Annotated in this window: 51 protein-coding genes (2 of these 51 cut by a window edge); 30 read left to right on the forward strand and 21 right to left on the reverse strand. The window is 74.9% G+C overall.

Annotated elements, in window-relative coordinates; translation table 11 throughout:
* The 3 genes in view from pbpC to A2CP1_RS09685 are tightly spaced (at most 26 nt apart) and all read left to right on the forward strand, a layout consistent with a single transcriptional unit that may run on beyond the window.
* Positions 1-1,867, forward strand: the 3' portion of a protein-coding gene (gene pbpC / locus A2CP1_RS09675; protein WP_012633183.1) for a penicillin-binding protein 1C. 482 nt of this gene lie to the left of the window's left edge; only the last 1,867 of its 2,349 coding nucleotides appear in the window; its start codon lies off the left edge, out of view; the stop codon is at positions 1,865-1,867.
* 26 nt (positions 1,868-1,893) lie between these two features.
* Entirely contained in the window at positions 1,894-3,111 is a 1,218-nt protein-coding gene (locus A2CP1_RS09680) for a SpoIID/LytB domain-containing protein (RefSeq protein WP_012633184.1), read from the forward strand.
* Positions 3,112-3,123: 12 nt separating this feature from the next.
* Positions 3,124-3,810 carry a class I SAM-dependent methyltransferase gene (locus tag A2CP1_RS09685; protein WP_012633185.1) on the forward strand — a complete coding sequence of 229 codons (687 nt, stop codon included), beginning with the start codon at positions 3,124-3,126 and terminating at the stop codon, positions 3,808-3,810.
* Between the two features lie 4 nt (positions 3,811-3,814).
* On the opposite strand, the gene A2CP1_RS09690 is transcribed toward A2CP1_RS09685, so the two are convergent.
* The 4 genes from A2CP1_RS09690 to A2CP1_RS09705 form a co-directional block, all read right to left on the reverse strand.
* Positions 3,815-5,281: a serine/threonine-protein kinase gene (locus A2CP1_RS09690; protein ID WP_012633186.1), complete on the reverse strand. Its 1,467-nt coding sequence runs from the start codon at positions 5,279-5,281 to the stop codon at positions 3,815-3,817.
* A complete protein-coding gene (locus tag A2CP1_RS09695; RefSeq protein WP_012633187.1) occupies positions 5,278-7,365 on the reverse strand; it encodes a tetratricopeptide repeat protein in 2,088 nt (695 codons plus the stop codon). The genes A2CP1_RS09690 and A2CP1_RS09695 overlap by 4 nt, the downstream gene beginning before the upstream one ends.
* A 30-nt stretch (positions 7,366-7,395) precedes the next feature.
* Positions 7,396-10,818 carry a glycosyl hydrolase family 8 gene (locus tag A2CP1_RS09700; RefSeq protein ID WP_012633188.1) on the reverse strand — a complete coding sequence of 1,141 codons (3,423 nt, stop codon included), beginning with the start codon at positions 10,816-10,818 and terminating at the stop codon, positions 7,396-7,398.
* 104 nt (positions 10,819-10,922) lie between these two features.
* The gene (locus tag A2CP1_RS09705; protein WP_245530028.1) at positions 10,923-11,729 is read right to left on the reverse strand and encodes a phosphodiester glycosidase family protein; all 807 of its coding nucleotides are present in this window, start codon (positions 11,727-11,729) and stop codon (positions 10,923-10,925) included.
* A 63-nt stretch (positions 11,730-11,792) separates the two neighbouring features.
* On the opposite strand from A2CP1_RS09705, the gene pgm reads away from it, so the two are divergent.
* The gene (gene pgm, locus A2CP1_RS09710) at positions 11,793-13,433 is read left to right on the forward strand and encodes a phosphoglucomutase (alpha-D-glucose-1,6-bisphosphate-dependent) (RefSeq protein WP_012633190.1); all 1,641 of its coding nucleotides are present in this window, start codon (positions 11,793-11,795) and stop codon (positions 13,431-13,433) included.
* Positions 13,434-13,459: 26 nt separating this feature from the next.
* Here pgm and A2CP1_RS09715 read toward each other — a convergent pair whose 3' ends face one another.
* Entirely contained in the window at positions 13,460-14,293 is an 834-nt protein-coding gene (locus tag A2CP1_RS09715; RefSeq protein ID WP_012633191.1) for an aldo/keto reductase, read from the reverse strand.
* Positions 14,294-14,430: 137 nt separating this feature from the next.
* Between A2CP1_RS09715 and A2CP1_RS09720 the strand changes: the two genes are divergently transcribed.
* On the forward strand, positions 14,431-15,282 hold the full coding sequence (locus A2CP1_RS09720; protein ID WP_012633192.1) for an NAD-dependent epimerase/dehydratase family protein: 852 nt from the start codon (positions 14,431-14,433) through the stop codon (positions 15,280-15,282).
* A gap of 10 nt (positions 15,283-15,292) precedes the next feature.
* On the opposite strand, the gene A2CP1_RS09725 is transcribed toward A2CP1_RS09720, so the two are convergent.
* Complete coding sequence (locus tag A2CP1_RS09725) at positions 15,293-15,727, reverse strand: HIT family protein (RefSeq protein ID WP_012525896.1); 435 nt, start codon at positions 15,725-15,727, stop codon at positions 15,293-15,295.
* A 256-nt stretch (positions 15,728-15,983) separates the two neighbouring features.
* Here A2CP1_RS09725 and A2CP1_RS09730 point away from each other — a divergent pair, with 256 nt between their 5' ends.
* Both A2CP1_RS09730 and A2CP1_RS09735 read left to right on the forward strand, forming a co-directional pair.
* On the forward strand, positions 15,984-16,220 hold the full coding sequence (locus A2CP1_RS09730; RefSeq protein ID WP_012525897.1) for a hypothetical protein: 237 nt from the start codon (positions 15,984-15,986) through the stop codon (positions 16,218-16,220).
* Between the two features lie 118 nt (positions 16,221-16,338).
* A complete protein-coding gene (locus tag A2CP1_RS09735) occupies positions 16,339-18,183 on the forward strand; it encodes a M2 family metallopeptidase (RefSeq protein WP_012633193.1) in 1,845 nt (614 codons plus the stop codon).
* 111 nt (positions 18,184-18,294) lie between these two features.
* Here the strand turns inward: A2CP1_RS09735 and A2CP1_RS09740 are convergent, their stop codons facing one another.
* From A2CP1_RS09740 to nhaR, 7 genes are all read right to left on the reverse strand, one after another.
* The gene (locus A2CP1_RS09740) at positions 18,295-18,501 is read right to left on the reverse strand and encodes a CsbD family protein (RefSeq protein ID WP_012525899.1); all 207 of its coding nucleotides are present in this window, start codon (positions 18,499-18,501) and stop codon (positions 18,295-18,297) included.
* A 58-nt stretch (positions 18,502-18,559) separates the two neighbouring features.
* Complete coding sequence (locus A2CP1_RS09745; RefSeq protein ID WP_012633194.1) at positions 18,560-21,685, reverse strand: efflux RND transporter permease subunit; 3,126 nt, start codon at positions 21,683-21,685, stop codon at positions 18,560-18,562.
* Positions 21,682-22,800: an efflux RND transporter periplasmic adaptor subunit gene (locus A2CP1_RS09750; protein ID WP_012633195.1), complete on the reverse strand. Its 1,119-nt coding sequence runs from the start codon at positions 22,798-22,800 to the stop codon at positions 21,682-21,684. The genes A2CP1_RS09745 and A2CP1_RS09750 overlap by 4 nt, the downstream gene beginning before the upstream one ends.
* The gene (locus A2CP1_RS09755; protein ID WP_012633196.1) at positions 22,797-24,269 is read right to left on the reverse strand and encodes a TolC family protein; all 1,473 of its coding nucleotides are present in this window, start codon (positions 24,267-24,269) and stop codon (positions 22,797-22,799) included. The genes A2CP1_RS09750 and A2CP1_RS09755 overlap by 4 nt, the downstream gene beginning before the upstream one ends.
* A 124-nt stretch (positions 24,270-24,393) precedes the next feature.
* Complete coding sequence (grxC, locus tag A2CP1_RS09760) at positions 24,394-24,657, reverse strand: glutaredoxin 3 (protein ID WP_012633197.1); 264 nt, start codon at positions 24,655-24,657, stop codon at positions 24,394-24,396.
* Positions 24,658-24,772: 115 nt separating this feature from the next.
* Positions 24,773-25,672, reverse strand: coding sequence for a M48 family metalloprotease (locus tag A2CP1_RS09765; protein ID WP_012633198.1), 900 nt, complete (start codon positions 25,670-25,672; stop codon positions 24,773-24,775).
* A 339-nt stretch (positions 25,673-26,011) separates the two neighbouring features.
* Positions 26,012-26,920, reverse strand: a complete 909-nt coding sequence (gene nhaR / locus A2CP1_RS09770; RefSeq protein ID WP_012633199.1) for a transcriptional activator NhaR — start codon at positions 26,918-26,920, stop codon at positions 26,012-26,014.
* A gap of 69 nt (positions 26,921-26,989) precedes the next feature.
* Here nhaR and A2CP1_RS09775 point away from each other — a divergent pair, with 69 nt between their 5' ends.
* Positions 26,990-27,952, forward strand: a complete 963-nt coding sequence (locus A2CP1_RS09775; protein ID WP_012633200.1) for a TerC family protein — start codon at positions 26,990-26,992, stop codon at positions 27,950-27,952.
* Positions 27,953-27,976: 24 nt separating this feature from the next.
* Here A2CP1_RS09775 and A2CP1_RS09780 read toward each other — a convergent pair whose 3' ends face one another.
* The 4 genes from A2CP1_RS09780 to purU all read right to left on the reverse strand — a co-directional run bounded on the left by A2CP1_RS09780 (position 27,977) and on the right by purU (position 30,827).
* Complete coding sequence (locus A2CP1_RS09780; protein WP_041450667.1) at positions 27,977-28,555, reverse strand: alpha-ketoglutarate-dependent dioxygenase AlkB; 579 nt, start codon at positions 28,553-28,555, stop codon at positions 27,977-27,979.
* A 32-nt stretch (positions 28,556-28,587) separates the two neighbouring features.
* On the reverse strand, positions 28,588-29,496 hold the full coding sequence (gene hemF, locus A2CP1_RS09785) for an oxygen-dependent coproporphyrinogen oxidase (RefSeq protein WP_012633202.1): 909 nt from the start codon (positions 29,494-29,496) through the stop codon (positions 28,588-28,590).
* Between the two features lie 56 nt (positions 29,497-29,552).
* Positions 29,553-29,879: an SPW repeat domain-containing protein gene (locus A2CP1_RS09790; RefSeq protein WP_012633203.1), complete on the reverse strand. Its 327-nt coding sequence runs from the start codon at positions 29,877-29,879 to the stop codon at positions 29,553-29,555.
* A gap of 87 nt (positions 29,880-29,966) precedes the next feature.
* Positions 29,967-30,827: a formyltetrahydrofolate deformylase gene (gene purU / locus A2CP1_RS09795; protein WP_012525910.1), complete on the reverse strand. Its 861-nt coding sequence runs from the start codon at positions 30,825-30,827 to the stop codon at positions 29,967-29,969.
* 337 nt (positions 30,828-31,164) lie between these two features.
* Between purU and A2CP1_RS09800 the strand changes: the two genes are divergently transcribed.
* The 15 genes from A2CP1_RS09800 (at position 31,165) to A2CP1_RS09870 (ending at position 46,117) form a co-directional block, all read left to right on the forward strand.
* Entirely contained in the window at positions 31,165-32,847 is a 1,683-nt protein-coding gene (locus A2CP1_RS09800; RefSeq protein ID WP_012633204.1) for a sensor histidine kinase, read from the forward strand.
* Positions 32,848-32,918: 71 nt separating this feature from the next.
* Positions 32,919-33,461: an archaemetzincin family Zn-dependent metalloprotease gene (locus tag A2CP1_RS09805; protein ID WP_012525912.1), complete on the forward strand. Its 543-nt coding sequence runs from the start codon at positions 32,919-32,921 to the stop codon at positions 33,459-33,461.
* Entirely contained in the window at positions 33,461-34,855 is a 1,395-nt protein-coding gene (locus tag A2CP1_RS09810) for a sigma-54-dependent transcriptional regulator (RefSeq protein ID WP_012633205.1), read from the forward strand. Before A2CP1_RS09805 ends, A2CP1_RS09810 begins: the two co-directional genes overlap by 1 nt.
* A 447-nt stretch (positions 34,856-35,302) precedes the next feature.
* On the forward strand, positions 35,303-35,521 hold the full coding sequence (locus A2CP1_RS09815; RefSeq protein WP_011421060.1) for a hypothetical protein: 219 nt from the start codon (positions 35,303-35,305) through the stop codon (positions 35,519-35,521).
* Between the two features lie 96 nt (positions 35,522-35,617).
* The gene (locus A2CP1_RS09820) at positions 35,618-36,520 is read left to right on the forward strand and encodes a 4Fe-4S dicluster domain-containing protein (protein WP_012633206.1); all 903 of its coding nucleotides are present in this window, start codon (positions 35,618-35,620) and stop codon (positions 36,518-36,520) included.
* Entirely contained in the window at positions 36,513-37,724 is a 1,212-nt protein-coding gene (gene nrfD / locus A2CP1_RS09825; RefSeq protein ID WP_012633207.1) for an NrfD/PsrC family molybdoenzyme membrane anchor subunit, read from the forward strand. Before A2CP1_RS09820 ends, nrfD begins: the two co-directional genes overlap by 8 nt.
* 12 nt (positions 37,725-37,736) lie before the next feature.
* Entirely contained in the window at positions 37,737-38,459 is a 723-nt protein-coding gene (locus A2CP1_RS09830) for a glycine cleavage system protein H (protein WP_012633208.1), read from the forward strand.
* Between the two features lie 17 nt (positions 38,460-38,476).
* The gene (locus A2CP1_RS09835; RefSeq protein ID WP_012633209.1) at positions 38,477-38,815 is read left to right on the forward strand and encodes a c(7)-type cytochrome triheme domain-containing protein; all 339 of its coding nucleotides are present in this window, start codon (positions 38,477-38,479) and stop codon (positions 38,813-38,815) included.
* A 109-nt stretch (positions 38,816-38,924) separates the two neighbouring features.
* Positions 38,925-39,629 (forward strand): glycine cleavage system protein H, encoded by a 705-nt coding sequence (locus tag A2CP1_RS09840; protein ID WP_012633210.1) that lies wholly within the window; start codon positions 38,925-38,927, stop codon positions 39,627-39,629.
* A 563-nt stretch (positions 39,630-40,192) separates the two neighbouring features.
* On the forward strand, positions 40,193-41,218 hold the full coding sequence (locus tag A2CP1_RS09845; protein ID WP_245530029.1) for a cytochrome c3 family protein: 1,026 nt from the start codon (positions 40,193-40,195) through the stop codon (positions 41,216-41,218).
* Positions 41,215-41,940, forward strand: a complete 726-nt coding sequence (locus tag A2CP1_RS09850; protein WP_011421053.1) for a formate dehydrogenase subunit gamma — start codon at positions 41,215-41,217, stop codon at positions 41,938-41,940. Before A2CP1_RS09845 ends, A2CP1_RS09850 begins: the two co-directional genes overlap by 4 nt.
* Complete coding sequence (locus A2CP1_RS09855; RefSeq protein ID WP_012633212.1) at positions 41,918-42,910, forward strand: M56 family metallopeptidase; 993 nt, start codon at positions 41,918-41,920, stop codon at positions 42,908-42,910. Before A2CP1_RS09850 ends, A2CP1_RS09855 begins: the two co-directional genes overlap by 23 nt.
* An 8-nt stretch (positions 42,911-42,918) precedes the next feature.
* Positions 42,919-43,479 (forward strand): hypothetical protein, encoded by a 561-nt coding sequence (locus A2CP1_RS09860; RefSeq protein WP_232288419.1) that lies wholly within the window; start codon positions 42,919-42,921, stop codon positions 43,477-43,479.
* Positions 43,476-45,464 carry a sensor histidine kinase gene (locus tag A2CP1_RS09865; RefSeq protein ID WP_012633213.1) on the forward strand — a complete coding sequence of 663 codons (1,989 nt, stop codon included), beginning with the start codon at positions 43,476-43,478 and terminating at the stop codon, positions 45,462-45,464. Before A2CP1_RS09860 ends, A2CP1_RS09865 begins: the two co-directional genes overlap by 4 nt.
* A complete protein-coding gene (locus tag A2CP1_RS09870; RefSeq protein WP_012525923.1) occupies positions 45,461-46,117 on the forward strand; it encodes a response regulator in 657 nt (218 codons plus the stop codon). The genes A2CP1_RS09865 and A2CP1_RS09870 overlap by 4 nt, the downstream gene beginning before the upstream one ends.
* 327 nt (positions 46,118-46,444) lie before the next feature.
* Here the strand turns inward: A2CP1_RS09870 and A2CP1_RS09875 are convergent, their stop codons facing one another.
* Positions 46,445-46,864 carry a hypothetical protein gene (locus A2CP1_RS09875; protein WP_012525924.1) on the reverse strand — a complete coding sequence of 140 codons (420 nt, stop codon included), beginning with the start codon at positions 46,862-46,864 and terminating at the stop codon, positions 46,445-46,447.
* Between the two features lie 56 nt (positions 46,865-46,920).
* Positions 46,921-47,349, reverse strand: coding sequence for a hypothetical protein (locus tag A2CP1_RS09880; protein ID WP_012633214.1), 429 nt, complete (start codon positions 47,347-47,349; stop codon positions 46,921-46,923).
* Between the two features lie 557 nt (positions 47,350-47,906).
* Here A2CP1_RS09880 and hemA point away from each other — a divergent pair.
* From hemA to A2CP1_RS09895, 4 genes are all read left to right on the forward strand, one after another.
* Positions 47,907-49,175 carry a glutamyl-tRNA reductase gene (hemA, locus tag A2CP1_RS09885; RefSeq protein WP_012525926.1) on the forward strand — a complete coding sequence of 423 codons (1,269 nt, stop codon included), beginning with the start codon at positions 47,907-47,909 and terminating at the stop codon, positions 49,173-49,175.
* A 72-nt stretch (positions 49,176-49,247) separates the two neighbouring features.
* Positions 49,248-50,756: a sensor histidine kinase gene (locus tag A2CP1_RS09890; RefSeq protein WP_012525927.1), complete on the forward strand. Its 1,509-nt coding sequence runs from the start codon at positions 49,248-49,250 to the stop codon at positions 50,754-50,756.
* Positions 50,753-50,995, forward strand: coding sequence for a response regulator (locus A2CP1_RS23740; RefSeq protein ID WP_245530030.1), 243 nt, complete (start codon positions 50,753-50,755; stop codon positions 50,993-50,995). The genes A2CP1_RS09890 and A2CP1_RS23740 overlap by 4 nt, the downstream gene beginning before the upstream one ends.
* On the forward strand, positions 50,995-52,137 hold the full coding sequence (locus A2CP1_RS09895; protein ID WP_245530031.1) for a sigma-54 dependent transcriptional regulator: 1,143 nt from the start codon (positions 50,995-50,997) through the stop codon (positions 52,135-52,137). Before A2CP1_RS23740 ends, A2CP1_RS09895 begins: the two co-directional genes overlap by 1 nt.
* A gap of 39 nt (positions 52,138-52,176) precedes the next feature.
* Here A2CP1_RS09895 and rpoH read toward each other — a convergent pair whose 3' ends face one another.
* Positions 52,177-53,100 (reverse strand): RNA polymerase sigma factor RpoH, encoded by a 924-nt coding sequence (gene rpoH / locus A2CP1_RS09900; protein ID WP_012633215.1) that lies wholly within the window; start codon positions 53,098-53,100, stop codon positions 52,177-52,179.
* A 308-nt stretch (positions 53,101-53,408) separates the two neighbouring features.
* On the opposite strand from rpoH, the gene A2CP1_RS09905 reads away from it, so the two are divergent.
* The 3 genes from A2CP1_RS09905 to rplC all read left to right on the forward strand — a co-directional run bounded on the left by A2CP1_RS09905 (position 53,409) and on the right by rplC (position 55,353).
* Positions 53,409-54,128 (forward strand): sensor histidine kinase, encoded by a 720-nt coding sequence (locus tag A2CP1_RS09905; protein ID WP_012633216.1) that lies wholly within the window; start codon positions 53,409-53,411, stop codon positions 54,126-54,128.
* Positions 54,125-54,505 (forward strand): response regulator transcription factor, encoded by a 381-nt coding sequence (locus A2CP1_RS09910; RefSeq protein WP_012525931.1) that lies wholly within the window; start codon positions 54,125-54,127, stop codon positions 54,503-54,505. Before A2CP1_RS09905 ends, A2CP1_RS09910 begins: the two co-directional genes overlap by 4 nt.
* Before the next feature lie 137 nt (positions 54,506-54,642).
* Positions 54,643-55,353 carry a 50S ribosomal protein L3 gene (gene rplC, locus A2CP1_RS09915; RefSeq protein ID WP_012525932.1) on the forward strand — a complete coding sequence of 237 codons (711 nt, stop codon included), beginning with the start codon at positions 54,643-54,645 and terminating at the stop codon, positions 55,351-55,353.
* A 220-nt stretch (positions 55,354-55,573) separates the two neighbouring features.
* On the opposite strand, the gene typA is transcribed toward rplC, so the two are convergent.
* Positions 55,574-55,621: the final stretch of a translational GTPase TypA gene (gene typA / locus A2CP1_RS09920; protein ID WP_012633217.1), read on the reverse strand. It continues 1,800 nt past the right edge of the window; the window shows 48 of its 1,848 coding nt (coding positions 1,801-1,848); its start codon lies beyond the right edge, outside the window; its stop codon occupies positions 55,574-55,576.

Below are 55,621 nucleotides of genomic sequence, written 5' to 3' on the forward strand. Positions count from 1 at the left end.
GGCGCACCTCGGCAAGGACGAGCTCCTCCGCGCGTACCTCGACCGCGTCCCGCTCGGCGGCGACCTGCACGGCGTGGAGGCGGCGGCCGGGCTGTACTTCGGCCGTCCGGCGCGGACGCTCTCCGCGGCGCAGGCGGCGCTGCTCGCCGGGCTGGCGCGCGCACCCACCGCGCTCGATCCGCTCCGGCGGCCCGAGGCCTCGCGCGACCGCGCCCTGGCGGTGCTCGGTCGGATGGAGGCGCTCGGCCTCGTCCGCGCCGAGGAGGCGCGGCTGGCCCGGGAGGCGCCGCTCGACCTCGCCGCGGCCGAGCGGAGCTTCGAGGCGCCGCACCTGGTGGACGCGCTCTCGGCCCGGCTGGGCGCGCTGGGGCTCGACGCCGCCGCCGAGGTGGAGACCACGCTGGACCGCGGCCTGCAGCGCGACGTGGAGGACCTCGTCCGCGCCGAGCTGGCCGGCGATCCGCGCCTCGGCAACGCCGCCGTCGTCGTGGTGGACAACGCGAGCGGCGAGGTGCTCGCGTACGTCGGCTCGGCGGACTTCCTCGACGCGGCCGGGCTCGGCCAGAACGACGGCGTGCGGGCACGCCGCCAGCCGGGCTCGGCGCTGAAGCCGTTCGCCTACGGCCTGGCGCTCGCCCGCGGCTGGACCGCGGCGTCGGTCCTGTCCGACGTGGAGGTCCGGCTCGCCACCCCGACCGGCGACTGGGTCCCGCGCAACTACGACCGGCGGGCGCACGGCCCGGTGCCGCTCCGGGCCGCGCTGCAGAACAGCTACAACGTGCCCGCGGTGCGGCTGGCCGAGGCGCTCGGGCCGGAGCGGGTGCTGCGCACGCTCGGGGCGGCCGGGTTCGAGTCGCTGTCCGGCGGCGCCGACCGCTACGGCGCCGGGGTGGTGCTGGGGAACGGCGACGCGACCCTGCGCGAGCTGGCGCGCGCGTACCGCGGGCTCGCCCGCGGCGGCGTGCTGGAGCCGCTCCGCGAGGTGCGGGCTGGGCGCGACGCGGCCGGGCGGCCGCTGGCGGTGGCGCGCGAGCTCGCGCCGCGGCGCTTCCTGCCGGCGGGCGCGGTGGCGCTGCTCACCGACGTCCTCTCCGACGAGGCGGCACGTGCACCCGCCTTCGGCGTGCACAACGCGCTCCGGCTCCCGTTCCCGGTGGCGGCGAAGACCGGGACCTCGCGCGCGTACGTGGACAACTGGACGGCGGGCTACACCGCCGAGCGGACCGTGGCGGTGTGGGTGGGGAGCTTCGACGGGCGCCCGATGCAGGGCGTCTCCGGGATCACCGGGGCCGGGCCCATCTTCGCCCGGGTGATGGTGCGCGCCATGCGCGGCATCGAGCCCGCGCCGCTGGTGGACCGCGGCCGCTTCATCCACGCCCGCGTGTGCCCGCTCACCGGCCTGCGCGCAGGCCCTGGCTGCCCGGGCGCGCTCGACGAGGTCTTCCTGCCCGGCACGGCGCCCTCGGCGACCTGCGGTGCGCACGCGCGCGGCCCGGGCGGGCCGGTGGCGCTCGCGCCGGAGCTGCTGGGCTGGGCGCGGGCCGAAGGGATCGCGGCCGTGGCCGACGGGCGCGCTCCGGGAGCCACTGGCGCCGGCGGGGCGCGGGTGCTCCTCCCCGCCGAGGGCGACGAGTACCTGGTCGAGGCGGGCTATCCGGCGGGCGCGCAGGGCATCCCGCTGCGGCTGGCGCTGCCGCCGGGCACGGTGCGGGCGGAGGTGCGGGTCGGGGACGAGCGGCTCGCGCTCGGGCCGCCGTTCGCGGGGCGGCTCGAGGCCCGGCCCGGGCGCCACCGGCTGGAGGTGTGGCTCCCCGGCGGTGCCGCGCCGGCCGCGGTCAGCACCTTCACGGTGCGGGGCGCGCAGTGACGGCGCGGAGGGTGGCCGTCGCGGGGATGCTCCTGCTGGTGGGCCCGGGCTCCGCTTCGCACGCCGCGCCGTCGGTCGCGGCTCCGGCGGCGGCGTCCTCCGCCGCGGCGGCGGGGCCGTCCATCGAGGTCGAGCTGCTCGCCCGCCTCGCGCCGCGGCGCATCGAGCTGGAGGGCGGCGGGCGGCGGCGCTCGGTCGCGGCCGCCGGCGACGGGCTCCGGGTGGACGGGGAGCCGGCGGGCGCGGTGCTCTCGCTCCCGGTCCGCACCTGGCGCATCGTCCCCGGCGCCGCCGCCGGCCCGGCGGCCCGGCCGCGCACCTACCGCGCCGCGCTCCGGATCCGCGCCGAGCGCGGGGTGCTGCGGGTGCGCGCCACGCTGGCGCTCGAGGACTACGTGGCCGGCGTGGTCGCGTCGGAGGCGCTGCCGGGCACGCCGCGCGAGGCGCTCCGCGCGCTGGCGGTGGTGGCCCGGTCGTACGCGCTCGCCGCGCCGCCGCGCCACCCGGAGGGCGCCCGCTGCGATCTCGCCCATTGCCAGCTCCTCCGCGGCGGCGGGGCGGACCGCGCGCACGAGGCGGCCGCGCGGGCGGCGGCGCGCGCCACCGCAGGCGAGGTGCTCCGGCTGCCGGGCGGCGCCGTGGCGGCGGCGCCGTTCCACGCGGCCTGCGGCGGCCACACCGCCGATCCGCGCCAGGCGTTCGGCGGTGAGGGGACGGGCGCCGCGGCGGTGGCCGACCCGGGCTGCCCGCCGGCGCGCTGGCGCGCGGCGCTCGACCCGGCCGCGCTGGCGGCGGCGGTGCGCGCCGCGCTCGCGGCCTCGGATCCGGCCGGCGCCGCGGCGGTGCCGGCGCGGCTCGGCGCGCCGGACCTCGCGGTGCGCGCCGGCGCGGGCGGGTGGGTGACGCAGGTGGCGGGCGCCGGCGGCGGCTGGGCGCTCGGCGGCGATGCGTTCGCGCGGGCCGCCGACGCGTCCGCGGGGCGCGGGGTGGTGCGGAGCTCGCGCTTCCGGCTCGGCGGCGGCGCCGGGCCTCCGGTGCTGGAGGGCGCCGGGCATGGCCACGGGGTGGGGCTCTGCCAGGCCGGCGCGGCGCGCCGCGCGCGCGGCGGGGAGGGGTACCGCGGGATCCTGCGCGCGTACTTCCCGGCCGCCACGGTGGAACGGCTACCGGACGGGCCGCCCACCGAAAGATCCGCCGATGTGGGCGCACGCCGCGCCCTACCGCCGGGCGGCGTGCGTCGCTAGGCTCCCCGCACCATGCCGAAGCCCTTCGACGAGGCGCACGCAGCCACCTACGACCAGCACTTCGCCGCGCTCGCCCCGATGCGCGACGCGTTGCAGCTCGTGACCGGGCTCGCGCTCGGCGAGCTGCCCGCCGGCGCCCGCATCCTCTGCGCCGGTGCGGGCACCGGGGCCGAGCTCCTGTACCTCGCGGCGGCGTTCCCGGGGTGGCGCTTCACCGCCGTCGATCCCTCGGGGCCGATGCTCCGTCGCTGCCGGGCGAAGGCGGAGGCCGCCGGGGTCGCCGACCGGTGCCGGTTCCACGAGGGCACGGTCGAGGAGCTCCCCGGCGAGGCGGGCGACCACGACGGCGCGACGGCGCTGCTCGTGTCGCAGTTCCTGGTGGATCGCGCGGCGCGGGAGGCATTCTTCCGCGCCATCGCCGGCCGCCTGCGGCCCGGGGCGCCGCTCGTGGTGGCGGACCTGGCCGCGCCGTCGCTGTCGGGCGAGCTGATCGCGCTGTGGAAGCGCGCGTGGCTGCACGCGGGCGTGCCGCCGGAGCAGGTCGCGCGGATGGCCGAGACGCTCGCCGAGCAGGTGGCGGTGCTCCCGCCGGACGAGGTCGCCGCCATCGTCGCGGCGGGCGGCTTCGACGAGCCCCTCCGCTGCTTCCAGAGCATCCTCATCCACGGGTGGCTGGCGCGGCGGAGCGCCTCCCCGTGAACGATCACGGCCGCGCGTCGGCGCGGACCTCGCGGATGGCGCGGTCGATCGCGTCGCCGGTGCAGAAGTACGCGAGCAGGCCGCCGCGGCCGCGCGCCGCGCGCAGCGCCGGCAGCGCCTCCGGGTCGCGCAGCTCGCCGACGAGCTCGGCGGCGGCGCGGCGGGTCCCGCAGGCGTCGGCCCCGAGCAGCCGGCGCGCGTTCTCCCGGATCACCGGGTCGCTGCGCAGCACGGGATCGGCGGCGAGCGCCAGCCGGTAGCGCCGCAGGCACTCGCCGGAGGCGCGGCGGGCGCAGGCCACGTCGCCGCGGAGCTTGTCGAGGAGCGGCCCGCGCCGGCCGGCGCGCTCCGCCGCGTCGAGCAGGGAGCGCGCGCCGGCGGCGTCACCGGCGGACAGGCGCGCGGCCACGCCGGCGGCGAGGTCCGACTGGCCGCGCGGGACGGCGAGGAGGCCGGCGAGGGCGAGGAGCGCGACGGCCAGCACCGCGCGGCCGCGCCGCGTGGCGGGGAAGCGGGTGCGAGCGGCCCGGGCCAGCGGCCCGAGCCGGCCGAGACCGCCGAGCGCGGCCTCGGCGAGCGGCGGCGCGCGGCGGATGGCGGAGGCGGCGGCGCGCGCGGCGAGCGCACGGGAGCGCGACGCGAGCGGTGCGAGCGCGGCGAGCGCGCGGGCGAGCGCGCCCGTCCATGCGGACGGTGCCGAGGCCGGCGTCGAGACCTCGCTCGGCGCGGGGGGCAGCACCGCCGCGAGGGCCATCGGCGCCGGGGCGGGGCGGGGCGGCGCCGCCCGCTGCGTCGCCACCGCCGGCCGGGGCACGGGCGCCTGCAGCGCGGCGCGCAGCGGCTCGACGCTGCCCGGGCGGCGCCAGCGCGGCTTCGCGAGCGCGGCCGCGATCGCGTCCTCCAGCGCTGCGGGCACCGCGGGCCCCGGCGGCGCCGGCGGTCGGTACAGCACGTGGTGGGCGGCCTCGAGCGCGGTGGGCGCGTCGAAGGGGGACGCGCCGGACACGATCGCCTGCACCAGCGCGGCGGTGGAGAACACGTCGGCGCGCCGCCCGGGCCGCCCGCCGCGGAGCACCTCCGGCGCGGTGAAGGCGGCGCGCTCGACCGGCGCGCCCGGGCCGAGCGCGGGGCGCGCCGCGCCGCGGGCCCCGAGCGCCACCGCGCCGCCCCGGTCGAGCCGGACCGTGCCCGGGTGCAGCGCCCCGTGGACCCGCCCCTCCGCGTGCAGCGCCGCCACCGCGCCCACCACCCCGCGCGCGATCGACAGCGCGGCCCCCGCATCCGGGCGCGACGCCAGCACCTCCGCCAGCGTCCGCGGCGGATCGGCCGCGGCGCGCGCCGGCCCCGGCCCGGCGTCCGGCGCCGCGGGCGCGCACGGCGGGGGCGCTCGCCCCGGCGCGCCGGGCGCGGGAGCCGGCCGCGCGGCGGAGGGCGCGGAGCCCGGGCCGGGGAGGGGCGGCGCGGTGTTCACGGGAAGAGGAGCTCCGCCCCGACCGCGCCGCTGAACGCGGTGTGCACCGAGGCGAGCCGGCCGTAGCGGGCCTCGGCGGAGAGCTGGATCCGCCCGAGCCGCCGGAAGACCGCGGCGCGGGCGTCGCCGCCCGCGCGGACCGCGCCGCGCGGGCCGGTGGTGAGCTGCACGGCCGGGCCCGCGTCGAGGACGAGGCGCCCGGCCAGGCCGTCGCCGCGCGCCAGCGTGAGGCGCGGCGAGGCGGTGGCGTGCAGCGGGGGCGAGAACAGGCGCGGCGCGGCCGGATCCGCGACCGGGCCGTCGCCGGAGAGGTCGCGGGCGTGGTGCACCGCCTCGACCGCGCCGCCGGCGGAGAGCTCGAAGCCGCCGGGCCGGGCGAGCACGCGGTCGGCGCGCGCCGCGGCCCCGGCCAGGAACGTGGAGCGCAAGCCCGCGCCGGAGACGGTCCCGGCCCGCGCCGACAGCTCGCCCCTGAGGTCCCGGCCGGCGAGCGCCACGCGCACCGCGGCGGCGGTCTCGGAGGCGGCGCCGACCACGCGCCCGTCCACGAGCTCGCCGGCGTACGCGCGGAAGGAGTCGAGGCGCGGCGCGCGCGAGACGGTCGCGGCCAGGGTGGCGGTCCCCAGCGATCCCTCCACGCCGAGCGCGCCCTGGAAGCCCTGGCCGGCGCGCCGCGCGCCGTCCCACCCGCCCGCCGCGTCGAGGCGCCAGGCCGGGTCCGGGCGCCAGCGGCCGGTGACCCGCACCTGCGCGCCCTCGGCCCGCGCGCCGTCCGGGCCGCGGTGCGCCGCGGCGCCGGCCTCCACCGCGCCGGTCGTGAACGGCGTCGGGTCGGTGCGGCCGGTGGCGAACGCGCCGGCCGACGAGATCGCGAAGTCTCCGCCCGTCTGCGCCAGCGCGCGCGCCAGCCCGCCCGCTGCCGGCTCCCGCCCGCGGCGCAGGTCGCGCTCCAGCGCCGCGAGCTCGGGCCGGACCGGGCCGTAGCGGCCGGCGAGGTCACCGTGCGCGAGCGCGCGGTCGGGGTCGCCGTTCCAGGCGTACGCCTGCGCCAGGCCGCGGTGCGCCTCGGCGTCCTGCGGCGCCGAGGCGAGCACCGTCTCGTACGCGGCGATGGCCTCGCCGCTCGTCTCCTTGCGGGCGCCGAGCACGCGCGCCAGCCCGAGGCGCGCGCGCCGCGAGCGCGGCTCGGCCCGCAGCACCGCCTGGTACTCGGCGCGGGCCTCGTCGCGGGTGGCCGGGTCGGCCGCGAGCAGCTCGGCCCGCTCCAGCCGCGCCTCGGCCGACGGGCGGAGCGCGATCGCGCGCGCGTAGGCATCGCGCGCCTCGGCACGCCGCCCGGCCTTCGCGAGCGCCCGCGCCCGCCCCAGCGCCAGCTCCGCGTCCTCCGGCCGGCGCGCCAGCAGCTCGTCGTACAGCCCCACCGCCTCGCCGGCCGTGCGCGCGTCCGCGGCGAGCAGCCCGGCGAGCGTGCGCGTCGCGGCCGCGTCGCCGGGCCCCTCGCGCCGGCGGCGGCGCAGCTCCTCGACGGCCGCCTCGCGCCTCGCCGGATCCCAGAGCAGCAGCCGCAGCCGCTCGTCGCGGAGCGCGCGGTCGTCCGGGGCGGCCGCGAGCAGCCGGTCGTACTCGGCGAGCGCCTCGCCCAGCGTGGCGCGCTCGCGCGCCAGCAGCCGCGCCAGCTCGCGCCGCCGGGCGGGATCGTCCCGCACTGCCAGGCCCATGCGCAGGTAGCGCACCGCGTCCTTGGAGCGGTAGGCGTAGCGCGACCACTGCAGCAGCCCGGCCTGCCGGAACGCCAGCTCCGCGTCGTCGGGGAACCGCGCCAGGTGGCGGTCCAGCTCCGCGACCGCGAGGTCGGTGTCGCCGTTCTGGAGCAGCGCGAGCGCCACGCCGCGCGACGCCTCGCGGCTGCGCGGGTTCTCGGCGAGCGCCTTGCGGTACGCCTCCACCGCGGCGGCGCAGTTGCCGATGCGCAGGTTGGCGCGGCCGCGCGCGAGGTACCAGGCCTCCGAGATCCCGGCGGGCCGGGCGGCGGCGGGAAGCGCGATCGCGGCCGCCAGCGCGGCGGCAAGGAGGGCTCGGATCATCGGGCGGGACTCCCCTCGAGCGTCAGGTCGTCAGGCAGCAAGGTAGGCATGCGGCTCGGCGCCCGGGACGGGCTCCGCCTGGAGCGCCAAGCCCAGCCGCCACAGGCCCGGGAGGATGCGATGCGCGTGGGCCACGCGAGCCCAGGCGATCCCCTCCGGGGCGAGCAGGGCCAGCGACGTCCCCGGGGCCGGCATGGCATCGCCCGGGCCGGCGGCGACGAGGCCCAGCCCGCCGGGCGACGCGTCCACCGCGATGGCCCGGCAGGCGCGCCCCGCACCGCAGAGCCGGAGCGGCCGCAGCGCCCGGCGCCGCGCCCCGAGGCGGCGCCGCGGGCGGAGCGGCCGGACCGCCCGCCACAGCCCGGCGAGGAGGTGCCAGGCCATGGCCGCCTGCCATCGGCTGCGCCCGTCGTGCGCGCCCGCGTGCGCCCCGTCGGCCGAGAACGCGATCCGGACCAGCGCGCGCGCCTCGGCCGCGGAGACGCCCTGGAACGCGAGCCCGGCGCGAGGCGCCCCGCCCACCGCCTCGAGGTACGCGACCCGGGCGCGGAGCCGGAGCCGCTCAGGTCCGTCGAACGTCACCTCCACCTCGGCCGGCAGCGCGGCGCCGGCCGGCAGCGCCACCGCGGCGCCGCCGCGGGCGAGGTCGAGCGTGGTCGCGGCGAGGGACAGCCCCGGAGCGTCCAGCCGCACCGGCACGCGCCGCCGGATCCGCTCGTCCTCGCGGCGCTGCGGGCGCTCCCATGCGACGAGCAGCGCGAGCAGCACCGAGACGAGGTTCGCGGCCGCCCAGGCCAGGTTGAACGCGTACGCCTCGACCTCGATGCCGAACGCCCACAGCTCCGCCGCGCCCTTGGCGATGGCGAGCAGCCCGACGGCCGCGGCCGCGAGCGTGAACGCCGAGGTGCGCAGGTCGAAGCGGCGCCGCTCGGAGCGCACGCCCTTGGGGGTCACCTTGAAGCCGAGGCGCTTCGGAAGGAGCAGGTCGAGCGTGGCGCGCGCGAGCGGGAACGCCACCGCGCCCTCGTACAGGCTGCCCCAGAGCAGCCGCGGCCAGCCCGGCACCAGCGCCGACGCGGCCAGCGGCGCGGCGACCAGGTGCGGGAGGAGGTACGCGAGCAGCACCGGCAGCTCGGCGAACAGCGGGTGCAGGTGGAACAGGAGGTACGCGAGCGGCGTGGCGAAGAACACCAGCCGGGCCAGCGGGAAGAAGAAGTACCAGAGCGAGGCGAGGTAGCCGACGCGGTGCCGGAGCGGCAGCCCGCGCTGGAGGAGCGGGTTGTCGCGGAAGAAGATCTGCAGGCAGCCCAGCATCCAGCGCCGCCGCTGCACCACGTAGCTCGCGAGGTCCTCGGCGGAGAGCCCGGCGGCGAGGTCCTCGTCCACGAAGCGCGTGCGCCAGCCCCTCGCGTGCAGCTTCTGGCTGGTGTGGATGTCCTCGGTGATGGAGAGCAGGTGGAAGCCGCCCACCGAGGCGAGCGCCTCGCGGCGGAACACCGCGCCGCTGCCCACGAAGAACGCGCCGCCCCAGCGGTCCCGCGCGCCCTGGATGGCGTGGTTGAACAGGTCCGCCTCGTTCGGCACCGAGGCCGGCGCGCCGAGCGCGCGCTGGAAGACGTCGGGGTTGTAGAAGTGGTGCGGCGTCTGGACCACGCCGAGCCGCGGGTCGCGGAAGCAGGGCACGGTCCGCTCCAGGAACGCGGCGGTGGGCACGTGGTCGGTGTCGAACACCACCACCAGCTCGCCGTCGGTGCGCTGGAGCGCCGCGTTCAGGTTGCCGGCCTTGGCGTGCCGGCGCGGGCCGGCCAGGTAGCGGGCGCCGTGCTCGGCCGCGAGCCGGGCCACCTCCCCGCGGTGCGAGTCGTCGCAGACCACGATGGTCTTCCGCGGGTAGCGCATCGCCGCGCAGGCGGCGAGCGTCTTGTCGAGGATGTCGAGCGGCTCGGAGTAGATGGGCACCATCACGTCCACCGACGGGTGCGGCTCGCCGGCCTGGAGCGGCGGCTCGGGCGGGCGGGCGCGGTGGCGGAGCCCGACCTGCACCACGAGGAGCGCGACGGTGGAGAGCGCGTAGGCCTCGGCGGCGAGGAGCGCCAGCGAGAGGGCGGGGCCGAGCGGCTCGACGAAGTTGAGCGTCGAGCCGGCGCGCCAGGCGAGGTACCGGATCGACAGGCCGAGCGCGAGCGCCACCAGCGCCGCCCGCGCCGGCCAGAGCCGCCGCGCGAGCGGCGCGAGCCCGAGCGCCAGCGCGACCGGGAGCAGCGGGAAGCGGTCGCGGAACGCGCCCCAGTCGAGCGAGGACAGGAACGCGAGCGGCTCGTCGAAGCGGCGCAGGAGCCCTGCCTCCAGGGCGCGCCCGAACCAGAGCCAGTTGTGCAGGTAGTACGGCGTCGCCTCGCCGGAGAGGGCCCGGTCGAACAGCGCGTCGAGCTTCGACGTCCGCATGGCGCGCGCCAGGTCCGGGTCCTCCACCTGCGCGAGCGCCTGCACCGAGGCGAGGTGGGGGAGCCCGTCCAGCCCGGAGAGGGGGCGGCCCGAGGTCGTGTACCGCTCGCGCAGCCGCCCCTCGTCGCGGAACGCCTCGGCGGGGAAGCGGAGCAGCCGCGCGCGCAGCTCCGCCTCGCCGCGCCGCCCGAACCAGCGCGCGTCGAGCGCCACGCGCCAGTAGATCGGCACCGCGTCGTAGCCGAACGCGTCGGGCTGCCCGCCCGGGCGCGCCAGCAGCAGCTCGCCGGTGCGCGGGTCCACCCAGATCCGCTCGGGCGGGAGCGCCAGGCCCTTCTCGATCAGGAGGAACCGCAGCACCTGGTAGCTCGACTCGACCAGCTCGGCCCAGGGCCGCTCCGGATCCACGTCGGCGAACACCTGGTACGCGTACGGCGCGAGGTAGGCGACGTGGATCGTCGGGTAGCGCTCGGCGGGCGCCCAGTTCCCGCCGGTGGGGAGCCAGCGCCCGCCGGCGCGGATCACCTCGCGCGCCCAGAGGTCGGCGAGCAGCGGGCGCGCCGCCTCGAGGTAGCGCGGGTCGCCGAAGCGGCGCGACGCGAGCACCAGCGCGAGCGCCACGTCCTGGTCCGCGTCGGTGGCGGCGTTCCGGTCCTGGACCTTGCCGCCCAGCCAGCGCCACGCCAGCAGCCGGTCCTCGCGCACCGCCAGGTTCTCGCGCGTCCAGCGCCAGACCGCGTCGAGCGTGGCGCGGTCGTCCATCCACACCGCGCGGAGCATGGCGTAGCCCTGGCCCTCGGAGGTGGTGACGCCGCCCTCGTCGAGCGCCGCGACCCGGCCGCCCAGCACGTGGGTGTACCGGTAGTAGCTCCACAGGGCGGAGAGCCCGTCGCGGTCCTGCGCGGCCGCGCGCGGGCGCGGCTCGGCGTGGCCGCACCCCGCGAGCAGGGCCGGCGGGGCGCACAGGACGGCGAGCAGGGGGGCGAGGTTCCGGGCGGTCGGCCGCATCGCGGCGCACGGTGGGGGCCGGTGCCGCGCGGGGGAAGCGCCGCGCCGGGGGCGGAACCACGTCGGGGGCGGACGCGGCCCGGGGGTGACGCAGCCCCCGTGCGCTACCGGCGGCGCACGGCCGCGATCACGTTCGGGACCGGCCACGCGTCGCGGTTGTCGGCGGCCGGCGCCGCCTCGAACGCGCCCACCCGCTCCAGCTCGCGCCCGCCGCCGCGCACGAACAGCTGCGCCTCGGGGCCGCCCTCGACGTACATCGCCTGCCGCAGGTCGAGCGGCAGCGCCAGCAGCGCGTTCACCAGCTCGTGCACCGGCCAGGGGCTGCGCGCGTGGATGAACAGCACGCGCCCCTTGCCGTCCACGCCCACCGCCGCGGCCGAGGTCCGGCGCGCCGACGGGGCCCAGACGTTCTTGCGCTGGCAGGAGACCATCCGGATCGACTGCACCGCCGCGCCGTAACCGCGCAGCGCGCCGTCCAGGTCCTCGCAGTCGCGGTCGATCATCCGCACCGCGGGCAGGCCGCGCTCCAGCGGGTCGAAGGCGAGCACGGTCCGGTCGCGCGAGACGCGCCGCTGGTTCACGTGCTCGCGCGTCCGCATGAGCGAGACGCTGGTGCGGAAGTCCTCCTGGTACATGCTCGCGTTGATGGCGGCCGACGCGCCGGCCCGCTCCGCCCAGGCGCGCGCGGTGAGCAGCCCGCCGTGGCCGGGCGCCGAGGCGTTCAGGAGCCGCAGCTCGAAGCGGGCCGGGTCGATCCGCACCACCACGATCTTGCCGTCGCCGGCGACGCCGGGCGGACCGTCGAAGTGGCCCAGCTCCAGGCCGGGCTCGAGCGCCTGGAAGCCGGCCGGGGCGGCGGCCGGAGCGGCCCCGGCGAGCGCGAGGAGGGCGGCGAGGGCGAGCGCGGGCATCCCGCGCATTGTCGGGCCCGCACGAGGTCGTGACAAGGGCCGGGGGCGTGCCAGGATCCTTCCATGGCCCATCCTCTCGCCGGAAAGCCCGCGCCGCGGGACGTGCTGGTGGACGTCCCCGACCTGCTCCGCCGCTACGCCGCGGACGCGCCCGACCCGTCCGTCCCCGCCCAGCGGGTCGCGTTCGGCACCTCCGGCCACCGCGGCTCCTCGCTGCGCCGGAGCTTCAACGAGGCGCACATCCTCGCGGTGGCGCAGGCCGTCTGCGAGCACCGCGCCCGCGCCGGGGTGACCGGTCCCCTGTTCCTGGGGCGCGACACGCACGCGCTGTCGGAGCCGGCGGAGCGGACCGCGCTGGAGGTGCTCGCCGCGAACGGCGTCGAGGTGGTGGTCTCGCAGGGCGGGGCGCCCGTCCCCACCCCGGTCGTCTCGCACGCCATCCTCACCGCGAACCGGGGGCGGACCGCGGGCCTGGCGGACGGGATCGTCATCACGCCCTCGCACAATCCGCCCGAGGACGGCGGCATCAAGTACAACCCGCCCGACGGCGGTCCGGCCGACACCGCCGTGACCGCGGCCATCGAGGCGCGCGCGAATGCGCTGCTCGCCGGCGGCAACCGCGAGGTGCGGCGCGTCCCGTGGGAGCGGGCGCGGCGGGCCGCCACGGTGCGCGAGCGCGACTACGTGCGGCCGTACGTGCAGGACCTCGCCGCGGCGGTGGACCTCGACGCCGCGCGGGGCGCGCCGCTCCGGGTGGGCGTGGACCCGCTGGGCGGCTCGAACGCGCACTACTGGGGCGCCATCGCCGAGGCGTTCGGGCTCGACCTCGAGGTGACGAACCCGGTGGTGGACCCGACGTTCGGCTTCATGCCGCTCGACCACGACGGGAAGATCCGCATGGACTGCTCGTCGCCGTACGCGATGGCGAACCTGGTGGCGCTGAAGGACCGGTTCGACCTCGCCTTCGGCAACGACGCCGACTCCGACCGCCACGGCATCGTGACGCCGTCCGCAGGCCTGATGAACCCGAACCACTACCTGGCGGTCGCGATCGACTGGCTGTTCTCGCACCGCGACGGCTGGCCGGCCGCGGCGGCCGTGGGCAAGACGCTGGTCTCGTCGGCGCTCATCGACCGGGTGGCGCGCCGGCTCGGGCGCCGCCTGGTGGAGGTGCCGGTCGGCTTCAAGTGGTTCGTGCCGGGCCTGCTCGACGGCAGCCTCGGCTTCGGCGGCGAGGAGAGCGCCGGGGCGACGTTCCTGCGGCGCGACGGGAGCCCCTGGACCACCGACAAGGACGGGATGGTGATGGACCTGCTCGCGGTGGAGATCCGCGCCCGGAGCGGCCGCGATCCCGCGGAGCGGTACCGCGCGCTCGCCGCCGACCTGGGCGCGCCGGTCTACGCGCGCGTGGACGCGCCCGCCACGCCCGCCGAGAAGGCGATCCTGGGCAAGCTCGCGCCGGAGGCGGTCGCGGCCAAGACGCTCGCCGGCGACCCCATCACCGCGCGGCTGACGCGCGCCCCCGGGAACGGCGCCGCCATCGGCGGGCTCAAGGTGACGACGGAGCAGGGCTGGTTCGCGGCGCGGCCGTCCGGCACCGAGGACGTGTACAAGATCTACGCGGAGAGCTTCCGCGACGCGGCCCACCTGGATCGCATCCTGGGGGAGGCGAGGGCGATCGTGGCCGCGGCGCTGCGCGCGTGAGCCGGCCCGCCGCCGCGGAACGCGATCTAGGGCGCGTCGGTGGGATCCCAGCTCGTCCGGTAGCCCTCGTCGAGCGCGTCGAGCGCGGCCAGGTCCGCGGGCGAGAGCGAGAACCCGAACACGTCGGCGTTCTCGCGGATGCGGTGCTCGTGCACCGACTTCGGGATGGTCACCAGGCCGTGCTCGATGCCCCAGCGGATGAGCACCTGCGCGGGCGTGCGCTCGACCCGGTGCGCGATCCGCTGCAGCACCGGGTTCTCCATCTTGTGCCCGCGGACCAGCGGTCCGTACGCCTCGACCTGGATGCCGTTCGCCTGGCAGTGGTCCACCAGCCCGCGCTGGACCAGGAACGGGTGCAGCTCGACCTGGTTCACCGAGGGCGGCTCGTTCGCCGACGCGAGCAGCTCGTCCAGGTGACGGATGGTGTAGTTCGACACGCCGATGGCCCGCGCCTTCCCCTCGGCCAGGATCCGCTCCATGGCGCGCCAGGTCTCGCCGCGCAGCTTCGGCACCGGCCAGTGGACGAGGTATAGGTCGAGCCGGTCGAGCCCGAGCCGCCGCAGGCTCTCGTCGCAGGCGCGCAGCGTCGAGTCGTAGCCGTGATCGGAGTTCCAGAGCTTGGTGGTGACGAAGACCTCGTCGCGCGGCACGCCGCTCTCGCGGATGGCCGCGCCCACGTCCTCCTCGTTCCGGTAGGCGCGGGCGGTGTCCACCAGCCGGTACCCCAGCCGCAGCGCCGCGAGCACCGCGTTGCGCGTCTCGTCCCCGGGCGGAGACTGCCACACCCCCAGGCCGAGGATCGGCATGCGCACGCCGCCGCGAAGCTCGACGGTCGATCGGATCGTCCAGGCGCCGGCCATGACGTCTCCTCCCCCTCGCGGCGGAACGGCGAACCGAGGGTCGAGACGACATAATGACGCAGGCCGGGCCGCCGCGCACCGCCCGCGTTTCGCGTGGGCGCTGCCGGCGGTGGGATGATCCCCCGGAGAGGTGACGCATGCACGTGCTGGTGGCGGGGTGCGGCTGGCTGGGCTCGGCGATCGCGAGGCGGTTGCTGTTCGAGGGGCAGCGCGTCACCGGGATCCGTCGCGACCCGGCGCGGGCGGCGGCGCTGGCCTCGACCGGCATCGCGCCGCTCGCGCTGGACCTCGCCGCGCCGGGCGCCGAGGCGCGGCTGCCGGCGGTGGACGCGGTGGTCGCCTGTCAGTCGGCGACCTCCGACACGCCGGAGGCCTACCGCGCCGCGTACCTGGACGCGAACCGCGCGCTGCTCGCGCACGCACGCCGCTGCGGCGCGCGGCTCGTCTACACCGGGTCCACCGGCGTCCTCGGACAGAGCGACGGCCTCGACGTGGACGAGTCGAGCCCGCCCATGCCGCTCGGCCCGACGGCCGAGGTGCTGGCGGAGGCGGAGCGGGCGATCCAGGCGGCAGGCGCGGCGGGGCTGGGGGCCTGCGTGGTGCGCCTGTCCGGCCTGTACGGGCCAGGCCGGGCCGGCATCGTGGAGCGGGTGCGGAGCGGCCGGCTCGCGCTCGGGGCGGGGGAGCAGGCCTGGATGAACTTCTGCCACCTCGACGACGCGGTGTCGTTCGTGCTCGCCGCGATCGCGCGCGGCGCGCCGGGCGCGGTCTACCACGGGAGCGACGCGGCGCCGGCGCGCCGGCGCGAGGTGGTGCGCTGGATCGCGGACCGGATCGGCGTCGAGCCCGCCCGCGCCACGGTGGCGCCGCCGGGCCCGGACCGCCGCGTCCTCTCCGAGCGGACGCGCGCCGCGCTGGGCGTGACGCTCGCCTGCCCGAGCTTCCGGGAGGGGCTCATCCCGCTCGTGCCCGAGGTGCGGCGGGCCTGAGGCGCGGGCGTCACAGCGCGGCGGCCACGGCGCGCGCCGCGGCGGCGAGCGCGTCCTCGCCCAGCATGTCCTCCGGCCGGCCCTCGAAGCAGCGGCGGCCGCGCAGGCGCTCCGGGGTGGCGGCGGTGCGCGGGACGAGGTGCAGGTGGAAGTGGCGGAGCGCGTCGCCGATCGCGAACGCGTAGACGTGCTCGGCGCCGAGCACGGCGCGCTGCGCGTTCATCACGCGCGCGGCGAGCGGCCCGAGCGCGGCGAGCTCGGCGGGCGCGAGGTCGTACCAGGCGCGCGCGTGGCGCTCGCTGGTGAGCACCAGCCAGCCGGGGATGGGCGAGGCGTCGGCGAGCGCGTGCAGCGCGAAGCCGCCCTCGCGGCGCAGCAGCCCGCCAGGCACGCGGCCGCGGCCGAGGAGGAGCTCACAGGCGGTGCAGGGGTCGGCGATGGACATGGCGACTCCGGTGTGGCGCGAAGCCGCTGGTCGCGCCCGGAGCGAATCCCTGACGGAGCGCGGCGGACCGGGCGGCGGTTGCAAGCGTCCGTCATAGCAGACCTCGATGGGCGAGGCGTCCGGAGTGCGACCCGGAGGGGGCTTCCCCCGCGTGTGGTCAAGCCTCACGTTCGGGCTCACACAACGCGCCGAAAGTGGGAATGGCGGCGGCGCTTGCCTGTTTCCGACCCGAGCAGCCACCCGGGAGACCTCCAGCGTGCACACCCAGCCCAATCCGACCCCGCTCGCGACGCTCATCCGCTCCGAGACCACGGTCTCCGGCCATCGGAACCTCTACTGCTTCCACTACGACGCGTGCCTGGACGTCGCGGTGAAGCTCGACTGGGATAGCTGGTCCTGCGAGAAGTGCCCGCTGTTCCGGGTGCAGGAGGAGCCGCGCGCGTTCGCGGGGAGCTTCGCGAACGACCGCCGCGGCGGCGGCCAGGCTCACTAGCCCGTCGCGGGGCGGCCCGCGCGTCCCGCGCGGTCACGTCCGGCGCGCTCGCGTCTCAGGAACGGTCCGGTCCCGCCATGCTGGCGGGCCCGTCGACCCCGTCCTAGGATCCGCGCGCATGACGACACTCCCGGTCTTGCAGCTCGCAGCCGTCCTCCTCGCCGCGACGCCCTCCGCGCCGGCGGCGCCCCCGCAGCCCGCAGCCGCCGCGAAGCCCACCGCCGCCGACGCGAAGGCGTTCGTGGGCGAGGCGAACGCCGAGCTGAAGAAGCTCTGGATCCGCTGGTCCACCGCGGAGTGGATCAAGTCCACCTACATCACCGACGACACCGAGCGGAACGCCGCGGCCCTCAACGAGGACCAGATGGCCTACCTGACCGACGCGATCCGCGGCGCGGTCCGGTTCCAGGGCGTCGGCGCCGACCCCGACACCGAGCGCATGCTGATGCTGCTGCGCATCGCCTCGCCGCTCCCGGCGCCGAGCGACGCCGCGCAGCGCGCCGAGCTGGCGCAGCTCGCCGCGAAGCTCGAGGGCATGTACGGCAAGGGCAAGTGGTGCGGCGCGCCCGGCAGCGCGGCGCGCGGCGCCGAGAAGTGCCGCGACCTGCAGGATCTCGAGCAGGTGATGGCCAAGAGCCGCGACTACGACGCGCTGCTCGACGCCTGGACCGGCTGGCACACCATCTCGCGCGACATGCGCCCGCTCTACGAGCGGATGGTGACCATCTCCAACGCGGGCGCGCGCGAGATCGGCTTCCGCGACCTCGGCGACCTGTGGCGCAGCGGCTACGACATGCCGCCCGACGCGTTCGAGGCCGACACCGACCGGCTCTGGGCGCAGGTGAAGCCGTTCTACGAGGAGCTGCACTGCTACGTCCGCAGCAAGCTGCAGAAGGCCTACGGCAAGGCGCGGGTGCCGGACGGCAAGCCCATCCCGGCGCACCTGCTCGGCAACATGTGGGCGCAGGACTGGGCCAACCTCTACCCGCTGGTCGAGCCGTACCACGGGCAGCCGTCGCTCGACGTGGACGCGGCGCTGCGCCGGCAGAAGACCGATCCCATCAAGATGGTGAAGCTGGGCGAGGCGTTCTTCACCTCGCTGGGCTTCGAGCCGCTCCCGAAGACGTTCTGGGAGCGCTCGCAGTTCACGAAGCCGCGCGACCGCGACGTGGTGTGCCACGCCAGCGCCTGGGACGTGACCTACTCCGCCGACCTGCGCATCAAGATGTGCATCCGGCCGACCGAGGAGGACCTCGTCACCATCCACCACGAGCTGGGCCACAACTTCTACCAGCGCGCCTACGTGCACCTGCCGGTGCTGTTCCAGAACGGCGCGAACGACGGCTTCCACGAGGCCATCGGCGACGCGATCGCGCTGTCCATCACCCCCGGGTACCTGAAGCAGGTCGGCCTGATCCAGACCGTGCCGAAGGACGAGAAGGGCGTGGTGAACGTGCAGATGAAGCGCGCGCTCGAGAAGGTCGCGTTCCTGCCGTTCGGCAAGCTCATCGACCAGTGGCGCTGGGACGTGTTCTCCGGCAAGACGCCGGCGTCGCGCTACAACGCGGCCTGGTGGGAGCTGCGCCGCAAGTACCAGGGCGTGGACGCGCCGGTCTCGCGCAGCGAGGCGGACTTCGATCCGGGCGCGAAGTACCACGTGCCCGCGAACGTGCCCTACACGCGCTACTTCCTCGCGCACGTGTACCAGTTCCAGTTCCACAAGGCGCTGTGCGAGGCCGCCGGGTGGAAGGGGCCGCTGCACGAGTGCTCGATCTACGGCTCGAAGGCCGCCGGCAAGAAGCTCGACGCCATGCTGGCCATGGGCGCGTCGAGGCCGTGGCCCGAGGCCTACGCCGCGCTGACCGGCTCGCGCCAGGCGGACGCGTCCGCCATGCTCGAGTACTTCGCGCCGCTGCGCGCCTGGCTCCGGAAGCAGATCGCCGGCCAGTCCTGCGGCTGGTAGGCGGCTGGTCGGCGGGGCCGCGGCCGCGGTGCGGCCCGACGGCCCGTGGACGAGCGCACGCCCCGGCGACCGAGCGGTCGCCGGGGCGCGTCGTCATCGACCGTCGCCTGCTCAGCGGTCCAGGTCGCGGTCCGGGTCGCTCCGCCGCGAGCGCTCGGCGTCTTCCTTCAGATCGCCCACGCCCTTGCGGATCTTCCCCCCCTGCTCCTCCACCCAGCCCTCTGCCTGCTTGGACGGGTTCTCGGTCGCCCCGCCGATCCGCTTCTTCGCGTTGCCCTTCAGCTCGTCGAGCTTGCCCTTGATCTGGTCGCGGTTCACGTGTGCCTCCCTCCGCGGGAAGCCTGGGCACCGCCGCGCGCCGCGGCCAGGCGGGGGGTCAGCCCTGCGGCGCGGCCGCCGAGCGCTCCGGCGCGCCCGCACCCGACGAGCCGCCGCGGCGGCGCAGGTTCCGCAGCCGCTCCATCGCCACGTAGAAGACGGGCGTCACGAACAGCGTGAGCAGCTGCGAGAACACCAGCCCGCCCACCACCGCGAGGCCGAGCGGCCGGCGCGACTCGGCCCCGGCCCCGAAGCCGAGCGCGATGGGCAGCGTGCCCATGAGCGCGGCCATGGTGGTCATCATGATGGGGCGGAAGCGGACCAGGCACGCCTCGCGGATGGCCTCCGCCGGCGTGCGCCCGCCGCGCTGCGCCTCCACCGCGAAGTCCACCATCATGATGCCGTTCTTCTTCACCAGGCCGACCAGCATGACGATGCCGACGAACGCGTAGAGCGACAGCTCCACCCGGAACAGGAGCAGCGTCACGAGCGCGCCCAGGCCGGCGAACGGGAGGGCGGTGAGGATGGTGAACGGGTGGGCGAAGCTCTCGTACAGGATGCCGAGCACCACGTAGATGACCAGCACCGCCATGACGAGCAGCAGGCCCAGGCCGGACAGGGAGGACTGGAACGCCTGCGCCGTGCCCTGGAAGCGCGTGGCGACGGTGGCCGGCAGCATGCGGTCCGCCTCGGCCTTCACCGCGCTCACCGCCTGGCCCAGCGACGCGCCCTCGCGGAGGTTGAACGCCAGCGTCACCGAGGGGAGCTGCCCGGAGTGGTTCACCGTGAGCGGCCCGACGCCGCGCTCCAGCCGCGCCACCGTGTCGAGCGGGACCGCGGCGCCGCTGGCGGAGCGCACCCGCAGGAGCGCCAGCGCCGCGGGCTCGAGCCGGAACGACGGCCCGAGCGTGAGGATCACCTGGTACTGGTCCTCCGGCGCGAAGATGGTCGAGACCTGGCGGTCGCCGTAGGCCGTGTAGAGCGCGTCCTCGATCGCGTCCGGCGTCACCCCGAGCGCCGCGGCGCGATCGCGGTCGATCCGGACCGTGACGCGGGGCGAGGCGAGCCGCAGGTCGCTGGTGACGTCCTGGAGCAGCGGCATGGCGCGCAGCCGCTCCTCCAGCGCCTGCGCGTGCCGGTACAGCCCCTCGGTGTCGGCGTCCTGCAGCGTGAACTGGTACTGCGCGCGGCTCTGCTGGCCGCCGATGTTGATGGGCGGCGGGTTCACCAGGAAGACGCGCAGCGCCGGGTACCGGGCCAGCTCCGCGCGGAGCCGGGCGAGCAGCTCGTCCGCGCTCGCCTCGCGATCGTGCCGGTTGCGCAGCCGCAGGAACATGTTGCCCTGCGTGACGCCGGCGGTGCCGCGCCCGCCGACGCTGGACATGAACATCTCCACCTCGGGGTGCGTCGCGACCACCTGCGCCGCGCCGCGCTGCGCCCGGACCATGTAGTCCCAGCTCGCGCCCTCCGGGCCCTCGGTGATCACCTGCAGCCGGCCGGTGTCCTCGCTCGGCAGGAAGCCCTTCTGCACCGCGGCGAACAGCGGGACCATCGCCACGAGCACCACCACCGAGCCGGCCAGCACGGCGCGCGGGTGCGCCAGCGACCAGACCAGGCCGCGGTCGTAGATCCGCAGGCTCGCCTCGAAGGCGCGCTCGGTCGCGGCGTAGAGCCGGCCGTGGTGGGCCTCCTTGCCGGGCCGCAGGAAGCGGCTGCACAGCATGGGCGTGAGCGTCAGCGACACGAACCCGGAGACCAGGATGGCCGCGCCGATGGTGACCGCGAACTCGTGGAACAGCCGGCCCACGATCCCGCCCATGAACAGCACCGGCAGGAACACCGCCGCGAGCGAGATCGTCATCGACACGATGGTGAACGCGATCTCCTTCGAGCCGTTCAGGGCGGCCTCGAACGGCCGCTCGCCCATCTCCATGTGCCGGACCACGTTCTCGAGCATCACGATGGCGTCGTCCACCACGAAGCCGACCGCGAGCGTGAGCGCCATGAGCGACAGGTTGTCGAGCGAGTAGCCGAGCTGGAACATGAGCGCGAACGTGCCGATGAGCGACACCGGCAGCGCCAGGCTCGGGATCACGGTCGCGGGCAGGTTGCGCAGGAAGACGAAGATGACGAGGACCACCAGCGCGAGCGTGAGCAGCAGCGTGAACTTCACGTCGGTGACCGACTCCTCGATGGTCTCGGAGCGGTCGTAGAGCAGCTCGAGCTGGGCGGCGCCGGGGAGCTGGGCGCGCAGGGTGGGGAGGAGCTGCCGGACCGCCTGCGCCACCGCCACGGTGTTCGTGCCGGGCTGGCGCTGCACCGCCAGCACGATGGCGCGCTGCTCGCGCCCGTCCTTCCACAGCCACGCGGCGGCGAGCTCGTTCTCCACGCCGGCGCGCGCCCGGCCCACGTCGGCCACGCGCACCGGCGCGCCGTTCCGGAACGCGAGCACCACGTCGGCGAAGTCCCTGGCGCGCATCAACCCGCCGGTCGCCTCCACCGTGAACGCGCGCGCGCCGCCCTGCACCAGGCCGGCCGGCAGGTTGGGGTTCGCGGCCGCGATGGCGGCGGTGGCCTCGTCGAGCCCGATGCCGCGCGCCGCCAGCGCCTGCGGGTCCAGCTCGATTCGGACCGCGTACTTCTGCGGCCCGTACACCAGCACCTGCGCGACCCCGGCGATGGTGGCGACCCGCTGCGCGACGACGTCCTGCGCGAAGCGGTTCAGGTCGGAGAGCGGCAGGGTGGGGGAGGTGAGCGAGAAGTAGACGATGGGCGCGTCGGCCGGGTTCACCTTCCGCAAGGTGGGCGGGCTGGGCATGTTCTGCGGGAGCTGCCTGCCCGCCGCCGAGATGGCGGACTGCACGTCCTGCGCGGCCGCGTCGATGTTGCGGTCGAGGTCGAACTCCAGCGTGATCTGCGTCGTCCCCAGGCCCGAGGAGGAGTTCATCGCGGCCAGGCCGGCGATGGTGGAGAACTGCCGCTCCAGCGGCGTCGCCACCGAGGAGGCCATGGTCTCCGGGCTGGCGCCGGGCAGCGACGCCGAGACGGAGATGGTCGGGAAGTCGACGTTGGGGAGGTCGGAGACCGGCAGCTTCTGGTAGGCGACCAGGCCGAACGCGATGAAGCTCGCCATGACGAGCGTCGTCATGACCGGCCGGCGGATGAACGGCTCGGAGAGGTTCATGTGCCCGGCGCCTTCCGCCCGTCCTCGCGCGGCCCCTGCACCTCCACCGGCGCGCCCGGCCGCAGCTTCAGCTGGCCCTCGATCACCACCCGCTCGCCGGGCGCGATTCCCTTCGAGAGCACCGCCTCGGCGTCGCCCGCCTGCTCCACCGTCACCCCGCGCAGCTCGGCCTTCCCGTCCGCGCCGACCACGTAGGCGTAATCGCCCTGCTGGCCCTGCGCGACCGCGGCGGCCGGCACCACCACCGCGCCGCGCCGCTCGCCGATCCGGAGCGCGACGTCCACCACCTGCCCGGGCCAGAGCGCCTCGTCCGCGTTGGCGAGGCGCGCCTTGAGCAGGATGGTGCCGGTGCCGGCGTCCACCGCGTTGTCCACGAAGTCGAGCACGCCCGCGATCTCGGGCCCGTCGCCTGCGCGCACGCGCACCGCCGGCGGGTGGGCGCGCCAGCCCTGCAGCGCCGGGAGGTGGCGCTCCGGGATGGAGAAGGCCGCGTACACCGGCTTCACCTGCTCGATGGTGAGCAGCGGCGTCTGCGCCGACGCGGTGACGAGGTTGCCGGCGTGCACGAGCAGGCGGCCGGTGCGGCCCGCCGCCGGCGCGCGGACGGTGCAGTAGGAGAGGTCGAGCGCGGCCCGCTCCACCTGCGCGCGGTCGCCCGCCACCGCCGCCGCGGCGGCCGTCGCGGCCGCCGCCGCCTGCTCGGCCTGCTGCTGCGTGACGTACTCCTTCTTCACCAGCTCGGCGAACCGGCGCGCGTCGTCCCGGGCGCTCGCGGCGCGCGCCTCGTCCTGCGCGAGGCGAGCCCGCGCCTCGTCCAGCGCGGCGCGGTACGGGCGCGGGTCGAGCTCGAGCAGCACGTCGCCCTGGCGCACCGCCTGGCCCTCGGTGAAGCGCACCGCGACGATGGGGCCCGACACCTGCGCGCGCACCGCCACCGACTGGTTCGCCACGATGCGCCCGACGGCGCGGACCTCCACCGGCACGTCGCGCCGCTCCGCCACGGCGGCGCGAACCGCCACCGGGCGCGGGCCCTTCGGTCCGGCGTCGCCCCGCCCGCAGGCGGCGGCGAGCGCGAGGAGGGTGAGCGCGAGCGGCGCGGCGCGGGGGGCGGTCATGGGTTCCCTTCTGGCGCGGGCGTCGGCGCGGCGGCGGCCTGGGCCGGCGGCGCGAGGCGGCCGGTGGCGCGGGCGAGCTGGGCCAGTGCCACCAGGTAGTCGGCGCGGGCGCGCACCTCCTCGGCCCGGGCGCCCTCCAGCGCGGCCTGCGCGGTGAGGAGATCGAGGATGGAGCCGACGCCCTCGCGGTACCGCCCGGCGGCGACGTTGCTCGAGGCCTGGGCCGAGGCGAGCAGGTCGCGCGCGGTCTCGACGCGGAGGCCGGCGGTGCGGAACGCCTGGTAGCCGGTCCAGACCTGGAGGGCCACCGCCTGCGCGGTCGCGGCGGCGCGCGCCTCGGCGGCGTCGGCGTCGGCGCGGGCGGCGAGCGCGTCGTACGCCGGCCGGAGGAGCCCCTCGAGCAGCGGGATGCGCAGCGAGAGCCCCACCGTCCAGGCGGTGGAGGGCGGCACGCCGGACGGGTCGAGGTACCAGGAGCGGCTGGCGGTCGCGCCGAGCGAGAGCAGCGGGAGCCAGGCGCGCTCGGCGGCCCGCGCGCCGGCGGCGGCCGCACCGGCCTGGGCGCGCGCGCGGGCCAGGTCGGGGCTCCGCTGCGCCGCCTCGTCCAGCAGCGCCTCGACCGCCGGGGCGGTCTCCGGGACGCGGACGTCGGCGGGCAGCGCGCCGAGGTCGAGCGTGGCGGTGGGCGGGAGCCCCGCGAGCGTGGCGAGCGCGCCGCCGACGGTGAGCGCCTGGCCCTCGAGCTGCTGCAGCCGCAGGCGCGCCTGCGAGCGCGCGGTGCGGGCCTGAAGGACGTCCGCGACGGTGGCCACCCCGGCGCCGCGCCGTCCCTCGGCGGCGGCGAGGCTCTCCTCGGCCTGCTTCACCGCCGCGGCCTCCGCCTCGACCAGCGCGCGGCTGCCCAGGTACTGGTAGGCGGTCTCCTGGACGCGCAGCACCAGATCGGCGACCGCCGCGTGCTCGGCGAGCCGCGACGCGAGGAGGAGCTGGTCGGCCTGTTCCACCCGCGCCGCGCGCGCGCCCAGGTCGAGCAGGATCCAGGTGAGCTCGCCGGATGGCCCGGCGGTGGTGGCGGTGGTGCCGGCGCGCGTCAGCGTCCGCGCGGTCTCGGCGCGCTGGAGGCCGGCGCCGACCGACACCGAGGGCAGGTACGCGGTGCGCTCGCCGCCGGCGGCTGCAGCGGCGGCGCGCGCGTCGTGCCAGGCGGCGCGGGTGGCGGGGTCGACCTCCAGCGCGCGGGCGACCAGCTCCGGGATCGAGCGCGGCGCGGCGGGCGCGGGGGAGGGCGGCGACGGGGCCGGCCCGGCGGCAGCGCGCGCCGGTGCGGGCTCGGTCGCGGCCCGGCGCGCCACCTCCGGCGGCGGCGCGGTGCGTCCGTCCACGAAGCCCGACGGCGCCAGCGTGGCGCAGCCGCTCGCGGGCAGGAGCAGCGCGAGGACGGCGGCGGTGCGGGCGCGGGGGGCGGCCATGCTCTGCCCTATTTGAAGGAGGCCGGCCCGCGCGTCAACGGCGGAGTGGCCCGGGGCGCGCGGGATTTCCGGAAGGAAGTCGCGCGCGCGACCCATCCGCCGGCATCCCACCCGGCGCGACGCGTCACCCGCCGCGGAGGATCGGATCGAGCTCGCCGCGCTGCTCGAGCGCGTCGAGGTCGGAGAACCCGCCCAGCGAGCGCTCCCCGGCGAAGATCTGCGGGACGGTGAGCTGCCCGGTCTTCTCGGCCAGCCAGGTGCGCAGCTCGTCCTTGCCCTCGACGGAGATCTCCTCGAACGCGACGCCCTTCTTCTCGAGGAGCCGCTTGGCGCGGACGCAGTACGGGCAGTTCTGCTTGGTGTAGACGGTGATCCTGGGTGCGCTCATGAGCTCTCCTAGATAACGCGGCGCCCGGTCCCCGCCCAGCAGGACCGGGCGCCGCCCCCGCGGCGGCCGGCGCGGTCCGTGTTCCGCGCCGGCTTCCGATGGAGGAATCCTTCGATCAGCCGCGCACCATCCGCGAGCGCGGGCCGTACCCGTCGGCGCCGCCGGCCACGCGCGCCAGCTCGCGGAGCCGCCGGATGCGCTCCTCGGCGGGCGGGTGCGTCGAGAACAGGCGGGCCAGGCCGCCCATCACGGCGCCGGCGCCGAACGGGTTGACGATGAACAGGCTGGCGGTGGCGGGCGCGCCCGCCGCGGCCGGGACCACCTCGGCGCCGCGCTGCAGCTTCTCGAGCGCGCTCGCCAGCGCGAGCGGGTCGCCGCTGATGCGCGCCCCGGTCTCGTCGGCGAGGTACTCGCGCGAGCGCGAGATGCCGAGCTGCACCAGCGTGCCGGCGATGGGCGCGACGAGCATCATGAGCAGCCCGCCGCCGCCGCCCTCCTCGTCCTCGCGGCCGCCGCCGAGCAGGCTCGAGAACATGATCATGTTGGCGAGGTTCGAGATGGCCGCCGCCATGCCGGCGGCCACGCTCGCCACCAGGATGTCCCGGTTCGCCACGTGCGCGAGCTCGTGCGCGATCACGCCGCGCAGCTCGCGCTCGTCGAGCAGGTCCACGATGCCCCGCGTCACCGCCACCACCGCGTGCCGCGGGTTGCGCCCGGTCGCGAACGCGTTCGCGTGCGGCTCGTCGATGACGAACAGCCGCGGCGGGGGGATGCCGGCCCGGCCCGACAGCTCGCGGACGATCTCGTGCAGCCGCGGCGCCTCCCCGGGCGCCAGCTCGCGGGCGCGGTGCATGCGCAGCACGAGCTTGTCCGAGAAGAAGTACGCGCCGAGGTTCATCAGCACCGCGAGCGCGGTGAACAGCCAGAACGGCCCCGGTCCCAGGCTGGCGCCGAACGCGACCAGCAGCGCCGAGAGCGTGCCGAGGAGCAGGATGGTCTTCAGCTGGTTCTTCAAGGTGTGGCCTCCGCCGCGCGACGGTGCGCGCGCAGGGAGAACCTAGTCGCTGGCCTGACGCAGACAAATAGAAAATGTTGGCGCGAGCCTGCGAGAAAACCAACATCCGAGCGCCGGCCGCCGGCCGCCGCTCGCCGCCCGCCGGGGCGCGGGAGGGGATGGGTTCACGTGCTCTCAGAGCGCGTGAATCCATCCCCGGACCGAGCCAGGCGGTCGAGACGCGAGCAGCGCGAGGCGCGACGACCGAGCATGCCCCGAGGCATGTGCAGGGAGGAGCAACGAAGCGATGCGACGCGGATCGGCCGCCGCGGCGACGGGAGGGGATGGGTTCACGTGCTCTCAGGCCTGCGGCGCGCCGAAGATCGCGTCGCGCGCCGCCTCGGCCAGGGTGACCACCGCCGGGTGGCGCAGCCGGCGCTCCACGGTGATCGCGTGGTAGGCCTCGCGCACGTCCTCGGCCCGCCCGATCACGCCCACCTCGAGCTGCGAGCGGATGTCGTCCTCCAGCACGCGCGGGGCGGCGAACACGCCCAGCCCGCGCGCGCCGAACGCCTGCATGAGCGCGCTGTCGTCGAACTCGCCCGCGACCACCGGGCGCACGCCGGTGCGCTCGAGCCAGGTGTCGAGCCCGCGCCGGAGCGCGGTGCCCTCCGACGGCAGGAGCATGGGCGCGGCCTGGAGCGACCGCGGGAAGCCCTTCTTGAGATGCGCGAGCGGCCGCGCCGCCAGGAACGAGGTCCCGCAGTCGCCGAGCCGGTGGCTGAACGCCTTCACCTTCACGTCCTCCGGCGCGGGGACGTCGGCGATGACGACGTCGAGCTCGTGCAGCGCCAGCGCCGCGAGCAGCTGCGGCAGCGGGCCCTCGCGGCAGACCAGCGTCAGGTCCGGGTGCGCGTCCACCGCCGGCTGCAGCAGCAGCGCGGCCATGCGCTTCGGGATCACGTCGGCCACGCCGACCACCAGGCGAAGCCGCTGGCCGGTGGGGAGGCCCTTCACCGCCCGCTGCAGCTCGCGCCCGGTCCGGAAGATGTCGTCCGCGTAGCGGAGCACGGTCCGTCCCACGTCGGTGAGGACGAGCCGCCGCCCCTGCCGCTCCAGGAGCTTCACCCCGAGGTTCGCCTCCAGCGTCTTGAGCTGGTTCGAGATGGTGGGCTGCGCGAGCCGCAGCTCCTCGCTGGCGCGCGCGATGCTGCCGGCGCGGGCCACCGTCCAGAAGTAGAAGAGGTGATGGTAGTTCAGCCATTCCATGGAGAAAATCTAACCCGGATCCAGAATTCCCCGGCGCGAACCCGCCGGAAGGTCTAAAAAGGCCGCCTCATGCACCCTCCCGCCCTCGCGCTCGAGACCGTCGGAAACCCCTGGCTCTGGCTCGGCTTCCTGGTCCTGGTGCTCGTCCTGCTGGCGCTCGACCTGGGCGTGTTCCACCGGCGCGACGAGGTGATCCGCGCGCGCGAGGCGCTGGGCTGGACCGCGGTGTGGGCGTCGCTGGCGGCGGCGTTCGCCGGGTTGGTGTGGTGGCGCTTCGGGGCGAACAAGGCCATCGAGTTCGTCACCGGCTACCTCATCGAGCAGTCGCTCTCGGTGGACAACCTGTTCGTCTTCGTGCTCGTGTTCGCGTCGTTCGCGATCCCGCCGAAGCTGCAGCACCGCGTGCTGTTCTGGGGCATCACCACCGCGTTCTTCCTGCGCCTGGTGATGATCGTGGGCGGCACCGCGCTGCTCTCGCGCTTCCACTGGCTCATCTACGTGTTCGGCGGCTTCCTGGTGGTGACCGGGATCCGCATCTTCTTCCACGAGGAGCAGGAGCATCACCCGGAGAAGAGCGTCGCGTTCCGCGTGCTGCGCCGGCTGGTCCCGTCCACCAGCCGCATGGAGGGGCACCACTTCTTCCTGGTGGAGAACGGGCGCCGGCTGGCGACGCCGCTGTTCCTGGCGCTGTGCATGATCGAGATCTCCGACGTCGTGTTCGCGCTCGACTCGGTGCCGGCGATCTTCGGCATCACGCTCGACCCGTTCATCGTCTTCACCTCGAACATCTTCGCCATCATGGGCCTGCGCTCGCTCTACTTCGCGGTGGCGCAGCTGCTGCGCCGCTTCGAGTACCTGAAGGCCGGCCTCGCCCTGGTGCTCGTGTTCATCGGCCTGAAGATGGTCGCGTCGAGCTGGGTGCACGTGAACGCGTTCGCGTCGCTCGGGGTGGTGGTGACGCTGCTCGGCGGCGCGATGGCGTACTCGCTGTGGCGCACGCGCCGCGAGGCGACCGGATCGCCGGAGGCGTAGCGACGTCGCGGCGCCGGCGCGCCCTCACCGCGCCGGGGGCGCGTCGCGCAGCGTCCGGAACGTCACGGACCAGCGCTCGGCGGGCACCGGCGGGATGGCGTGCTGCCACCGCCAGCGCGCCGCGCCGGCGAGGAGGTAGGCCGAGCCGGGCTCGAGCAGCACCTCGAGCGCCCGGCCGCCCGGGCCGCCCTCGCGCATCCGGAAGCGCGCCGGCGCGCCGAGCGACACGCCCACCACCTGCCCGAACGCCGGCGCGTCGCGGTGCCAGCCGATCCCGGCGCCGGGCGGATAGCGGGTCACCAGCGCCTCCGCGAGCGCAGCGGGCGCCACGCCGGCCAGCGCCGCCGCGCGCCGGCGCAGCGGCTCGAGCGCCGCCGGAAACGGCGGGCCGGGCTGCACCGCGCGGGCATCGTACGCGTAGGCACGGCCGAAGTGGGCCACCCGCCGCCGCGCGATCACCCCGTGCATCCGGACCTCGCCGAGCTCCAGGCGGGCGAGCGCGGCCAGGAGCGCCTGCTGCTCCGCCGCGGGGAGCAGCGCGCGCCACAGCCGCATGCCCGGCGGCAACGCCGGGACGGGCGAGGGGACCAGCTCGAGCTGCACGCGGGAGAGGTTAACGCGCCCGGCCGCGCCGCTCACGCCCACTCGCGCGGCGCGCGCAGCACGTCGAGGAGCGCCGCCTCGCGGCTGCCGGGCGCCGGCCGGTGGTCGTAGACCCAGCGCACCCGCGGCGGCAGCGACATCAGGATCGACTCGGTGCGGCCGGAGGTCTCCAGCCCGAACACGGTGCCGCGGTCCCAGACCAGGTTGAACTCCACGTAGCGCCCGCGCCGGATCTCCTGCCAGCGCCGCTCCGCCTCGCCGAACGGGGTCGCGCGGCGGCGCTCCAGGATGGGCAGGTAGGCCCGCAGGAACGCCCGGCCCATCTCGCCCGCGAACGCGAGCTCGCGCTCCAGGTCGTCCCCGGCGTCCTCGTAGAAGATCCCGCCCACCCCGCGGTGCTCGCCGCGGTGGCGCAGGTAGAAGTACGCGTCCGCGGCGCGCTTGTGGCGCGCGTAGCTGCCGGGCGCGTGGCGCTCGCAGGCCTCGCGCAGCACGGCGTGGAAGTGCCGGCAGTCCTCCTCGAAGAGGTAGTAGGGGGTGAGGTCGGCGCCGCCGCCGAACCAGGCGCCCCCGCCGCGGCTCAGCAGCCGCACGTTCATGTGCGCGGTGGGGGCCATCGGGCTGGCCGGGTGGACCACCACCGACAGCCCCGCCGCGGTGAACGCGCCGCCCTCGCCCTGCACCTTGCGCGCGAGCGCGTCGGGCAGCTCCCCGTGCACCTCCGACACGTTCACGCCCGCCTTCTCCAGCACCGCGCCGTCCTGGAGCACGCGGCTCTCGCCGCCGCCGCCCCCGGGGCGCTCCCAGGGATCCGCGGCGAAGCGGGCGGCGCCGTCGGCGCGCTCCAGCGCGGCGCAGATCTCCTCCTGCAGCGCGCGGACGGTCTCGGCCATGCCCGCGCGCAGGCGGGCGAGCAGCTCGGGGGACGCGGGCGTGGGCACGGCGGAACCCTTGCCGCCGGCGCGGCGCCTCCGCACCTCCCGCGCGGGGCCGCGGCTCAGGCGCTGGCGGCGGTCGCGCGCCGCGAGGAGTGCATGGTGCCGGGCACGAGCGCGGTGAGGAACATCGCGAGCGCCACCGCGACGTCGTTCCACCGGGCCGTGGAGGACGGCGCCCGGAGGAGCAGCGCCGCCGCGAGCAGCCAGGCGGAGAGGGCGACGCCGGCCAGGCGCACGCGCGGGCGCCACATGGCCCAGAGGGCCCCGGCGCACGCGAGCAGGCCCACCGCCGACGCGTTCGCGAACGAGGCGGGCGCCCGCCTCCACAGGAACGCGGAGAAGAACAGCCACAGGCCGAGCATCAGCGTGAGCGTCCGGGCCGCCATGGCGCACCTCCCTCGCCGGAAGGTGTGACCGGCCGCGGCCCGGGGCACGGGCCGGGCGCAGCGGCCGGGCGGGCGCCTCGCCGCGCGTCAGCTGAACACGACGGTCTTGTTGCCGTTCACGATGACGCGGTCCTCGCAGTGCCAGCGCACCGCGCGCGCCAGCACCCGCCGCTCCAGGTCGCGCCCGAGCCGCTTCAGGTCGTCCACCGCGTCGCGGTGCGAGACCCGGCCCACGTCCTGGTCGATGATGGGCCCGGCGTCGAGCTCGGCGGTGACGTAGTGGGCGGTGGCGCCGACGATCTTCACCCCGCGGTCGTACGCCTGCCGGTACGGGTCGGCGCCCACGAACGCGGGGAGGAAGGAGTGATGGATGTTGATGATGCGGTTCGGCCAGCGCGCCACCAGCTCCGGCGAGACGATCTGCATGTAGCGCGCGAGCACCACCAGGTCGGCCTTCCCCTCGAGCAGCTCCAGCATGCGGGCCTCGGCCTGCGCGCGGGTGTCGCGGCTGTTGGGCACGTGGACGAACGGGACGCCGAACGACTCCACCGACTCGCGCAGGTCGGGGTGGTTGGAGATCACCGTGGAGACGTCCGCGTGCAGGTCGCCGCGATCCCAGTTCCACAGCAGCTCCAGGAGCGCGTGGTCGTGCTTCGAGACCAGGATCGCGACCTTCTTGCGCTGCGAGGAGAGGGTGAGCCGCCACTCCATGCCGAACGGCCTGGCGACGTCGAGGGCGAACGCGCGCTCCAGGTCCTCCACCGGGAGGTCCAGCCGGTCGGTCTGGAACTCGAGGCGGGTGAAGTAGGCGCCGCCGTTGTCCACCGAGGTGTGCTGGTCGAAGTCGAGGATGTTCGCGCCGTGGCGGTAGAGGAAGCTGGAGATGGCCGCCACGATGCCGGGGCGGTCGGGGCACTGGACGAGGAGGATGGCGCGGGGCTGGGTCACGGGACCCGACAGGGTAGACGGAGGCGTGCCCGGGATCAAATCCCCTGCGCGCCCGGGCGCACCCGCGGCCGGGGGCGGCGCGCCGGGGCCGCCGGCGAGGGCGCGAAGCGCCGGGGTGCGGCAGGAGCGCGCAGGCTGCGTCAATTCGCGCGCAATTTTGGGCCGTCGACGATTGCGTCGGGGCGACGAAAAATTGAACAATCGTTGACGGACCGCAAGGCACCCGCCCTTCCTGCGGCGGTACGGGTGAGCGGCCGAGCACGCCGTGAGCGCATCGCCAGGAACCTCGCCCGGGATCTCCCCGGCCCCCGAGCCGCCCCCGCCGGCGGAGCCCGCGGTGCGTACCCCGGAGCCGGACCGCACACCGGAGGAGGACCGCGCGCTGCAGCGCCTCGCCAGGGCCATCGCGCCCGCGTCGCTCGGCGCGCTCGGCCTGGAGATCCCCTGGCAGCAGCGGCTCTCCACCAAGCTGTTCGCCATGATCGGCGCGGTGGCGCTCGGCACCGTGGGCCTGTTCTTCCTGGCGGAGATCGCGGTGCAGCGCCACCTGCTCGGCCAGGTGGTGCAGGAGTCCGACCTCCTCAGCCAGACCGTCCGCAACGCGCTCCACCGCGCCATGCTCCAGGACCGCCGCGGCGACGCCTACCTCATCATGCAGGACGTGGCGCGGCAGGGAGGCATCGAGCGCGTCCGCATGATGGACGCGAGCGGGCGCGTCACCTTCTCCACCGTGCCGGAGGAGGTGGGCCGGATGGTGGACCGCGACGCGGAGGCCTGCTCCGGCTGCCACGCGGCCGGCCAGCCGCTGCGCAAGCTCGAGCTGGAGGAGCGGAGCCGCGTCTTCCGCGCGGGCGACCACCGCGTGCTGGGGATCATGACCCCGGTCTACAACGAGGCGTCCTGCTCGACCGGCGCCTGCCACGCGCACCCGGCCACGAAGGAGGTCCTGGGCGTCATCGACCTGGACGTCTCGCTGGCGCGCCTCGACGCGCAGACCCACACGTTCCGCTGGCGCACGCTGGCGGCCGCCGCGCTCGCCTCGGGCCTGCTCGGGCTGTTCGCCTGGCTGTTCACGCGCCACCACCTGATGCGGCCGGTGGCCGCGCTGGTGCAGGCCACCCGGCGCGTGGCGCGCGAGCAGCTGGAGCTCGAGGTGCCGGTCACCTGGAACGGCGAGCTGGGCCTGCTGGCCGCCTCCTTCAACGACATGACGCGCTCGCTGCGCTCGGCGCGCCGGGACCTCGACGCGCTCATGTCGAGCCTCGAGCAGCAGGTGCAGGAGCGGACCGCCGCGCTCCGGGCCGCGCAGGACCAGCTGGTCCGGTCGGAGAAGCTCTCCTCGCTGGGCAAGCTGTCCGCGTCCATCGCGCACGAGATCAACAACCCGCTCGCGGGGATCCTCACCTTCGCGAAGCTCATCGTCCGCACGCTGGACCAGGGCGTGCCCGACGACGCGACGCGCAAGACGCTCGTGAAGCACCTGCTCCTCGTCCAGCGCGAGACCGAGCGGTGCAGCGCCATCGTGCGCAACCTGCTCGACTTCGCGCGCGAGCGGCCGCTCACGCTCAAGGACGTGGACCTGGACGCGGTGGTCGAGGAGGGCCTCCAGCTCCTCTCCAACCAGATCAACATCCAGAACGTGACGCTGGAGAAGCGGCTCGTGCCGCTGCCGCCGGTGGAGGGCGACTTCGGGCAGCTCCGGCAGGCGTGCGTGAACGTGATCATGAACGCCTGCGAGGCGATGGCGCGCGGCGGGAAGCTGACGGTCGAGTCGTCGGCGTCGGCGGGCGGCGGCTGGGTGGAGATCGCGTTCACCGACACCGGCCCGGGCATCCCGCCCGACCACCTGTCCAAGATCTTCGACCCGTTCTTCACCACCAAGGAGCGCGGCACCGGGCTCGGGCTGTCGGTGGTGTACGGCATCGTCGAGCGGCACCACGGGAAGATCGAGATCCAGAGCGAGGTGGGGAAGGGGACGCGCATCGCCATCCGGCTGCCGCCCCGGAGGGCGGCGGAGTGATGCGCGGCGGCGGGCGGACCAGGGCGGGTTCCGGGGGCGCGCGTCGGCGGCGCGCCCAGGGCATCGAATGAATGGACCCGATCTTCATCTGGTGGATCGGCGAGGCGGCGCCCGACCGGGCGCTGCTGGACCACGCCGCGCTGCACCTGGCCCGCGCCTTCGGGCGCCCGGTGCAGGAGTGGACCTCGCCGGAGCGCCCGCGCCACGCCTACGACCCGAAGCGCAAGCAGCACCTCTCCGGCGCGATCCTGAAATGGCTGCTGGAGGCGGGGCCGGGCGCCGGGAAGGTGCTCGGGGTGACCGACCGCGACCTGTTCATCCCCATCCTCACCTACGTGTTCGGGGAGGGGCAGCTCGGGGGCGGCGCGGCGGTCGTCTCCACCGCGCGGCTGCTGGAGGACGTCGAGCTGATCGGGCCGCAGCTGCTGCTGGAGCGGCTCGCCAAGGAGGCGGTGCACGAGGTCGGGCACGCGTTCGGCCTGCTGCACTGCGCGACGCCGGTGTGCGTGATGGCGCGCTCGTCGGGCGTTCGCAACGTGGACGAGAAGATGCCGGAGCTCTGCTCCGAGTGCCGACGCAGGCTCGAGGAGCTGCAGGCCGGAGGTCCCAGGTGATGTCCAACGAGAGAACGCGCATCCTGGTGGTGGACGACGAGGAGATCGTCCGCGAGTCGCTGGGCGGCTGGCTCGAGAAGGACGGCTACTCCGTCCACGTGGCGGCGGACGGGTTCGCCGCGGTCGAGAAGCTCAAGGGGGAGCGCTGGTCGATCCTCATCGTCGACCTGAAGATGCCGGGGATGGACGGCCTGCAGGTGCTGGAGGAGGCGAAGAAGCTCCTGCCCGAGCTGGCGGTCGTGATCATGACCGCCTACGCCACGGTGGACACCGCGGTCGCGGCCATGAAGCTGGGCGCCTACGACTACCTCGTGAAGCCGTTCGATCCCGAGGAGCTGTCGCTGATGATGCAGAAGATCGTCTCCCAGCAGACGCTGGTGCGGGAGAACGCGGTCCTGCGCCAGGCGCTGAAGCGCGAGTACAAGTTCCGCGACCTGCTCTCGAAGAGCCCGGCCATGCAGTCGGTGTTCGAGCTGGCGCGCACCGCGGCCCGCTCCAACTCCACCATCCTGGTGCTGGGCGAGTCCGGCAGCGGCAAGGAGGTCCTGGCGCGCGCCATCCACCAGGAGAGCCCGCGGGCGGAGGGGCCGTTCGTGGCGGTCTCCTGCGCCGCGCTCACCGAGAGCCTGCTCGAGTCCGAGCTGTTCGGGCACGAGAAGGGCGCGTTCACCGGCGCGATCGCCCGCCGCAAGGGCAAGTTCGAGGCCGCCCACGGCGGCACGCTGTTCCTCGACGAGGTGGGCGACATCGGGCCCAAGCTGCAGCTCGACCTGCTGCGGGTGCTGGAGGAGCGGCGCTTCCACCGCATCGGCGGCAACGAGAGCGTCGACGTGGACGTCCGGATCATCGCCGCCACGAACCGCGACCTGAAGCGCGCGGTGGCGGAGGGGAAGTTCCGCGAGGACCTGTTCTACCGGCTCAACGTCATCCCCATCCTCATCCCCCCGCTGCGGGACCGGCGCGAGGACGTCCCGCTCCTGGTGGAGAGCTTCGTGGAGCGGCTGTCGGTGGAGATGAAGAAGCGGATCGACGGCGTCTCCTCCGAGGCGATGAGCGCGCTCATGGCGCACGACTGGCCCGGCAACGTGCGCGAGCTCCGGAACATCCTGGAGCGGGGCGCGGTGGTCTGCACCGGCCCGGTGATCCAGATCGCCGACCTGGGCCTCCCCGGGAAGCCGGAGACCGCGCCGCGGCCCGGCACGCTCGCCTCGCTGGAGGAGGTGGAGCGGCGCCACGTCTCGGCGGTCCTGGCGCACACCGGCGGCAACGTGAGCCAGTCGGCGCGCATCCTCGGCATCGACCGGGTCACCCTCTACAACAAGATGCGCAAGTGGGGGCTGCGCCGGGACGGCGAGGACGAGCCGTCCCGCGACGGCGAGACCGGCGCGCGCTGACCGGCGCGCCGGCCCGCGCCCCCGCGCGCACGCGCCACCCCCGCCGCTGCCCCGCCGGACCGCCCGCGCCCCCGCGCACGGCGGCGCGACGCCGCGTCCGCGCAGGGTGAAGTCACGATTGGTGAAGCGCCCGCGCGATCCTGCCGCGCCCCCGCGCCCGCCGCGCACCGGCTGCGACCGGCTGCCACGTCGAGTTCCTCCGCACCGTCGAGGTTCTCTCCACCGGGGCCGCCGGCACCGCAAGCCCGCGTGATCACGAGCGGTCGCACCCCGTCCCGGTGGAGGGGCGCTGAGGAACTCGACAGCCCGGGGGTCCGCGCCGCGCGCCGGCGCACGCCGCACCGCGAGCGTAACCCACCGTGAACACGCCGCTCTTCGCGCGCGCGCGCCGCCGCGCCCCGGCTGGCGCGCGCCTTGCCATAGGGATCCGCGGGAGGACGGCGACAGATGACCTGCCCGTACTTGAAAGAGGTCTCGATGGTGTTCTGCCGGGCCTACCCGGTGAAGAAGCTCGTGCCGATCGACCGGGTCACCACGGCGAGCACCTGCGAAGGCGAGGCATTCAAGACCTGCCCGCTCTTCCGCGAGGCGCTCGAGCGTGCGGAACGGTCGGCCGACGCGGACTCCCATCCCTCACCCGCAGGGCCCAAAGGAGCGACGCCATGATGTTCGCATTCGTCGTGATGGTGGTCGGAGTTGCGGTGCTCGGGACCATGAACCTCGTCGCGGCGCACAGCTAGCCGCACCCGCGCGGAGACAACCATGAAGATCGGACGCAGAGGGTTCTTCAAGATCGCGGCAGTGACGGCGGGGGCCGCCGGCGCGTCGGCGGCGACCGCCGCCGCAGCGGCGCACGGGGCGGCGGAGGACGGGCCAGGCGTGCTCGTCGACACGACCCTCTGCGTCGGCTGCCGCGCGTGCGAGGCGGCGTGCGCCGAGGCCAACCACCTCGCGCCGCCGCCCGAGGACGCGAACGTCTTCGACCAGAAGCGCGACATGCACGAGCAGGCCTTCACGGTGGTGAACCGCACCGAGAAGGCCCCCGGCATCGAGCGCTTCGCGAAGAAGCAGTGCATGCACTGCCTGGCGCCGGGCTGCGCCTCGGCGTGCCCGGTCAAGGCGATGTCCAAGTCGCCCGAGGGGCCGGTGGTCTACAACCCGAACCGCTGCATGGGCTGCCGGTACTGCATGATCGCCTGCCCGTTCGACGTGCCGAAGTACGAGTACGGCTCGAACGCGCCGCGCGTGCGCAAGTGCAGCTTCTGCGCAGAGCGGCAGGCGAAGGGCCTCAAGCCGGCGTGCACCGAGGTGTGCCCCTCGGGCGCGCTCACCTTCGGGAAGCGCAGCGAGCTCCTCGAGGCCGCCAAGACCCGCATCTACACGAACCCCGGCCGTTACGTGCACCACGTGTACGGCGAGCACGAGGCCGGCGGGACGAGCTGGCTGTACATCACCGACGTCGACATGGAGCAGCTCGCGTTCCGGACCGACGTCCCCGAGCGGCCCATCCCGGACCTCGCCTCCGGCGCGCTGTCGGTGCCGCCGTTCGTGATGACGCTCTGGCCGCCGCTGCTGATGGGCATCTACGCGTTCTCCAACCGGCGCGAGGAGATCAAGAACGCCGAGTCGGAGCCGTCGAACGGGAAGGAGGAGCACCATGGCTAACGCCACCGCGGTCGCCCAGCACTCGTTCGTCCGCGAGAAGATCCTGCTCGGGATGAGCTTGAAGGAGTACCTCCGCGCCCAGCTCACGCCGACGAACGCCGTCGCGACGTTCATCCTCATCATCGGCGTGCCGCTGCTCGTCTACCGCTTCGCGGCGGGCCTGGGCGCCACCACGAACCTGTCGCAGTCGGCGCCGTGGGGCCTCTGGATCGGCTTCGACATGATGACCGGCATCGTGCTCGCCGCCGGCGGGTTCACCATCGGCTCGGCGGTGCAGCTGTTCGGGCTGAAGGACTACCACGGCATCGAGCGGCCCGCGATCCTCACCGCCTTCCTCGGCTACGTGATGGCGGTCATCGGCCTGCTCGCCGACCTGGGCCGCCCCTGGAACATCATCATGGCGCTCTTCAACTTCGGGACCGCCTCGGTGCTGTTCGAGGTCGCGTGGTGCGTCATGTGCTACACGACCGTCCTGCTGCTCGAGTTCACCGTGCCGATGTTCGAGTGGCTCGGCTGGAAGCGCATCCACTCGGTGATGAAGAAGACGCTCATCGCCCTCACGGTGCTCTCGGTCATCTTCTCGACCATGCACCAGTCGGCGCTCGGCTCGCTCTTCCTGCTCGCGCCGACCAAGCTCCACCCGCTCTGGTACACGCCCTACATCTTCGTGTTCTTCTTCGTCAGCGCGATCATCGCCGGCCTCAACATGGTGATCTTCGAGAGCGCGCTCTCGCACCGGATCTTCCAGACCCGGGCCGACCACCACGTCGACGTCGACAAGCTGACCATCGGCCTCGGGAAGGCGGCGGCGGTGGTGATGTTCGCCTACTTCTTCCTGAAGCTGCAGAGCGTGGTGGACGGGCACAGCTGGGGCTACCTGGCCACCGGCTACGGCGCCTGGTGGCTGGTCGAGGTCGTCGGCTTCGTGCTGCTGCCTTCGCTGGTGTTCGCCTACGGCGCGCGCAACCGCAAGGTGAAGCTCATCCGGGCGGCCTCGGTGATCGGCGTCCTCGGGGTGGTGCTGAACCGCCTGAACATCTCGGTCATCGCGTTCAACTGGAACCGGGTCGACCGGTACGTGCCGAGCTGGATGGAGATCTGGGTGTCCATCACCCTCGTCACCATCGGCGTGCTGGCGTACCGCTGGATCGTCAACCGCATGCCCATCCTGCGTGGGGACCCGGCGTTCCCCGCTGAGCACTGAAAGGAGGAAGCCATGGCCTACGACCTGCTCTCCGTGTATCCGGCCAAGCTCCTCGAGTACGGACTCGGGATCGCCTACCTGCTGATGTTCATCCCGTTCTGGCGCTACGTCCAGGGCGGCAAGCCGGCGGCGGCCGAGGTCCGCGCCCCCGCCCGCGTCCCCGCGGTGGCGCCCGCGGCCCACCCGATCGCGGCCCGGCCCGCGGTGGCTGGCTGGTTCCAGGTGCCCGCCGGCGTGCACCTGCACCCCGGCCACACCTGGGCGCGCCTGGAGTCCGACGGCCTGGTGGCGGTCGGCGTGGACGACTTCGCCCACAAGCTGGTGGGGCCGGCCCGGGTCGAGCTGCCCAGCGTCGGCGCCAAGGTCGCGCAGGGCGAGCCGGCGCTCGAGCTCGGCGACGGCGAGCGCAGCGTCCCGATGCTCTCGCCCATCGACGGGACCGTGGTGGCGGTGAACGCGGCGGCGCGCGAGCGGACGGACGGCGTCGAGGATCCGTACGGCGCCGGCTGGCTGTTCAAGGTGAAGGCGCCCCGCCTCGCCGCGAACCTCCGCCAGCTCTTCACCGACAGCGCCGCCAACCGGTTCCTGGAGGACGCGTCCGAGCGCCTCGCCATGCGGATGAGCCCCGAGCTCGGCCGCGTGCTGCAGGACGGCGGCGTGCCCATCCACGGCATCGGCCGCGCGCTGGCCGGCGACGACTGGGACGAGATGGCGCGCACCTTCTTCCTGACCTGAGAACGGAGATCACAGCCATGACGCTCAAGCTCTCGTGGTGCGGTGCGCTGGCCGGGCTGCTGCTGGGCGGCAGCGCGCTCGCGGGCGACCTCCCGAACCTGCCTCCGGAGCTCCCGCTCCCGCAGGGCGGCGACAGCCCGGGCCAGGTGACGTTCCGGCACGACAGCCACGTGGACTCGGCCAAGCCGGACTGCGTGTCCTGCCACCCGCGCCGGTTCGGGATCCTCGGCCGCTCGGCCAAGGAGAAGAAGCAGGCGGTGACGCACGCCGCGATGGAGAAGGGCGAGTCGTGCGGGGCGTGCCACGGCAAGCAGGCGTTCGGGTTCGACGACTGCACCATGTGCCACGCGCAGTGAGGGGGGCGCGTCGGCGGTCCCCGGCCCACTCGCTCCGGGCCGGGGACCGCAGGCGCGGGTCGATGCAGGCGCCCGGTGACGGGCGCGGGCTCGCAGTCGGGAGGAAGCCATGCAGAGCGTTCTCGAGGTCCTCCAGTCGATCGGCGTCTTCACCCTCGGCATCCTGGCCCGGTTCGGCCTCTTCCTCGCGATGGTGGCGGTCATCGTCGTCCCGGCGCTGATCATCGCGCTGGTGGTGCGCGGGCGCGCCGAGCGGCGCGAGCGGGCGCTCGGGATCCGCGACGTGGACGGCGTGCCGTTCCGCCCGGACCTGTTCTACGCGCCCGGCCACCTCTGGCTGCACCGGCGCCCGGGCGGCCGCGCGGTGGAGCTCGGCCTCGACGGCATCGCGCAGCGCCTGATGCCGGCGGTCACGGCGGTGGACCTGGCGCGGCCGGGCACGCGCGTGGCCCGCGGCGAGACCATCGCCACGCTGCACGGCGGCGGGCGCGCCCTGGAGATCCCCGCGCCGGTGGACGGCACGGTGGTGGGCGTGAACGTCTCGGTGGTGCGCGACCCGGCGCTGGTGAAGCGCGACGGCTACGGGCGCGGCTGGCTGGTCGCGCTCGCGCCGGCGGACGAGGCCTACGCGTCGATGCCGCGCGCCGGCGCCGCGGAGTCGTGGATGCGGCGCGAGGCGCAGCGCTGGAACCACTTCGTCGAGCACCAGCTCGGCTTCGCCGCGGCCGACGGCGGGACGCTGGTCGCGCCCGCGCCGTGGCTGGTCGGCGAGGAGGGATGGGCCGCCCTGACGCAGGCGTTCCTGCGGCCGTGAGGGCCGCGTTCGCGGCGGGTGCGGCGATCGGCCGCCCCACGCACGACTTTCGCGGGCGCGCGCGGGCGCGAGCGGGCGTGAGACCGGGTGCGGCGCGCGGCCGCACGGGTCACGGCCGCCCGCGCGGCGCGCGCGCCGGCGTCGGCGGCGAGCGCGCCGCGGGCCGGGGCGGGGGCGCGCGGCGATCCGATCCCGCCGCAATCTGCGGGATTGCGTCCGAGGTGCGCGCGAGGGCGCAGGCGCGCGGGCGGGCGGTGCGCGATTGCGCGCAGGCGATCCGGGGGAGGCATTGCGGACCCGGTTGATGGACGTCAATCCTCCCCGGGCCCGGCGCAGAATCGTCGGCGGTTGCGCGAGGCGCGGGGGAGGTGTGCGGACGCCGCGATTCTTGCGCCGCATCTCGACCGGATGAATCCAGATCAATTCGTGCTGAATTCACGCGTGCTTATCCGGCCGGAGGCGTTGGACAATCCGCCCGCCCCCTGGTAGGAAGTGGCGCAATCCGTGGCTGTCACGGATTGACGCACCGACTCCTCCAGGGTGTGCAAATGATCCGACGCCTGTTGCCCCTCCTCCTCGCGTTCGCCGCGAACCCAGCCTGGGCGGGTATCCCGGCCGAGCAGGAGGACTGCCTCGGCTGTCACAGCGACCCGAGCCAGACCTTCGACCTCCCGAGCGGCGAGAAGCTCTCGCTGTACGTCGACCAGGACGCGTTCGCGAAGTCGGTCCACGGCGAGGCGCTCCGCTGCACGGAGTGCCACACCGACAAGACCAGCGACCACGCCACCGGCGAGCTGAAGTTCAAGACCCGCCGCGACGTGACCCGCGCCTACTACGAGCAGTGCAAGGGCTGCCACTTCGCGAACTACACCAAGACGCTCGACGGCGTTCACTACGCGGTGATGGCCAAGGGCAACGACAAGGCCGCGCTCTGCGTGGACTGCCACGGCGCCCACGACATCTCCCGGCCGGGCCAGCCGCGCACGCGCATCTCGAAGATGTGCTCGGGCTGCCACGCGGAGGAGGCGGACGTCTACGCGAAGAGCGTGCACGGCCGCGCGGCGGAGAGCAGCCCCGACGTGCCGGTGTGCACCGACTGCCACCGCGCCCACGACACCACCGACCCGCGCGACGGCCAGCTCGCCATGCGCACCCCGGAGATCTGCGGGCGCTGCCACACCGACGAGAAGCTGATGTCGAAGTACGGCCTCTCCAGCAAGGTGGTGTCGACCTACCTCTCCGACTTCCACGGCATGGCCGCGACGCTCCAGCGCAAGCAGAAGAACGCGCCGGACGCGCGCCTCGCCGCGGTCTGCACCGACTGCCATGGCGTCCACGACATCCAGTCGTCCAAGGACCCGTCGTCCACGGTGATGGCGGCCAACCTGCAGAAGACCTGCGCGAAGTGCCACGAGGGCGCCAGCGCGAGCTTCCCGAAGGCCTGGCTCTCGCACTACGAGCCCACGCCGCAGAAGGCGCCGCTCGTGTGGGGCGTGCAGGTCTTCTACAAGATGCTGATCCCGTTCATGGTGGGCGGGCTCGTGCTCCAGATCGCGCTGCACCTCTGGCGCGTGGTGGTGAACCGATGAGCGCTTACATCGTCCGCTTCAACCTGCAGCAGCGGATCGAGCACTTCATCACGATGCTCGTGTTCGTGCTGCTCTGCCTCACCGGCCTGCCGCAGAAGTTCTACACGGCCGGCTGGTCGCAGGCGGTGGTCGGCGTGTTCGGCGGCATCGACGTGGCGCGCTGGGTCCACCGCGTGTGCGGCCTGATCCTGGCGGCGTCCACGGTGATCCACTTCGCGAACGCGATCGCCGCGATGCTCTCGAAGAAGATCGGCTTCACGATGGTGCCGTCGAAGAAGGACTTCGAGGACGCCATCCTCCAGCTCAAGTACTACCTGGGCGTGACCGACAAGCACCCGATGTACGATCGGTACACGTACAAGGAGAAGTTCGAGTACTGGGGCCTGGTGTTCGGCAACGTCATCATGGTGCTCACCGGCTTCATCCTGTTCTTCCCGGTGACCGTCGCGTCGCTGCTCCCGGGCGAGGTGATCCCCGCCGCCAAGGTGGCCCACTCGAACGAGGGCCTGATGGCGTTCCTGGTGATCACCATCTGGCACGTGTTCAACGCGCACCTGAGCCCCGACGTGTTCCCGTTCGACACGTCGATGTTCACCGGCAAGGTCAGCCGCGAGCGCTACGAGCACGAGCACCCGCTCGAGCTCGCGCGCATCGAGGGGCGGGCGCCGCCCGCGGAGCACGGCGGCCACGCCTCGTCGCATGACGAGCGCCACGTGGGCTGACGTCCTCGCGCAGGCCATCTTCCACACCCTGGTCGCCTCGCTGTTCGTGGAGGCGCTGGTGCGGACCTGGCGAGTGCGCGACCCCGGCCAGCGGATCGCCCTGCGGCTCACCGCCCTGGGCTATCCGCTGGTCCTGTTTCCGGCCCTGGTGCTGCTGTTCCCGGTGCGGGCCGGCGACGCGTTCCGCGAGGGCGGCGCGCTGCTCGTCGGCCGCCGCTGGGCCGACGTGCGGCTGCTCGGGACCGGGATGTACCAGTGGTTCGTGGGCGGGCTGGCGACCATCGGGCTGGCGCTGCTGCTCATGGACCTGGTGCCGTTCCTGTGCCGCAGGCGGCGCGCGCGGCCGCCGCCGCGCGCGGTGCCGGACCCGGAGACCGCCGCGCGCCTCGGCGCCACGCTGGCCGAGCTGGCCGCCCGCCTCGGCACGCGCGTGCCCTCGCTGCTGTGGATCGAGCGCGGCGCGCCGGTCCTGTTCTGCACCGGCATCCGCAGGCCGGCGGTGGTGCTCTCGCGCGGGGCGCTGCGCCTGCTCGACGCGGCCGAGCTGCGCGCGGCGCTGGCCCACGAGCTCGCCCACCTGGCCCGCCGCGATCCCGCCGCGAGCTGGGTGGTGCTGCTGGCGCGCGTGGTGATGGGCTTCAACCCGGCGTTCCAGGTGGTCTCGCGCGCGCTGGCCCGCGACGCCGAGTGGCTCGCGGACGAGAGCGCCGCGGAGGCGTGCGGCGATCGCCTCGCGCTCGCCAGCGGCCTGCTCAAGCTCCACCGCGCCACCGCCGGGCCGCCGCCGGTGCGCCGGACGCTGCCGCTCGCCGCCGCGCTGTCCGAGCCGCTCGCGCGCGTGCGCTCACGCGACATCGAGCTGCGCTGCCGTCGCCTGCTCCAGCCGCCGGCGCCGCGCCTGCCGTTCGGGGCGGCGCGCGTCGCGCTGGCGGCCCTCACCCTGACGGCCCTGCTGTTCTTCGTGGTATGACCGGGAGCGTGACGCGCGCGCGCGAGGCGGGGCTCGAGCTCGCGCGGATGCTCGCGGCGCTGGTGTGGGTGGCCGCGACCTCCGCGCTGGTGATCGCCGCCCTCGGCGCGCTGCCCGGGTGGATCGCCGGGGAGGGCAGCGCGGTCCGCCACGCCGCGACCGTGCAGGAGGCCGAGCGCCGGCTCGGCGCGATGCTGATGCTGCCCGGCTACTTCCCGCAGCGGCTCGCCTGGCCGCCCTCGGAGATCCGGCTCGCCGGTGGCCGCCGCGGGTCCGCGGCCATCACGGTCGTCGATCGCAGCGGCGCGCCCGCCGTCCAGATCCTGCAGTCCACCGCGGAGGGCGCCGAGATCGCGGCGCCGCTGCTCGCCGATCGCAACGTGCTCCGCGTCCAGCGCACCACGGTGGGCTCGTACCCGGCGACGCTCTCCGCGGTGCTGGTGGCGGGGCAGCCCTGGCAGGAGCTGGCCTGGGAGCAGCGCGGCCGGACGGTGCTGCTCCGCACGCGCGGCGACCTCGACGAGCTGTACCACATGGCCCACAGCACGCACCCCGGAGGCGGCCGATGAGGCCCGGGCCCGAGGCCGGCGCGCCGCCCGCGCTGCCGGTGCCGCCCGCGCCCCCGCCTGCCCCGGCGGCGTACCGGACCGCGCCGCACCCGGCCATGCCGGGCGGCATCCGCCGGCGCGTCTATCTGCTGATGGCCACCGGCATCGCCGTCCCGCTCGTCATCATGGGCGCGACCGGGATCCACTGGGCGCGCACCCTCGACGAACGGGTGGTGGCGGGCCGCATGTCCGCCGCGGCCATGGCGGCGACGCACTTCGACGGCGTGCTGACCGAGGACCTCGAGGTGCTGCAGCGGCTCGCCTCCGGCGTGGCCCAGACCATGGGCAACGCGGACCTCGAGGAGGAGCGGCGCGTGGTGGCCGACACGTACCACCAGTTCCGCCACCGCGAGGGCGTCTACCTGCTGGACGCCGAGCGCAACGTGCTCGCGGAGGCGCCGGGCGGCCCGCGGTCGGCGGCGCCGGCCGACGACCTCACGGTGGTGGACGAGGTGCTGCGCACCGGGCTGCCGCGCCTCTCCGGCGCGGAGCAGGGCGCGCGCGGGCGGGTGGTGCACGAGCTCGTCCCGGTGCGGAGCTGGCAGAACCAGATCATCGGGATCGCCGGCGGCACGTTCGACCCGTCGCGGCGCGGCTTCGATCGCGTGCTGCAGCACCTGCGCCGCGGGGAGAGCGGCTTCGCCGAGCTGATCGACGCGGGCGGCACCATCATCGCGAGCACCGTGCCGGCCCGGGTCGGGCGCCGCACCGAGTGCCGGGCGCACCTCGGCGAGCTGGTGAAGGACAAGCGGGCGCAGGCGGCGCGCTGCGACGGGTGCCACGGCGACTGGGGCGTGAAGGCGGCGGCGCCGGCCGAGCTGATGGTGTTCGCGCCGCTGGCCGCGGCGCCGTGGGGCGTGGTGGTGCGGCAGCGCACCGCCGAGGCGCTGCCGACCGAGGGCGACGTGCCCTGGTGGCTGGTCGCGGCCGGCCTGGCGGCGCACCTCGGCATCGCGGCGGCGTTCGCCTGGGGCGCGGCGCGCAGCGTGACCCGGCCCATCGGCGTCCTCACCGGCGAGGCGGAGCGCATCGCCGGGGGCGAGCTGGACTGGTCCATCCCCGACCTCGGCACCGACGAGGTGGGGCGGCTGGGGCGCTCGCTGGATCGCATGCGCCTGGCGCTCCGGCGCCTGCTCGACGACGTGGCGCGGGTGAACGCCGAGCTGGAGCAGCGGGTGGAGGAGCGCACGCACGCGCTCAACGAGGCCTACGCCCAGCTCGCCGCGCGCGACGAGGCCCGCGCGCAGCTCCTCCGCAAGCTCATCTCTGCGCAGGAGGACGAGCGCAAGCGCATCGCCCGCGAGCTGCACGACGAGACCAGCCAGAGCCTGGCGGTGCTGGCCATGGGGCTCGAGGCGGCCCAGGACGCGATGCGCGGCGGCAAGGCGCCGCGCCTCGAGGAGGTGAAGGCGGTGGCGGTGCGCACGCTGGAGGACGTGCACCGCATCATCCTGGACCTCCGCCCGTCGGTGCTCGACGACCTCGGGCTGCTGTCCGCGATCCGCTGGTACGCGGAGCGCCAGCTCGGCACGCGCGGCATGTCGGTGCGCTGCGAGTTCGGGGAGCTGGACCGGCGGCTGCCGCCCGAGATGGAGACGGCGCTGTTCCGCATCTGCCAGGAGGCGATGAGCAACATCGCCCGCCACGCCCAGGCGACCGCGGTGCTGGTGGAGGTCGCGCTGGAGGACGACGTGTTCCGCATCGACATCGAGGACGACGGGCGAGGCTTCGACGCGGAGGCCGTCGCGCGCCGCGAGGGGCGGCGCTCCTGGGGCCTCATGGGCATCCGCGAGCGCGCCGAGATCCTGGGCGGCAGCGCCACGGTGGAGTCCGCGCCGGGGAAGGGCACCCGCGTCGAGGTGCGCATCCCGGTGCCGCGCGCCACGACCGAGCCGGGCCCCGCCGCCGCCGGAGCGGACGCGGACGCCGAGGGGAGGGGAACGTGAGCGACAAGATCCGGGTGGTCATCGTGGACGACCACGCCATCCTGCGCGAGGGCGTGCGTGCGCTGCTCCAGCTCCAGCCCGACATCGAGGTGGTCGGCGAGGGCGCCGACGGGATGCAGGCGCTGGAGCAGGTGGAGCGGCTCGATCCGGACGTGGTGCTGATGGACATCGCCATGCCCGGGCTGGGCGGCATCGAGGCCAGCCTCCAGCTGAAGAAGCTGGGGCGGCGCGCGCGCATCCTGATCCTCTCGCAGTACGAGGATCGCGAGTACGTCCGCCGCCTGCTCAAGGCCGGCGTGTCGGGCTACGTGCTCAAGAAGTCCGCCGGCGCCGAGCTCGCGAACGCCGTCCGCGCGGTCCACCGGGGAGGCCTGGTGCTCGACCCCGAGGTCGCGCGCACCGCCATGGAGGAGGCCGGCCCGGCGGCGCCCGGCGAGGCGGATCCCTACGAGTCGCTCACCGACCGCGAGAAGCAGGTGCTGAAGCTGGTGGCCGAGGGGCGGAGCAACAAGGAGGTGGCGGACGTCCTCGGCATCAGCGTGAAGACCGCCATGAGCCACCGCGAGCACGTGATGGAGAAGCTCGGGGTCCACAACCGCACCGAGCTCGTCCGCTTCGCGATCCGCAAGGGCGTGATCCGCGTGGACGAGTAGCGCGTCGCGGGCCGCAACGAAGAGATGCGGCGCAGCCGCCGGCCCCCACCGGAAGCTGCCCGCATCGGGTGAAGAACCGCAGCCCCCCTCCCAGAGTGCTGCCGTTCTCCAGCCACGGCAGGTAGCACGTGCCGTGCCCGCGCCGGTGCACCTGGCGCAGGCCTCGACCCCCGGAAGATCCGTGGGTTAAGCGACAGGCGCCCCGGCGCTCCTGGGTGGGTTCACCCATCCCGTCGGCCGCGTGGGGGAATGGCCCCACCCGACCCACACTCCCAAAGGAAGAGGCCGGCGGCAATGCCGCCGGCCCCGGTCCCCACCCCGCCGCCGCTACTCGTCGCCGCGCTTGCGGGCGATCTCGTCCTCGAGCGCCTTCAGCTCCTTCGTCGGCGCGGCGCCCGGCGCCTTCTCCTCCTCCTCGCCGGGCTTGCCGGTGAAGTGCGCCTCGCCGGGCCGCCACCCGGGGTGGACGGTGGCGGCGAGGTCGGCCGCGCCCTCCTTCACCCCGCCGGTCACCTTCTTCACCACCGCGTGCACCAGGAGCGCGAACCCGATCACCGGCATGAACATCAGGAACAGCGCCCCGAGCACCGGCACCACGACCAGGAGCAGGGGGAACGGCACCTTCACGAACCGTGCGCCGCTGCCCGGGAGGCGCCCGCCCTCCGACGGGACCACCTCGACCGCCCACGCCCTCGGGTTCCAGTAGTAGCCGCCCTTCACGTTCGCTCCGCCCGTGTACTTGGCCATGACCGTCTCCTTCCGTGCCGCTCCGTCGACCGTGGGACCGCGGTGGACCGCGCCGCTCAGCTCTGGCGCCGCTTCTCCTCGATCTCCTTCTCGAGCGCCTCGAGCTTCTCGTCGCGCGCCGACGGCCCCTTCTCCTCGACGCCGCCGTTCTCCGGGGACTTGCCGGTGAAGTGCGCCTCGCCGGGCTGCCAGCCGGGGCTCATGGTGGCGGCCAGCTCCTCGGCGGGGCCGCGGAAGGTGCGGACCGCGCGCATCGCCACCGCCTGCGCCAGCAGCACGAAGCCGATGACCGGCATGAACATCAGGAACGTCGCGCCGAGCACCGGGGTGAGCACCAGCGCCAGGGCCACCGGGATCCGCCGCCACTCGCCCTTGCCCTGCGGGAGGCGCTCGCCGTCCTTCGCGACCGGCTCGATCGCCCACCGGGAGAGGTTGAGGTAGTAACCGCTCTGCACCGCGCTGCCGCTCTTGAACGTGTTGGCCATTGATTGGCTCCTTTCGATTGGCAATGTCTCGCCAATCGAGCGGCGAAGAAATTGGGACGATGCCCGAGCCGCGCGGGAAAGAGTCCGGGGCGGGGACCGGCGCGGCGCCGGAGCGGGCGGGGGCGCGAGGCCGGGGACGGGCCGGCGCGGGCACCGGGGCCGGCGGCCGCGCGGGCCCGAGCGCCGCGGGCGCGGACACCGGAGACGGGGTCGGGCGGATTCCCGATGTGCGCCGGCGCGCGGGCCGGCGCGCCGGAGGCGGCGCCGCGCCGGGTGGCGGCGCACGCCCAGCCGTGAACCAATGCGGACCTGGGGAGGCGGTGCGGCGCGGTGGCGCGAGGAGGTCCACTCGAGGAGCTAACCCTGCGACGTTGCGCGCAGGATCGAGGGATCCCCCGGGCTCCCGGCGGGCCCGCAGCGGTTTCGCCGGCGGGGACCCATGCCCTGGTCCGGCGCAACCCTTGCGCGCTCCGGGGCGCGCCGATGCTGAAATCCTGCACGATCTCGTGGGGCACGCCGCTTGCTCGCATGCCGCCCGTTCCCGAAAGGAGCGCCTCGTGCTCGTCGCAGTCGGGCTGAACCAGAAGGGCGCCACCGTCGCAGACCGCGAGGTCCTCGCGCTGCCGTCGGAGGAGCTGCTGGACGCGCTCACCGCCTTCCAGGCGCTCGACGGCGTGGACGAGGTCGCGATCGTCTCCACCTGCTACCGCGTGGAGATCTTCGCGGCCGCCCGCTGCCCCGCCGCCGCGGAGCTGTCGCTGCGCCACGCGATGGAGGCGCGCGCCGGCCGCCCGCTCCCGCTGTTCGAGCTCCAGGGCGAGGAGGCGTTCCGGCACCTCGTCCGCGTCGCCTCCAGCCTCGAGTCCGCCATCCTGGGCGAGCCGCAGATCCTGGGCCAGGTGAAGGACGCGTTCCACCGCGCCGCCGAGGCGGGCGCCGCCGGCAAGGAGCTCGCCTCGGTGCTCTCCCGCGCGCTCGCGGCCGCGAAGCGCGTCCGCACCGAGACGGCGGTGGGCCGCGCCGGCGTGTCCTGGGGCAACGCCGCGGCCGCGCTCGCCAGCAAGGTGCTCGGCCCGCTCGCCGGGCGCCGCGTGGCGGTGATCGGCGCCGGCGAGATGGCCCGCCTCACCGCCCAGCACATGCGCGACGAGCGCGCCTCGGTGGTGGTGCTGAACCGCACGCTCGCGAACGCGGAGGCGCTGGCCGCCGAGGTGGGCGGCGAGGCCCGACCGCTCGAGGCGCTGGAGCAGGAGCTGCTGCGCGCCGACGTGGTGGTGTCCGCCGCGCCGGCCGCGCCGCCGGCGCTGGCCCCGGCCGTCATGCAGCGCATCCTGCACGCCCGCCGCAAGCGGATCGTCATGGTCGACCTGGCCGTCCCCCGCGCCATCCCCGCCGAGACCGGGGCGCTGCCGGACGTCTACCTGTGCGACGTCGACGACCTCGATCGCGTGATGAAGGCCGCCATGGCCGAGCGCGCCCAGGCGGCCCAGCACGCCGAGCGGATCGCCGACGAGGAGGTGCAGAAGTTCGCGCGCGCCGAGGCCGAGCGCCGCGCCGCGCCGCTCATCCAGGAGATGCGCAGCCGCGCCAGCGCCATCGCGCGCGAGGAGGTGGAGCGCACGCTCCGCCGCCTCGGCGAGGACCCGGAGCTCGCGAAGCGGCTCGACGCCATGGCGGGCTCGATCGTCTCCAAGATCCTGCACGCGCCCAGCACGCGCCTGCGCCAGGCGGTGTGCGACGGCGGGGCCAACGACCCGCTGGTCGCGGCCGCCGTCCAGATCTTCGACCTGTCCGCGGCGCCGGCCGCCCGGGGCGACGCCGCCTAGCGGGGAGGTCGGGCCTTCCCCAGGCCCGGAATTCCTGAGATATTGGCGCGCGTTGTCTCACGGGCCGACCGCATGAACCTGCTCGAGCGCAGCTACCGGAGCCTGGACTCCAGCATGCGCGCGCGCGTGCTGGTGCCGACGGCGCTGCTGTTCGCGGTGACGCTCTCCGCGATGGTGGCCGCCGCCGTGCACTTCTACGGCGCCGACATCGAGAGCGGCCGGCAGGACCGGGCCGAGCTGTTCGCGACCATGGTCTCCTCGGGCGTGTCGAACGTGATGCTCTCGGGGAAGCCGCGCGAGGTGAGCACGCTGCTGGAGGCCCTGGTGGCCCACCGCAGCGACCTGCTCTCCGCCAGCCTGATCGCGCCGAACGGCTACATCTCGATCTCTACCAGCCCGGCGCTGCTGGGGCGGGTGCCGTGGTCCGAGGTGAACCGGGTCGAGGGCACCACCGTGGTGGTGGGGCCGGGCGGCAACGACGCCGAGTACGCGGTGCTCCAGCCCATCGTCAACGCCGAGTCCTGCGCGCGCTGTCACGGCACCCAGAGCCACGTGAACGGCTGGCTCGACCTGCGCTTCACCCGCGAGCCGGTGCTGGAGGCGCAGGCGCAGCTCGCCAAGACGCTGTCGCTGTCCGCCGGGGCCGCGCTGGTGTGCCTGCTCGGGATCCTGCTCTGGCTGCTGGGCCGCGAGGCGGTGACCCCGCTGCAGCGGCTGGTGACGGTGATGCGCCGGGCCGAGGCGGGCGAGCTCTCGGTGCGGGCCGACGAGGGGCGCCCGGACGAGCTGGGCGTGGCGGCGCGCGGCTTCGACGCCACGCTGGCGGCGCTGCGGCGCAGCCAGGCCGAGCTGGAGGCGTTCTACCGCGAGCGCATGGTGCGGGCCGACCGGTTCGCCGCGGTGGGCGAGATCGCCACCGGCCTGGCGCACGAGATCAAGAACCCGCTGGCGGGGCTGTCCGGCGCGCTGGAGCTGCTCGCCGAGGACTTCTCCGACGACGCGCGCCACTCCGACATCGTCACCGAGATGCAGCACCAGGTGCGGCGGCTCACGCACACCATGGAGAGCCTGCTCAGCTTCGCCCGCCCGGCCAAGGCGAAGCTCCGCTCCACCGACGTGAACGCCACGCTCGAGAAGGTGCTGTTCCTCATCCGCCAGCAGTCGCGCGACGGCACGCTCGAGCTGGTCCCCGAGCTCTCGCCCGGGCTCCCCGCGGTGCTGGCCGACCCGTCGCAGCTCGAGCAGGTGTTCCTCAACATCTGCCTGAACGCCTGCCAGGCGATGATCGCGACCCGCCGCGGCGGGCGCCTCACCGTCCGCTCCCGCGCCGGCGACGGCACCGTGAGCGTCGAGGTGGAGGACACCGGCCCGGGCATCCCGGCCGACCTCCGCGCCCAGATCTTCAAGCCGTTCTTCACGACCAAGCGCGAGGGGAACGGGCTCGGGCTCGCCATCTCCGCGCGCATCGTGGCGGAGCACGGGGGCCACATCGGCTACCGCTGCCCGCCCGAGGGCGGCACCACCTTCACCGTGACGCTGCAACAGGCGCGGCCCCAGCGCGCCCCGGAGCACGCCGCATGAACAGCACCCCGGCCCGCATCCTCGTCGTGGACGACGAGAAGCTCATCCGCTGGTCGGTGGCGGAGCGGCTGCAGCGCGGCGGCTACGAGGTCCTCTCGGCGGAGTCGGGCGAGCAGGCGCTGGAGATGGTCGCCGCCACCCCGCCCGACGTGATGCTGCTCGACGTGCGCCTCCCGGGGATCGACGGCGTCCAGACGCTGCAGCGCGCGCTGTCGCTCCACCCCGAGGTGGCGGGCTGATGATGTCGGCGCACTCCACCGTGGACATCGCGGTGGAGGCCATGAAGCACGGCGCCATCGACTTCCTGGTGAAGCCGTTCCCGTTCCAGCAGCTCGACGAGGCGGTGGAGCGCGCGCTCGCGAACGTGCGCACCCGCCGGCAGATCGCCACGCTCACCAGCGACAAGCGCGGCGCGAGCGCGCTCGAGGTGGTGGTGGGCTCGTCGGCGGCGATGGAGCAGGTGCGCTCGATGATCTCGCGCCTGGCCGGCAGCGACACGACCACCGTGCTGATCGAGGGCGAGAGCGGCTCCGGCAAGGAGGTGGTGGCGCGCGCCATCCACTTCCGCAGCGCGCGCGCGGACAAGCCCATCCTCCAGGTGAACTGCGCCGCGCTCCCCGAGCACCTGCTCGAGTCGGAGCTGTTCGGCCACGAGCGCGGCGCGTTCACCGACGCGCACGCCCAGAAGCGCGGCCTGTTCGAGACCGCGGAGGGCGGCTCGGTGATGCTGGACGAGATCGGCGACCTGCCGCCCGGCGGCCAGGCCAAGCTCCTCCGGCTCCTCGAGAACAAGACCTTCCGCCGGGTGGGCGGGGTGCAGGAGCTCCGCGCCGACGTGCGCGTGATCGCGGCCACCAACGTGAACCTGGAGGAGCGGGTGGCGGAGGGGCGCTTCCGCGCCGACCTGTTCTTCCGCCTCAACGTGGTGCGCATCGTGGTGCCGCCGCTCCGCGAGCACCTCGACGACGTGCCCATCCTCACCGCCCACTTCGTCGCGCGCTTCGACCAGGAGATGAAGCGGCAGGTGAAGGGCGTGGCGCCGGCGGCGATGGAGCTGCTCAAGGCGTACCACTGGCCCGGCAACGTCCGCGAGCTGCGCAACGTGATCGAGCGCGCCTTCATCCTGCACGCCGGCGCCGACGAGATTCGGCCCGAGCACCTGCCGCCCGAGCTGCGCAAGGCGGCCGCCCCCGGCGGGAAGCGCCCGGAGAAGCTGGTGCCGCAGGTCACGGGGGAGGGGCTGGTGCTCGACGACGTGGAGCGCAAGCTCATCGCAGAGGCGATGGAGCGCGCCAGCGGCAATCAGTCCAAGGCGGCGCGCCTGCTGGGCGTGTCGCGCGACACGCTCCGCTACCGCCTCAAGAAGCACGGCATGGCGTAGCGCCGGCCCTGGGCGGCCCAGGGCCGGGCGAGCCCGCGGTCAGGCCAGCGCGCGGTCGTCGATGTCCACCGGCGCGCCGTCGGTGGGCCAGTCGATCTCGGTCGCGAGCGCGCGCAGCTCCTCCTTCAGCTTCTCCTTGGCGCGGATCTCGAGCTGCCGGGCGCGCTCGCGCGAGAAGCCGAAGTGCTCGCCCAGCTCCTTGAGCGTGAGCGGGCGGTCGCTCATCACGCGCATCTCGATGATGTAGCGCTCGCGCTGGTCGAGGCGGCCCAGCGCCTCGACGACCCGGCCGGAGACGACCTTCTGCTCCTGCACGCCGGACAGCTCGTCGTCCTGCGAGGCGGTGCCGGAGGGGAGGAAGTCCACGTGGGAGTAGCCACCGTCGTCGCCCATGGGCGCGTCGAGCGACAGGTCGCGCCCCTCCATCCGCTGCTCCATCTCGCGGACCTCGCCGGGCTTCACGCGGAGCTTCTTCGCCACCTTGTTCGCGTCGTGCCCGTCGGAGTCGGCGCCGTGCTCCTGGGAGCGCTTGTCGAGCTCGCGCTTCGTCCGGGCCAGCGAGAAGAACAGCTTGCGCTGCGCCTGCGTCGTCCCGAGCTTCACCAGCGACCAGGACTTGAGGATGTAGTTCTGGATGTACGCGCGGATCCACCAGACCGCGTACGAGATGAGGCGGATGCCCTTGTCCGGATCGAACTTCTGGACCGCCTTCATCAGGCCGATGTTGCCCTCCTGGATGAGGTCGGCCATGCGGAACCCGTAGGAGCGGTATTCGTAGGCGACCTTGACCACGAAGCGGAGGTTCGCGGTGACCAGCCGGTGGGCGGCGCGGGTGTCGCGATCTGCGCAGTACTGCCGGGCCAGCCGCTGCTCGTCCTCGACCGTCAGCAGCGGAAACCGATTGATCTCCGAGAGGTAGACCTCGAGGGAGCTCGCGGTACCGGGGACGCTCTGGCGCTTCATCGGACCTCCATGGTGCGTGGCGGTGGCAGCAAGTAGGCCCCTAAGCAACCCATGTGCCGTCTGGGGTCAAGCGCCTTTCGGCCGTGATCCTGAGTGGTTGCCTGGAGGGCTGCGGCTCGCCAGCCCGGCCGGAGCCTATAATTCTTACATGGTCACCACGAGAAGCCTGCCCTGTTGGGTTTTTCGGCTGTAAGAATTGCAAGCACCCGATCCAGGGTGCCTGCGACCCCCTTGCGGATGGGCGGTACCCTCCGCAACCTGTGATGGCTATCCCCAGGGGGCGGCCAGGCGGCCAGGCGGACGCGCGAATGTCGGCGAAGAACGGAACGGAACGGACGGCGAGCGAGGGTGCGTCGGCGGATGCCGAGGAGCGCTCGGGCTACCTCGGCTTCGTCGCGCACGAGGTCCGCAACCCGCTCTCGACTGCGCTCTGGTCGGCCGAGCTGCTGGCGCGCATGAGCGCCGCCGAGCGCGGCGGGGCGCGGGGCGAGAAGCTGACCGCGATGTGCCTGCGCTCGCTGGGGCGGGTGCGCCAGCTCGTCGAGGATCACTTCCTGTGCGAGCGGCTGGAGGTGGGCGGCCTCCCGGTGCGGCCCGAGGCCATCGCGCTTCGCGACGCGCTGGAGCACGCCGCGGGCCACCGGCCGGCGGACGTCGGCGAGGTGTCGCTGGACGGCGTCGAGGCGGCGCTGGCGGTGAGCGCCGATCGCGGGCTCCTTGAGCGGGTGCTCGACGCGCTGGTGTCGGCGGCGGGGCGCGACGGCGAGCCGGTGCGGGTGAGCGCCCGCCTGGACGGGGGCCGGGCGATGCTGCGGGTGAGCGGCGCCGAGGCCGGTCCGGGCGCGCTCGAAGACCCGAGAAAGGGCGCTGCCGGGGATCCCAAGGGCAGGGCGCTCGCGCTGCCCGCAGCGCGCAGGGCGGCGGCGGCGCTGGGCGGGACGCTCTCGGTGGAGGAGGGAGCATTCGTGCTCACCCTTCCCGGAGCCGGAGCGTATACTGCGCGCCCCGCATCGCCGCCGTTGCCATGAACGAACATCCGCTGGTCCTCGTCGTCGACGACGATCCCGACATCCTCGACGCCATCTGCGACATCCTCGAGGGCGAGGGGTATCGCGTGGCGCGCGCACGGCACGGCCTCGAGGCGCTGGACCGCGTGGCCGAGGAGGAGCCGTCGATCATCCTCCTCGACCTGATGATGCCGGTGATGGACGGGCTCGCGTTCGCGCAGGCGCTCCGCCAGCGGCGGAACGGGGCCGCGCGCATCCCGATCGTCGTCATCTCGGCCGACGGGAACCCGCAGAAGGCGGCGTCGGTGGGCGCCCAGGGCTACCTGGCGAAGCCCTTCGACATCGACGCGCTGCTGGCGCAGGTCACCGACATGGCCGGCCAGGCGATGCCAGGGTAGCCGCGCCGGCGGCCAAAACCCCCCGCGCCACGCGGGCTTCGCTTGACAGCACGCGCGCCGGCGGGTAGAAAGCCCACCCTTTCCAAGGCACGTCCTCCGCGGCCATCCGACGCGCGGCGGACCAATGCGAGGTGCTCATGTCGACGGGACTGCTGGCGAAGAAGGTTGGGATGACGCAGATCTTCACCCCCGAGGGTGACTGCGTCCCGGTGACGGTGCTCGAGGCGGGCCCGTGCACGGTGGTGCGGCGCAAGACGGCGGAGAAGGACGGCTACGACGCCGTCGTGATCGGCTTCGGCGTGGTGGACGAGAAGCACGCCCACCGCCTCTCCAAGCCCGAGGTCGGCGTCTTCAAGAAGGCCGGCACGCCCATCTTCCGCCACGTGAAGGAGATCCGCGTGAAGGACGCCAAGCAGCTCGGCGACCTCAAGGCGGGCGACGTCCTCACCGTGGACAAGGTCTTCAAGGCGAACCAGCGGATCGACGTCGCCGGCGTCACGAAGGGCCGCGGCTTCACCGGCGTCATGAAGCGCTGGAACATGAAGGGCGCCGCGCGCGACAGCTCCACCGCGCACGAGCACCACCGCCACGTCGGCGCGATCGGCCAGCGCAAGACGCCGGGCAAGGTGTGGAAGGGCAAGCACCTCCCCGGCCACTACGGCGTGGACAACGTCACCATCCAGAACCTGACCGTGGTCGGCATCGAGGCCGAGCAGAACGTGCTGCTCGTGTCCGGCGCGGTCCCCGGCCACGCCGACGGCTTGCTGTTCGTGAACACCGCGGCGAAGGGCCAGCCGCGGATCAAGCAGAAGCAGGAGGTCCGCGAGCGCGCCAAGCCGAAGGTGTAGCCGGCTTCGCGGCAGCGCCGCAGGACACGACGCGCCGTCCGGGAGACCGGGCGGCGCGTTTCGCTTTCCGGGCCGCCGTCCGGCGCGCCGCGCCGGGAGGATCGCGGGGCCGGCGCCGCGCGGACGGCGGGCCGCCGGGGCGAGCGCGGGCCCGGAACGACGAACGCCGCCCGGGGGCCGGGCGGCGTCGGTGCTGCGGGGAGGGGAGGAGGGCGGCCGGCTACGACGCCTCGGCCTGGCCGCGCTTGCGGTCGCGCTCGATCTTGTA

The sequence above is a fragment of the Anaeromyxobacter dehalogenans 2CP-1 genome, from assembly GCF_000022145.1.
GTDB lineage: Bacteria > Myxococcota > Myxococcia > Myxococcales > Anaeromyxobacteraceae > Anaeromyxobacter > Anaeromyxobacter dehalogenans.

Coding starts and splice junctions, on each gene's coding strand:
- A2CP1_RS09680 (WP_012633184.1), top strand. CDS start 1,894: ATGCTCCTGCTGGTGGGCCCGGGCTCCGCTTCGCACGCCGCGCCGTCG.
- A2CP1_RS09685 (WP_012633185.1), top strand. CDS start 3,124: ATGCCGAAGCCCTTCGACGAGGCGCACGCAGCCACCTACGACCAGCAC.
- A2CP1_RS09695 (WP_012633187.1), bottom strand. CDS start 7,365: ATGATCCGAGCCCTCCTTGCCGCCGCGCTGGCGGCCGCGATCGCGCTT.
- A2CP1_RS09700 (WP_012633188.1), bottom strand. CDS start 10,818: ATGCGGCCGACCGCCCGGAACCTCGCCCCCCTGCTCGCCGTCCTGTGC.
- A2CP1_RS09705 (WP_245530028.1), bottom strand. CDS start 11,729: ATGCCCGCGCTCGCCCTCGCCGCCCTCCTCGCGCTCGCCGGGGCCGCT.
- pgm (WP_012633190.1), top strand. CDS start 11,793: ATGGCCCATCCTCTCGCCGGAAAGCCCGCGCCGCGGGACGTGCTGGTG.
- A2CP1_RS09715 (WP_012633191.1), bottom strand. CDS start 14,293: ATGGCCGGCGCCTGGACGATCCGATCGACCGTCGAGCTTCGCGGCGGC.
- A2CP1_RS09720 (WP_012633192.1), top strand. CDS start 14,431: ATGCACGTGCTGGTGGCGGGGTGCGGCTGGCTGGGCTCGGCGATCGCG.
- A2CP1_RS09725 (WP_012525896.1), bottom strand. CDS start 15,727: ATGTCCATCGCCGACCCCTGCACCGCCTGTGAGCTCCTCCTCGGCCGC.
- A2CP1_RS09735 (WP_012633193.1), top strand. CDS start 16,339: ATGACGACACTCCCGGTCTTGCAGCTCGCAGCCGTCCTCCTCGCCGCG.
- A2CP1_RS09745 (WP_012633194.1), bottom strand. CDS start 21,685: ATGAACCTCTCCGAGCCGTTCATCCGCCGGCCGGTCATGACGACGCTC.
- A2CP1_RS09750 (WP_012633195.1), bottom strand. CDS start 22,800: ATGACCGCCCCCCGCGCCGCGCCGCTCGCGCTCACCCTCCTCGCGCTC.
- A2CP1_RS09755 (WP_012633196.1), bottom strand. CDS start 24,269: ATGGCCGCCCCCCGCGCCCGCACCGCCGCCGTCCTCGCGCTGCTCCTG.
- grxC (WP_012633197.1), bottom strand. CDS start 24,657: ATGAGCGCACCCAGGATCACCGTCTACACCAAGCAGAACTGCCCGTAC.
- nhaR (WP_012633199.1), bottom strand. CDS start 26,920: ATGGAATGGCTGAACTACCATCACCTCTTCTACTTCTGGACGGTGGCC.
- A2CP1_RS09775 (WP_012633200.1), top strand. CDS start 26,990: ATGCACCCTCCCGCCCTCGCGCTCGAGACCGTCGGAAACCCCTGGCTC.
- A2CP1_RS09790 (WP_012633203.1), bottom strand. CDS start 29,879: ATGGCGGCCCGGACGCTCACGCTGATGCTCGGCCTGTGGCTGTTCTTC.
- A2CP1_RS09805 (WP_012525912.1), top strand. CDS start 32,919: ATGGACCCGATCTTCATCTGGTGGATCGGCGAGGCGGCGCCCGACCGG.
- A2CP1_RS09810 (WP_012633205.1), top strand. CDS start 33,461: ATGTCCAACGAGAGAACGCGCATCCTGGTGGTGGACGACGAGGAGATC.
- A2CP1_RS09815 (WP_011421060.1), top strand. CDS start 35,303: ATGACCTGCCCGTACTTGAAAGAGGTCTCGATGGTGTTCTGCCGGGCC.
- A2CP1_RS09820 (WP_012633206.1), top strand. CDS start 35,618: ATGAAGATCGGACGCAGAGGGTTCTTCAAGATCGCGGCAGTGACGGCG.
- nrfD (WP_012633207.1), top strand. CDS start 36,513: ATGGCTAACGCCACCGCGGTCGCCCAGCACTCGTTCGTCCGCGAGAAG.
- A2CP1_RS09830 (WP_012633208.1), top strand. CDS start 37,737: ATGGCCTACGACCTGCTCTCCGTGTATCCGGCCAAGCTCCTCGAGTAC.
- A2CP1_RS09835 (WP_012633209.1), top strand. CDS start 38,477: ATGACGCTCAAGCTCTCGTGGTGCGGTGCGCTGGCCGGGCTGCTGCTG.
- A2CP1_RS09840 (WP_012633210.1), top strand. CDS start 38,925: ATGCAGAGCGTTCTCGAGGTCCTCCAGTCGATCGGCGTCTTCACCCTC.
- A2CP1_RS09850 (WP_011421053.1), top strand. CDS start 41,215: ATGAGCGCTTACATCGTCCGCTTCAACCTGCAGCAGCGGATCGAGCAC.
- A2CP1_RS09855 (WP_012633212.1), top strand. CDS start 41,918: ATGACGAGCGCCACGTGGGCTGACGTCCTCGCGCAGGCCATCTTCCAC.
- A2CP1_RS09865 (WP_012633213.1), top strand. CDS start 43,476: ATGAGGCCCGGGCCCGAGGCCGGCGCGCCGCCCGCGCTGCCGGTGCCG.
- A2CP1_RS09875 (WP_012525924.1), bottom strand. CDS start 46,864: ATGGCCAAGTACACGGGCGGAGCGAACGTGAAGGGCGGCTACTACTGG.
- A2CP1_RS09880 (WP_012633214.1), bottom strand. CDS start 47,349: ATGGCCAACACGTTCAAGAGCGGCAGCGCGGTGCAGAGCGGTTACTAC.
- A2CP1_RS09890 (WP_012525927.1), top strand. CDS start 49,248: ATGAACCTGCTCGAGCGCAGCTACCGGAGCCTGGACTCCAGCATGCGC.
- A2CP1_RS23740 (WP_245530030.1), top strand. CDS start 50,753: ATGAACAGCACCCCGGCCCGCATCCTCGTCGTGGACGACGAGAAGCTC.
- A2CP1_RS09895 (WP_245530031.1), top strand. CDS start 50,995: ATGATGTCGGCGCACTCCACCGTGGACATCGCGGTGGAGGCCATGAAG.
- rpoH (WP_012633215.1), bottom strand. CDS start 53,100: ATGAAGCGCCAGAGCGTCCCCGGTACCGCGAGCTCCCTCGAGGTCTAC.
- A2CP1_RS09905 (WP_012633216.1), top strand. CDS start 53,409: ATGTCGGCGAAGAACGGAACGGAACGGACGGCGAGCGAGGGTGCGTCG.
- A2CP1_RS09910 (WP_012525931.1), top strand. CDS start 54,125: ATGAACGAACATCCGCTGGTCCTCGTCGTCGACGACGATCCCGACATC.
- rplC (WP_012525932.1), top strand. CDS start 54,643: ATGTCGACGGGACTGCTGGCGAAGAAGGTTGGGATGACGCAGATCTTC.